The sequence below is a fragment of the Candidatus Saccharibacteria bacterium genome, from assembly GCA_016699955.1.
GTDB lineage: Bacteria > Patescibacteriota > Saccharimonadia > Saccharimonadales > UBA4665 > JAGXIT01.
In genome coordinates this window covers 1037170-1093848 of the sequence record CP064993.1, presented here as the reverse complement: position 1 = coordinate 1093848, position 56679 = coordinate 1037170, and the positions used below count along the sequence as shown (strand labels likewise).

General features: G+C 48.5%; 60 protein-coding genes and 1 pseudogene (2 of these 61 cut by a window edge). 44 read left to right on the top strand and 17 right to left on the bottom strand.

The window, feature by feature from the left end:
* Positions 1-462 carry the 3' portion of a GNAT family N-acetyltransferase gene (locus IPL85_05660; protein ID QQS19722.1) on the top strand. Its footprint begins 66 nt before the window's first position, so only the last 462 of its 528 coding nucleotides appear in the window; its start codon lies beyond the left edge, outside the window; it ends in the stop codon at positions 460-462.
* Here the strand turns inward: IPL85_05660 and IPL85_05655 are convergent.
* A complete protein-coding gene (locus IPL85_05655) occupies positions 455-898 on the bottom strand; it encodes a transcriptional repressor (GenBank protein QQS19721.1) in 444 nt (147 codons plus the stop codon). The two genes, IPL85_05660 and IPL85_05655, sit on opposite strands and share 8 nt — an antisense overlap.
* 65 nt (positions 899-963) lie before the next feature.
* On the opposite strand from IPL85_05655, the gene IPL85_05650 reads away from it, so the two are divergent.
* Both IPL85_05650 and IPL85_05645 read left to right on the top strand, forming a co-directional pair.
* Positions 964-1686, top strand: coding sequence for a ZIP family metal transporter (locus IPL85_05650; protein ID QQS19720.1), 723 nt, complete (start codon positions 964-966; stop codon positions 1684-1686).
* An 86-nt stretch (positions 1687-1772) separates the two neighbouring features.
* On the top strand, positions 1773-2846 hold the full coding sequence (locus tag IPL85_05645) for a DNA recombination protein RmuC (GenBank protein ID QQS19719.1): 1074 nt from the start codon (positions 1773-1775) through the stop codon (positions 2844-2846).
* Between the two features lie 108 nt (positions 2847-2954).
* Here IPL85_05645 and IPL85_05640 read toward each other — a convergent pair whose 3' ends face one another.
* Positions 2955-4088, bottom strand: a complete 1134-nt coding sequence (locus IPL85_05640) for an inositol-3-phosphate synthase (protein QQS19718.1) — start codon at positions 4086-4088, stop codon at positions 2955-2957.
* An 86-nt stretch (positions 4089-4174) separates the two neighbouring features.
* Between IPL85_05640 and IPL85_05635 the strand changes: the two genes are divergently transcribed.
* Positions 4175-5068: a LysR family transcriptional regulator gene (locus tag IPL85_05635; protein QQS19717.1), complete on the top strand. Its 894-nt coding sequence runs from the start codon at positions 4175-4177 to the stop codon at positions 5066-5068.
* 31 nt (positions 5069-5099) lie between these two features.
* Here IPL85_05635 and IPL85_05630 read toward each other — a convergent pair whose 3' ends face one another.
* From IPL85_05630 to IPL85_05620, 3 genes are read right to left on the bottom strand one after another with little or no spacing between them, the layout of a single operon-like run.
* A complete protein-coding gene (locus IPL85_05630; GenBank protein ID QQS19716.1) occupies positions 5100-5912 on the bottom strand; it encodes an undecaprenyl-diphosphate phosphatase in 813 nt (270 codons plus the stop codon).
* Positions 5913-5957: 45 nt separating this feature from the next.
* Positions 5958-7352 (bottom strand): glycoside hydrolase, encoded by a 1395-nt coding sequence (locus IPL85_05625; GenBank protein ID QQS19715.1) that lies wholly within the window; start codon positions 7350-7352, stop codon positions 5958-5960.
* Positions 7353-7384: 32 nt separating this feature from the next.
* Positions 7385-7894, bottom strand: a complete 510-nt coding sequence (locus IPL85_05620) for a YajQ family cyclic di-GMP-binding protein (GenBank protein ID QQS19714.1) — start codon at positions 7892-7894, stop codon at positions 7385-7387.
* 75 nt (positions 7895-7969) lie between these two features.
* On the opposite strand from IPL85_05620, the gene IPL85_05615 reads away from it, so the two are divergent.
* The 7 genes from IPL85_05615 (at position 7970) to pheT (ending at position 14082) form a co-directional block, all read left to right on the top strand.
* The gene (locus IPL85_05615; protein ID QQS19713.1) at positions 7970-8578 is read left to right on the top strand and encodes a hypoxanthine phosphoribosyltransferase; all 609 of its coding nucleotides are present in this window, start codon (positions 7970-7972) and stop codon (positions 8576-8578) included.
* 141 nt (positions 8579-8719) lie between these two features.
* Positions 8720-9475 (top strand): hypothetical protein, encoded by a 756-nt coding sequence (locus IPL85_05610; protein QQS19712.1) that lies wholly within the window; start codon positions 8720-8722, stop codon positions 9473-9475.
* 1 nt (position 9476) lies between these two features.
* Complete coding sequence (locus IPL85_05605; GenBank protein QQS19711.1) at positions 9477-9737, top strand: hypothetical protein; 261 nt, start codon at positions 9477-9479, stop codon at positions 9735-9737.
* Between the two features lie 146 nt (positions 9738-9883).
* A complete protein-coding gene (pheS, locus tag IPL85_05600) occupies positions 9884-10933 on the top strand; it encodes a phenylalanine--tRNA ligase subunit alpha (GenBank protein QQS19710.1) in 1050 nt (349 codons plus the stop codon).
* Position 10934: 1 nt separating this feature from the next.
* Positions 10935-11198, top strand: coding sequence for a hypothetical protein (locus tag IPL85_05595; GenBank protein ID QQS19709.1), 264 nt, complete (start codon positions 10935-10937; stop codon positions 11196-11198).
* Entirely contained in the window at positions 11195-11545 is a 351-nt protein-coding gene (locus tag IPL85_05590; protein ID QQS19708.1) for a pyridoxamine 5'-phosphate oxidase family protein, read from the top strand. The genes IPL85_05595 and IPL85_05590 overlap by 4 nt, the downstream gene beginning before the upstream one ends.
* Complete coding sequence (gene pheT / locus IPL85_05585) at positions 11542-14082, top strand: phenylalanine--tRNA ligase subunit beta (protein QQS19707.1); 2541 nt, start codon at positions 11542-11544, stop codon at positions 14080-14082. The genes IPL85_05590 and pheT overlap by 4 nt, the downstream gene beginning before the upstream one ends.
* Before the next feature lie 54 nt (positions 14083-14136).
* On the opposite strand, the gene IPL85_05580 is transcribed toward pheT, so the two are convergent.
* The gene (locus tag IPL85_05580) at positions 14137-14628 is read right to left on the bottom strand and encodes a hypothetical protein (protein QQS19706.1); all 492 of its coding nucleotides are present in this window, start codon (positions 14626-14628) and stop codon (positions 14137-14139) included.
* 135 nt (positions 14629-14763) lie between these two features.
* Here IPL85_05580 and IPL85_05575 point away from each other — a divergent pair, with 135 nt between their 5' ends.
* The 6 genes from IPL85_05575 (at position 14764) to IPL85_05550 (ending at position 19340) form a co-directional block, all read left to right on the top strand.
* On the top strand, positions 14764-16545 hold the full coding sequence (locus IPL85_05575; GenBank protein ID QQS19705.1) for an ABC transporter ATP-binding protein: 1782 nt from the start codon (positions 14764-14766) through the stop codon (positions 16543-16545).
* 157 nt (positions 16546-16702) lie between these two features.
* Positions 16703-17149 (top strand): FKBP-type peptidyl-prolyl cis-trans isomerase, encoded by a 447-nt coding sequence (locus IPL85_05570; GenBank protein QQS20449.1) that lies wholly within the window; start codon positions 16703-16705, stop codon positions 17147-17149.
* On the top strand, positions 17149-17514 hold the full coding sequence (locus IPL85_05565) for an FKBP-type peptidyl-prolyl cis-trans isomerase (protein ID QQS19704.1): 366 nt from the start codon (positions 17149-17151) through the stop codon (positions 17512-17514). The genes IPL85_05570 and IPL85_05565 overlap by 1 nt, the downstream gene beginning before the upstream one ends.
* A gap of 236 nt (positions 17515-17750) precedes the next feature.
* The gene (locus tag IPL85_05560) at positions 17751-17999 is read left to right on the top strand and encodes a glutaredoxin family protein (protein ID QQS19703.1); all 249 of its coding nucleotides are present in this window, start codon (positions 17751-17753) and stop codon (positions 17997-17999) included.
* 154 nt (positions 18000-18153) lie between these two features.
* Positions 18154-19125: an FAD-dependent oxidoreductase gene (locus tag IPL85_05555; GenBank protein QQS19702.1), complete on the top strand. Its 972-nt coding sequence runs from the start codon at positions 18154-18156 to the stop codon at positions 19123-19125.
* Positions 19125-19340, top strand: a complete 216-nt coding sequence (locus IPL85_05550) for a hypothetical protein (protein ID QQS19701.1) — start codon at positions 19125-19127, stop codon at positions 19338-19340. Before IPL85_05555 ends, IPL85_05550 begins: the two co-directional genes overlap by 1 nt.
* A 3-nt stretch (positions 19341-19343) precedes the next feature.
* Here IPL85_05550 and IPL85_05545 read toward each other — a convergent pair whose 3' ends face one another.
* The 3 genes from IPL85_05545 to IPL85_05535 all read right to left on the bottom strand — a co-directional run bounded on the left by IPL85_05545 (position 19344) and on the right by IPL85_05535 (position 21431).
* Positions 19344-19898, bottom strand: coding sequence for a hypothetical protein (locus IPL85_05545; GenBank protein QQS19700.1), 555 nt, complete (start codon positions 19896-19898; stop codon positions 19344-19346).
* 57 nt (positions 19899-19955) lie between these two features.
* Complete coding sequence (locus IPL85_05540) at positions 19956-20630, bottom strand: FAD-dependent oxidoreductase (GenBank protein QQS19699.1); 675 nt, start codon at positions 20628-20630, stop codon at positions 19956-19958.
* Between the two features lie 135 nt (positions 20631-20765).
* On the bottom strand, positions 20766-21431 hold the full coding sequence (locus IPL85_05535; GenBank protein QQS19698.1) for a glycerophosphodiester phosphodiesterase: 666 nt from the start codon (positions 21429-21431) through the stop codon (positions 20766-20768).
* A gap of 91 nt (positions 21432-21522) precedes the next feature.
* On the opposite strand from IPL85_05535, the gene IPL85_05530 reads away from it, so the two are divergent.
* From IPL85_05530 to IPL85_05495, 8 genes are all read left to right on the top strand, one after another.
* Positions 21523-22053, top strand: a complete 531-nt coding sequence (locus tag IPL85_05530) for an inorganic diphosphatase (protein QQS19697.1) — start codon at positions 21523-21525, stop codon at positions 22051-22053.
* Between the two features lie 4 nt (positions 22054-22057).
* Positions 22058-22654, top strand: a complete 597-nt coding sequence (locus tag IPL85_05525; GenBank protein ID QQS19696.1) for an NUDIX hydrolase — start codon at positions 22058-22060, stop codon at positions 22652-22654.
* 37 nt (positions 22655-22691) lie between these two features.
* The gene (locus tag IPL85_05520; GenBank protein QQS19695.1) at positions 22692-23153 is read left to right on the top strand and encodes an NUDIX hydrolase; all 462 of its coding nucleotides are present in this window, start codon (positions 22692-22694) and stop codon (positions 23151-23153) included.
* Between the two features lie 75 nt (positions 23154-23228).
* Entirely contained in the window at positions 23229-24245 is a 1017-nt protein-coding gene (gap, locus tag IPL85_05515) for a type I glyceraldehyde-3-phosphate dehydrogenase (protein QQS19694.1), read from the top strand.
* Between the two features lie 13 nt (positions 24246-24258).
* Positions 24259-25095, top strand: a complete 837-nt coding sequence (locus IPL85_05510) for a hypothetical protein (protein QQS19693.1) — start codon at positions 24259-24261, stop codon at positions 25093-25095.
* An 8-nt stretch (positions 25096-25103) separates the two neighbouring features.
* Positions 25104-25550 (top strand): RpiB/LacA/LacB family sugar-phosphate isomerase, encoded by a 447-nt coding sequence (locus IPL85_05505; GenBank protein QQS19692.1) that lies wholly within the window; start codon positions 25104-25106, stop codon positions 25548-25550.
* A 10-nt stretch (positions 25551-25560) separates the two neighbouring features.
* On the top strand, positions 25561-26052 hold the full coding sequence (locus tag IPL85_05500) for an RpiB/LacA/LacB family sugar-phosphate isomerase (protein QQS19691.1): 492 nt from the start codon (positions 25561-25563) through the stop codon (positions 26050-26052).
* A gap of 91 nt (positions 26053-26143) precedes the next feature.
* Complete coding sequence (locus IPL85_05495; protein ID QQS19690.1) at positions 26144-26785, top strand: hypothetical protein; 642 nt, start codon at positions 26144-26146, stop codon at positions 26783-26785.
* Between the two features lie 10 nt (positions 26786-26795).
* On the opposite strand, the gene IPL85_05490 is transcribed toward IPL85_05495, so the two are convergent.
* Positions 26796-27392 carry a nicotinate-nicotinamide nucleotide adenylyltransferase gene (locus IPL85_05490; GenBank protein ID QQS19689.1) on the bottom strand — a complete coding sequence of 199 codons (597 nt, stop codon included), beginning with the start codon at positions 27390-27392 and terminating at the stop codon, positions 26796-26798.
* Positions 27393-27466: 74 nt separating this feature from the next.
* On the opposite strand from IPL85_05490, the gene IPL85_05485 reads away from it, so the two are divergent.
* Positions 27467-28327: a transketolase gene (locus IPL85_05485; protein QQS20448.1), complete on the top strand. Its 861-nt coding sequence runs from the start codon at positions 27467-27469 to the stop codon at positions 28325-28327.
* Positions 28328-28412: 85 nt separating this feature from the next.
* Positions 28413-29380: pseudogene (locus IPL85_05480) on the top strand (transketolase family protein).
* On the opposite strand, the gene IPL85_05475 reads toward IPL85_05480, so the two are convergent.
* The gene (locus tag IPL85_05475) at positions 29367-29888 is read right to left on the bottom strand and encodes a hypothetical protein (protein ID QQS19688.1); all 522 of its coding nucleotides are present in this window, start codon (positions 29886-29888) and stop codon (positions 29367-29369) included. The pseudogene IPL85_05480 and the gene IPL85_05475 sit on opposite strands and share 14 nt — an antisense overlap.
* A gap of 99 nt (positions 29889-29987) precedes the next feature.
* On the opposite strand from IPL85_05475, the gene IPL85_05470 reads away from it, so the two are divergent.
* The 4 genes from IPL85_05470 to IPL85_05455 all read left to right on the top strand — a co-directional run bounded on the left by IPL85_05470 (position 29988) and on the right by IPL85_05455 (position 33587).
* Positions 29988-30899, top strand: a complete 912-nt coding sequence (locus tag IPL85_05470; protein ID QQS19687.1) for a class II fructose-bisphosphate aldolase — start codon at positions 29988-29990, stop codon at positions 30897-30899.
* 2 nt (positions 30900-30901) lie between these two features.
* On the top strand, positions 30902-31168 hold the full coding sequence (locus IPL85_05465) for a hypothetical protein (GenBank protein ID QQS19686.1): 267 nt from the start codon (positions 30902-30904) through the stop codon (positions 31166-31168).
* 74 nt (positions 31169-31242) lie between these two features.
* Entirely contained in the window at positions 31243-32250 is a 1008-nt protein-coding gene (locus tag IPL85_05460) for a carbohydrate kinase family protein (protein QQS19685.1), read from the top strand.
* Between the two features lie 101 nt (positions 32251-32351).
* On the top strand, positions 32352-33587 hold the full coding sequence (locus IPL85_05455) for a hypothetical protein (protein QQS19684.1): 1236 nt from the start codon (positions 32352-32354) through the stop codon (positions 33585-33587).
* A gap of 46 nt (positions 33588-33633) precedes the next feature.
* On the opposite strand, the gene IPL85_05450 is transcribed toward IPL85_05455, so the two are convergent.
* Positions 33634-34317, bottom strand: a complete 684-nt coding sequence (locus IPL85_05450; GenBank protein ID QQS19683.1) for a TIGR00730 family Rossman fold protein — start codon at positions 34315-34317, stop codon at positions 33634-33636.
* A 249-nt stretch (positions 34318-34566) separates the two neighbouring features.
* Here IPL85_05450 and uvrB point away from each other — a divergent pair, with 249 nt between their 5' ends.
* Positions 34567-36531 carry an excinuclease ABC subunit UvrB gene (gene uvrB, locus IPL85_05445; protein QQS19682.1) on the top strand — a complete coding sequence of 655 codons (1965 nt, stop codon included), beginning with the start codon at positions 34567-34569 and terminating at the stop codon, positions 36529-36531.
* A gap of 208 nt (positions 36532-36739) precedes the next feature.
* Here the strand turns inward: uvrB and IPL85_05440 are convergent, their stop codons facing one another.
* Together IPL85_05440 and IPL85_05435 are read right to left on the bottom strand one after the other, a co-directional pair.
* Positions 36740-38524: a 4-alpha-glucanotransferase gene (locus tag IPL85_05440; GenBank protein QQS19681.1), complete on the bottom strand. Its 1785-nt coding sequence runs from the start codon at positions 38522-38524 to the stop codon at positions 36740-36742.
* A gap of 263 nt (positions 38525-38787) precedes the next feature.
* Positions 38788-40233, bottom strand: coding sequence for a hypothetical protein (locus IPL85_05435; GenBank protein ID QQS19680.1), 1446 nt, complete (start codon positions 40231-40233; stop codon positions 38788-38790).
* 74 nt (positions 40234-40307) lie between these two features.
* On the opposite strand from IPL85_05435, the gene gatC reads away from it, so the two are divergent.
* The 8 genes from gatC (at position 40308) to dnaE (ending at position 49588) form a co-directional block, all read left to right on the top strand.
* Entirely contained in the window at positions 40308-40601 is a 294-nt protein-coding gene (gene gatC / locus IPL85_05430; protein QQS19679.1) for an Asp-tRNA(Asn)/Glu-tRNA(Gln) amidotransferase subunit GatC, read from the top strand.
* Between the two features lie 124 nt (positions 40602-40725).
* Entirely contained in the window at positions 40726-42129 is a 1404-nt protein-coding gene (gatA, locus tag IPL85_05425) for an Asp-tRNA(Asn)/Glu-tRNA(Gln) amidotransferase subunit GatA (protein ID QQS20447.1), read from the top strand.
* Positions 42126-42545, top strand: coding sequence for a hypothetical protein (locus IPL85_05420; protein ID QQS19678.1), 420 nt, complete (start codon positions 42126-42128; stop codon positions 42543-42545). Before gatA ends, IPL85_05420 begins: the two co-directional genes overlap by 4 nt.
* A 22-nt stretch (positions 42546-42567) precedes the next feature.
* Positions 42568-44028 carry an Asp-tRNA(Asn)/Glu-tRNA(Gln) amidotransferase subunit GatB gene (gatB, locus tag IPL85_05415; GenBank protein ID QQS19677.1) on the top strand — a complete coding sequence of 487 codons (1461 nt, stop codon included), beginning with the start codon at positions 42568-42570 and terminating at the stop codon, positions 44026-44028.
* A gap of 31 nt (positions 44029-44059) precedes the next feature.
* A complete protein-coding gene (locus IPL85_05410; protein QQS19676.1) occupies positions 44060-44968 on the top strand; it encodes a UTP--glucose-1-phosphate uridylyltransferase in 909 nt (302 codons plus the stop codon).
* Positions 44969-45014: 46 nt separating this feature from the next.
* Positions 45015-45257 carry a hypothetical protein gene (locus IPL85_05405; GenBank protein ID QQS19675.1) on the top strand — a complete coding sequence of 81 codons (243 nt, stop codon included), beginning with the start codon at positions 45015-45017 and terminating at the stop codon, positions 45255-45257.
* Positions 45258-45267: 10 nt separating this feature from the next.
* Complete coding sequence (locus IPL85_05400) at positions 45268-45696, top strand: YtxH domain-containing protein (protein QQS19674.1); 429 nt, start codon at positions 45268-45270, stop codon at positions 45694-45696.
* A 253-nt stretch (positions 45697-45949) separates the two neighbouring features.
* Positions 45950-49588: a DNA polymerase III subunit alpha gene (gene dnaE, locus IPL85_05395; protein QQS19673.1), complete on the top strand. Its 3639-nt coding sequence runs from the start codon at positions 45950-45952 to the stop codon at positions 49586-49588.
* A 36-nt stretch (positions 49589-49624) separates the two neighbouring features.
* Here dnaE and IPL85_05390 read toward each other — a convergent pair whose 3' ends face one another.
* Positions 49625-50710 carry a CAP domain-containing protein gene (locus IPL85_05390; GenBank protein QQS19672.1) on the bottom strand — a complete coding sequence of 362 codons (1086 nt, stop codon included), beginning with the start codon at positions 50708-50710 and terminating at the stop codon, positions 49625-49627.
* Positions 50711-50746: 36 nt separating this feature from the next.
* A complete protein-coding gene (locus IPL85_05385) occupies positions 50747-51271 on the bottom strand; it encodes a TrmH family RNA methyltransferase (GenBank protein ID QQS19671.1) in 525 nt (174 codons plus the stop codon).
* Between the two features lie 71 nt (positions 51272-51342).
* On the opposite strand from IPL85_05385, the gene tadA reads away from it, so the two are divergent.
* The 4 genes from tadA to IPL85_05365 all read left to right on the top strand — a co-directional run bounded on the left by tadA (position 51343) and on the right by IPL85_05365 (position 54762).
* Positions 51343-52977 carry a Flp pilus assembly complex ATPase component TadA gene (tadA, locus tag IPL85_05380; protein QQS19670.1) on the top strand — a complete coding sequence of 545 codons (1635 nt, stop codon included), beginning with the start codon at positions 51343-51345 and terminating at the stop codon, positions 52975-52977.
* An 85-nt stretch (positions 52978-53062) separates the two neighbouring features.
* The gene (gene rplS / locus IPL85_05375; protein QQS19669.1) at positions 53063-53593 is read left to right on the top strand and encodes a 50S ribosomal protein L19; all 531 of its coding nucleotides are present in this window, start codon (positions 53063-53065) and stop codon (positions 53591-53593) included.
* A gap of 72 nt (positions 53594-53665) precedes the next feature.
* Positions 53666-54127, top strand: a complete 462-nt coding sequence (locus tag IPL85_05370) for a hypothetical protein (GenBank protein QQS19668.1) — start codon at positions 53666-53668, stop codon at positions 54125-54127.
* Positions 54100-54762, top strand: a complete 663-nt coding sequence (locus tag IPL85_05365) for a ribonuclease HII (protein ID QQS19667.1) — start codon at positions 54100-54102, stop codon at positions 54760-54762. The genes IPL85_05370 and IPL85_05365 overlap by 28 nt, the downstream gene beginning before the upstream one ends.
* A gap of 346 nt (positions 54763-55108) precedes the next feature.
* Here IPL85_05365 and IPL85_05360 read toward each other — a convergent pair whose 3' ends face one another.
* A protein-coding gene (locus tag IPL85_05360; GenBank protein ID QQS19666.1) for a M1 family metallopeptidase crosses the window boundary here: on the bottom strand, positions 55109-56679 show its 3' portion. Its footprint extends 1000 nt past the window's final position; only the last 1571 of its 2571 coding nucleotides appear in the window; the start codon falls outside the window, past its right edge; its stop codon occupies positions 55109-55111.

Sequence of the window (56679 nt, the reverse complement as noted above, 5' to 3'; positions counted from 1 at the left end):
CGTGCCAGTTGTCAGCAAAAAGACGGCGAGCATATACCAGGCAGCGCCGGTTTAGGCATAGCGGAATCATTTGATATGTGGCTACAATCATCCCGCGAGCGTTATATTGCAAAAGATACCCGGATGGTTCCGTCCACGGTTTTTTTGGCGAAACGAATTTCTGACAATGCTTTGATAGGTATTGTCGATATCCGTCATACACTGGACGACCATCTTCGCTTTGTGGGTGGGCATATTGGTTACACCGTAGCGCCACAGTTTCGTCGGCATGGGTATGGTACCAAAATACTCGGTGCTGCACTTTCACACTGCAAACAGCTAGGATTGAAACGCGCATTGGTTACTTGCGATAAAACGAATCTCGGCTCCGCTGGCGTTATTCTTGCCAATGGTGGAGTCCTCGAAAACGAAGTTGTAGACAATAGCCGCGTTAAGCAGCGCTACTGGATTGAAATTAAATAAATTGGCCAGTACCGTAGACTTGAGGAGTAACGCAGGCATCACAGTGGCCGGTAAGTTCTATTTGGTGAGAAATGAGGGTGAAATTGCGTCTGGCGGCGAGGTCGCGGAGACGTTTTTCTAAAGCTAGGTCTTCCGGGAGTGCAATCGATGCGCCGCAAGCTGAACATGTGGCATGGTGGTGGTGTTCGTGAAAGGCCTCACCTAACTCTAAACGGTATTTCCAGCCCGTGGGTATTCGCATAATGATACCAAGCCTCTCAAACACTTCGCTGGTGCGGTACACGCTGGCCCGATTGACTCCCGGGCAGGCCGCAACGAGTTCTGCCATTGTTAGGCTTTTGTGGTGTTGGAGCGCTTCAAAGACAGCCTGCCGAGGCTTGGTGAGACTGAGGTTGTTCTGTTTAAGCGCTGTCTCAAAGACAATTTGGCTACTCATGCTGCAATTTTATCAAAAAATGCGACATTTTTGCAATAAATATTGCAGACCGGTATGCTGCTAGCATGGTGATTCTACTAGGACTATGTGCATTTATTGCTTCGCTAATCGGCGGATATGTTGCGCTCAAAAATCAAGATAAACTGCAAAGGCTGCTCGGTTTCACGGCAGGCATAGTAATGGGTGTGGTAGTCTTTGGCCTATTACCTGAAATTATTGAACTCTCCCAGGGTGTGTCACGAGACGTCACGACGGCCATGGTAGCGCTTATGGCAGGTTTTTTGTTATTTCATATTGTAGAAAAAAGCATCCTAATTAGCCATGCCGACGAAGCGCAGTACGGCGAACATCACCATCCGTATGTAGGGCGAGCAAGCGCAATTACATTGGCCGGACACAGCCTGCTGGATGGCTTTGGCATAGGTTTGGCATTTCAAGCAAATGCGGCGGTTGGTGTTGCGGTAGCGGTTGCCGTCGTGGCGCACAGTTTTTCAGATGGCCTTAACACGGTCAACCTCATGTTGGCACATAAAAATTCACAAGCAAAAGCCAGTCTTATGCTAATCGTTGATGCACTTGCTCCACTCGCAGGCGTGTTACTAAGCATGGTTCTTACACTTGGTGATGAGTTTATTTTGTTTTACCTGTCATTCTTTGCAGGATTTCTACTCTACATTGCTGCGGCAGAAATTTTGCCCGAGGCACACAGCAAACGTTCGTCGTACAGTACAATTGCTTTAACTATCCTAGGTGCGATACTCATGTACTTTGTGACCCAACTTGCCTAAATCCCTTGTACGAGGTTAGACCTCGCACAAGGGATTTAGGTATGCGGCAGGTGACAGAGAGAGTGTTACGAGCTACACTAATAGCTATGGAACAAGCAGTCGTACTTCTAGGTTTTGTGGTTGTGATACTTGCCGTGGCTTTAGTTTTCTTTTTGACGCGTAAGCCTAGTAACGAGAGCGCACTGTTGCTTAAAGAAGACCTGCGCAACCTCAGCGAAGACATTACGAAACTTAAAGAAGGTGTACAAACGCAGATAAGCGACAGACTCGATAAATCGCAGTCGGCTATGTTTGGTGCGCTGCAAAAGCAGACAAGTGAAAGCAACAAAATCATCACCGAAATCACGCGCAATCTTACCGAGCTCAAAGAATCGAACAAGCGCGTTGTCGATGTAGCCGATGAGCTTAAGACCCTGCAAAATATTTTGCAAAACCCAAAGCAACGCGGCGGACTGGGTGAATATTATCTTGACACGGTACTCGGAAACGTCCTGCCACCGCATGTGTACGAAATGCAGTACTCCTTTAAAGACGGCCAAATAGTCGACGCAGTGATTAAGCTAGACAAAGGTCGTTTACTGCCGATAGACAGTAAATTTAGCCTAGAAAATTACAACCGGCTCATTGAAGAAAAAGATAAAACACAGCGGGAAAATATTGTAAAAATTTTCAAAGCCGACCTAAAAAACCGTATCGACGAAACGAGTAAATACATTCGCCCCAGCGAAAATACACTTGACTACGCCTTTATGTTCATCCCAAGTGAAGCAATTTATTACGACCTACTGGTAAACAACGTGGGCGCAACAGGCACAAATTCGCGCGACCTCATCGAATACGCATTTATTGATAAAAAAGTTATTATTGTAAGTCCCACGACACTGTTGGCATATTTGCAAACGGTCATGCAGGGACTAAAAAGCTTGCAAATAGAAGAACAGGCCAAAGATATTCAGAAACGAGTCGGTGAGCTTGGTAAGCACATTGCAGCTCACGATAGTTTTATGCAGAAACTTGGTAATTCACTGAGTACGACAGTCAATCATTTCAACGGCGCTCACAAGTCTTTGCAGCGGATGGATAAAGATGTTGTTAAGATTGCCGATACGACGCCCAGCGTTGAACCGTTGCTGCTGGATAAGCCGCAAACTGACGACTAATAACTCACCGCAGCTCTGTGTCTGCGCGGAGTTTTAAAGGGCGGGCTCGCTTGCATAACTAAAAGTGCTAACGGTTGTGCTTCTACCGAGCTGGGGTTAATCGGGTAGCTATTTTTTCACTTGTTTTTTGACGCTAGCGGTCAGCTGACGTTTGGCGAGGGCTTCGCATTCTCGTTTAGCGTCGGTGTACATCATTTGTTCTGGCGGGGTTTTTTGCGTCCAGGCGCTAGGGCCACGCAGGGAACCGACCACGCCGAGTTCATGGGCAACTTTGAGGTAGCGTATAGCGTCTATCACCACGCCAGCACTATTTTCGCTGTCTTGCACCGATAGCTTCAGGTCCATTGTGATGGGCGCGCCACCAAATCCCTTGAGCCGAATGTTAAAGTAGGCAACTTTGTTATCTTTGAGGTAAGGTAGGAATGTACTAGGCCCGGCAAACAGACTATGTTCTGGCACTGGTATGCCGCGAATATCGTTTTGGGCTCGGATGACATTTTCTTTTGACTTCTTTTTGCTGGCAAGCCTAGATTGAACCATCATATTGTTAAAATCGGTGTTCCCGCCAATATTGAGCTGCTGATGAAACTCAACTTCAGCCCCACGGTCAAAAGCTAGCTCTTGTAGCACCTGGCTGACTACGCTTGCGCCAATTTGGCTGCGCATGTCGTCGCCAATAATTGGCAAACCAGCATCGATAAATTTTTGTTCCCACTTTGGATCGCTGGCGATGAAAACCGGTATGCAGTTAAGAAATGCAACACCGGCGTCTATGGCGCATTGGGCGTAAAACTCGGTTGCTAGCTGTGAACCAACAGGCAGGTAATTTATTAGTATGTCGGCTTTCGTTTCTTTAAGTATCTTAACAACGTCCGCTGGCTTAGTCTTCGCCACGCGGAAGCCAAACTCTTCCGGCTGTTGTTGCATGTAGTCGCTGACACCATCAAGCGGGTTACCCATTTGCACAAATGGGCCCTCAGGGACTTTTTCTTGAAAAACTCTCGCACAGTTTGGTTGTGCAAAAATGGCCTCACCAGTCGGTCTTCCCACCTTACGGGGGTCAACATCAAATGTTGCAACCACCGCTATGTCGCTTGTACGGTAACCACCAATGTCAGCATACATAACACCTGGAATTATGTCGCCAGTGTTCTCGCGGTAATATTCAAGCCCTTGGTAAAGTGACGAGAAACAATTCCCGACTCCGACGACCGCAACTCTGATAGATTTTTGTTTTACCATTCTTACTCCTTCTTAAAATGCCATTGTAGAGGCTAAAACACTATAAATCCAATACATAGTTTTTACAACTAGTATAATAAAAAACTATGACAGACAGAGTAAAAAAATTTGTCGCGGTGGTAGAGGCCGGAACATTTACAAGAGCTGCCGAAACGCTACATATTTCGCAACCAGCGCTGAGTGTGGCTGTACGCAAGTTAGAAAAATCACTGGGCGTAAAACTTTTTGAAAGCACTGGTCGGCAAGGAGTCGTGCTTTCGCAGGCGGGTGAGTTTGTGTATAGCAGTGGGCTTGAGCATAGAAAAATTGACCATAACTTAAAGGTGCAGCTTGCTTCCCTAGGTGCCGACAAAGTACCTTTGCGTATTGGGCTGATCGATAGTGTTGCGGCTGTGCTGTGTGCCGATGATGAACCGCTTAAAACGCTGGAATCGAAAACAGAGCTGAGCATATATGTAGAAAATTCCACGGCACTTCGCCGTGGTGTAAGGCGCAGTGAGCTCGATCTTGCCGTAGTTGTCGCAGATGACGCAGAGGATGACCGGCTAGAGATAGCTGCCGCTGCAACCGATAACCTTTTAATGGTCTGTTCACAATCAGTTGTTGAAACGCTCGAGACGGATGCAGAAGCTGGCAAAAGTATCCCTTTTCTCTCCTATGTACAAGAATCGGCAACCTTTGCAGTGATTGAGCGCGCCTTACGTCAATCGGGTATACAAGTTACAGCTGTGGTGTATTCAACAAGTCCGGATAGTATGCTTGCTATGGCATCGCGAGGGCGGGGAGCGGCCGTACTGCCGGAGGTGCTAGTTGCAAATAAGCTGCAACAGGGGGAGCTAGTACAGATGCGACTGCATGGTAAACCGTTTCTTGTGCAGCGGCGGCTACACGTGGTTACGCTTAAAGGACGTAAAATACCTCCACGCCTCACCGGGCTTGCTTTTGCGATGCGTGAGCAGCTACGAACGTTTACAGTCTAACTCGTATGTTTTTTAACATGGGTGACTTTGTTTATAGCCAGCCAACCCATATAGCGAAAAGCAAGACAATCCCGAGCACAATTCGATAGACAGCAAACGCCTTGAAGTTGTGGTTTGCTATGTAGCGCAGTAGCCAGCTGACTGCGAGGAGGGCAGTGAAGAACGCAGCAATGAGCCCAATGGCTATGCTTATCCAGCCCCCAGTAATGTTCGGGATGTCGTCAGAGTATTTGGCTAGCTTGTAGGCGCTGGCAAGTACAAGCACCGGTATGGAGAGATAAAACGAAAATGCAGTTGCAGTCGGGCGGTTCAGTTTTACGGCAAGGCCGCTCACAATGGTTGCACCACTGCGAGAGACACCTGGAATCATTGCCACGCATTGACCCAAGCCAATGAGTAGCGCTTGCCTGGTGCTAATAGCGTGCAGCATGGTAGGGTCATTGCTAGCGTGAACAGGTTTATTGTCGACCAGCCACAAAATGATGCCACCAACAATTAGAGCTAACGCTATCACTAAGGGTACGGAAATAGCTGAAGAAACTTTATCAAAGGCGAGGCCTATGACTCCCGCCGGCAATGTGCCAAAGGCTAGAATTTTCCAGAAATTTATAGCTGTAGCGTCACGTCGAAATAATCCAACGGTTTTAGCTATCAAATCGTTTTTGTAGTACCAAATGACTGCCGCAATAGCCCCGACTTGGATGACTACCGTAAAAAGTTCGTGACTGTCTCGGAAATTCATCAGTTCTTGGCTTATGAGCAAGTGCCCAGTACTAGAAATTGGTAAAAACTCGGTAATCCCCTCAACAATGCCTAAAACAATAGCTTGTAGAAACTCAATCATACGTTTCAGTGTAGCCGATGCGCCTGGTATGCGCCACCGACATTATTATTTTTGTTTTAGAAGATCCAGCACGAGAGCGGCAGTCCAAGAGAAGTTATGGGCGCCGAGAGGTTCGCCAGTGACTGGGTCAAAATACTCTGAAAAACCGCTACGGCGTACCATGTCGATTGTGGTTTCAGCCAGTGCGTCGGCGTGGTCTTTGTAGCCCGCGCGGCGTAAGCCATCTATGATGAGCCAATTGGTATTAACCCACGTCGGTCCCTGCCAGTACAGGTCTGGGTTAAACTGCGGGCTATCGAGCGGAACGCTCGGTACAGGGAAGGCTGGGCCAAAAATGTGCTCGTTTTCGAGTAGGCGCACTAGATGTTCAGTGTGTTCTTTACTGAGCGTCCCAGCGTACAGCGGCATGAGGGTAGCAATGGAAGGCTGCTTCAAGAGACGATGCGTGATAAAATCGCGCGACCAGTAGGTTTTGCTATATGGGTCGTAGAGCTGATCGAGAGCGCTTTCACTTTTTTCCATGCGTTTAAGAAGTTCGTCGGGAAGCGGCTGGTGAAGGGTTTTTGCCATATCTCGGAGCCGCTCGTTTGCTCTTATGAAGATACAGTTGTACGTGAGGTCTTCTATGCTGAAAAGACTGTGGTTTAAGATTTTGAGCGTATCATACGCTTTACGTCGCAGCCGGCGCTGGGCATCAAAAAAAGCGAGCGTTTCAATAGTCGAAAGCCGTTGCCCAGGTGGTATGTAGTGGCGGTCTCGCCTAAAAAAGCCAATAATACCGTCTAGTCGAGCCCAACGTATAAAACGAATCCAGGCAGGGAGCAGGTGATCATGGAGTTCGGTTGTCCAGGGGGGTGTGTTGTCTAGCCCCGTTTCCCAGGGATGAAAAAGCAGTACAAGCCCTTCACCGTGCGGGTCACGTTCTCGGTATAGCCACTCATGAAACGACACAATGTGCGGAAGCATAAGGCGGTACCAGCCACGTCGTTCGGCAAGGCTAAGTTTTTGCCCGACTTGCCAAACTGCCTCAGCGAGCATGGGAGGTTGGGTAATACCGCTAGTGGTCACGCCATCAGGCGAATGAGGGCTCACCCAACTGCGCCAAAAATCTCGATCTCGTCGGTATTGTGGCTCATTGCTAAATATCATGTTTGGCAACATGCCATTACTCCACTGGCCTTTTACAACGCTAAGTAGCTCTGTCTGAGCCCGGTCAACGTCCATATGTCTGAGGCCAATTGCAATAAAACAGCTATCCCACAGCCACTGGTGGGGGTACAAATCTTCGGCTGGGATGGTGTAACTACCTCTGTCGTTTGCTTTTAGAATTGTTCTCGCTTGTTCATCGAGCGGCAACGCAGCACGTATTTCTACGTCAGCAAGTTCCTGTTTGGTTAGAACCTGTTCTGCATGTAATTCTTCTTGGTCTGTTTCGCTCATGCTTATTAAAGTATACCGCATCAAATCACGCGTCACTCGATGTTTATCGGAAATTCGTGAAGCTGAGGGGGGAAGTCGAGGTCGTCTTTGGCTTTTAGTAGTTGCATAACTGCCTGCAGATCGTCTTTGCTGTTGCTCATGACCCGCACGGCTTCACCTTGAATCTGGGTATTTACTTTGGGGTAGGTTTCTCGGATGAGTTTGGTAAGGGTTTTGGCTTTGTCCTGGTCGAGCCCGGCTTTAAAAGGCACTTCTTTGCTGGCTTTCAGATTTGATTCGACTATTTCGTGGCTGGTGTCGAGCACTTTTTGGCTCACGCTGCGGGCGCTCAGTTTTTTGCGCACAATGTCAAGTATGGCGTCTAGCTGCCACTCACCGCTCCCAGTAACCTTGAAGCCTTTTTTGTCATCGAGCCAAGCAAGCTCGGCGGGCGTACCCTTGAAGTCGTAGCGGCTGGCAATTTCGCGCAGCGCCTGGTCGAAAACGTTATTCATTTCTGCCTTATCATATTCGCTAACTATGTCGAAACTAAAATTTCCCATATGGGTAGTATACTGCTTTAAGAGTTAAGAGTTAAGAGTTAAGAGTTAAGAGTTAAGAGTTAAGAGGAGGTTGGTATGTTAGATGCATTAGCGAATGGAGTTATGGTGGGTGATACGAAGATGACGGCGAAGGAGCTGTTTTCTGCCCAGCAGATTAAGGTTCGGATTCGTTCTCTTGCGCAGGAGATTGCCGCAGCTTATGCTCCGAAAGATAGTTTGCACACAGTGACAGTCTTAAACGGTTCACTTCACTTTTCCTCAGAGCTCCGACTGGCCGTGGCAGAGGTAAACCCTAGATTAGGCACGACTATGACTTCAGACACGATTCACCTTGCGAGCTACCACGGTACTGGTAGTACGGGCGAGGTCAGGAAGATTAGCGACCTGACACATTCTGTTGCAGATAAGCACGTGCTGGTAGTAGAAGACATAATCGATACGGGTAAAACACTAAGTGTTCTGCTGAGCGAGCTTCGGGCGCAAAAGCCGGCATCGCTCGCCGTTGCAGCGCTGTTACGTAAGCCTGAAAAGCTACTTGTACCCAAAGATGATCTTGGCAGTGAACTATATGTTGGTTTTGACATTGGCCCTGAGTTTGTGATTGGTTATGGGTTGGACTACGATGATTTGTACCGCGACCTCTCAGCAATATATGCTCTTTCGCCTGCGGCACAGCGCGGCTAATGCCAAAAGTTTGTTTAGCAATAAACACAGCGAAACATCATCTCTGACTCTTAGGCGATGTGTCAGTAGCGATATTGCAAGTATAAGTATTTTGCTATACTGTTACGTACCGTACTAAATGTAATCAAGGAAATCTCGCACATGATAAAACGTTCAATAGCTATAAATAACCTTGCTCTAGCTCTATTCGCTGCCAGTTTTCTAGCGGTAGTCGCGTTGAACGTAAAATCAGCAAGTGCTCGTCAAGGAAGCGATGATGTTTCTAGACAGGCTACCCAGCAGTCCAATACTGAGCTCAATGACGAAGCGGAAGACGAAACGACTACCCCAGCCAAAACTCGCGTCGCAGAATTAAAAAATAAGGCAAAACAAGAAATTGAAAAGGAGCGCGAAGGTCGCAAAACACTGGCTGAAGACAAACGTAAGCTCGTGTGCGAAAATCGTCAAAAAGCCATCGAAAACAAACTCGTCGCTTTCAACCAAGCGGCCGATAAACACCTGGTCAGGTTGAACGGCGTGTTTGACAAAGTTCAAGCCTATAAGGGTGCAGAAAACATCAATCCTGACGGATGGGCTGAATTGGTATCTGCTGCAGAAGCAAAAAAAACTGCTGCAACTGATGCAGTCGCTGCACTTAAGCTGGTGGCCGTCGCTGTCGACTGTACTGACCCGGATACTGTGGTCAAACTGAGTGAAGTACGTGAAGCAGCCAAGTCAACCAGAACCGAATTACACGACTACCGCAAAGCGCTCAAAGACATGGTTGTAGCACTCGCCCAGGCAAAAGATGATGTTAGTGGCAACGATGATAATGCCGGTACAGGCGATGACACAGCGGCTAATCCTACTGCTGGTGAAAACACAGCAGCCGAAACAAATACGGAGGGGACTAACTAGCATGAATTATTTTCGATCACAGAGTGGTGCCGGCCATCTCGTTGCCGTACTCCTCATAGTTGTTATCGCAGTGGTTGGCTTTGCCGGCTACACGGTCATGAAATCACAGGACAAAAAGCAAACGGTTACCACTTCCCAGCAAAAAGTCGACGCTGTGCCGGATCTCCAGCAGGCAGACACGACGCTGAACGACACAGACAAGGAACTACAGACAAACCTCGATACTTCCGCACTCGATGAAGATATTGACGCGATGCTGTAGCGGCTAATCGACAAGCAAAGCTTAAGCGGCTCTCTAGGGAGGGTCGCTTAAGCTAGGTATTCTTCAAGTTGCCTTGTCTTCCGGCATACCGATAGATGACTCTGGTGCTGGCGCGATTCTGCGTAAGTCGGGTATACTAATAATCAATGAGTTACCAAAATCCCGATATTGCCAAGGCAGCTGAGGTACTGCTGGCACGAGTCGATTCGCTGCCAGACAAAGCCACAATTCTTCGCGCGCCAGAGCTCAGTGCTTTATATATTCAGATTCGCACAATACCAAATGAAGTAAAAGCATCCTTCGGTCGGGAGCTAAATGAGCTGAAAAGTGAGCTTCAGGCAAGAGTGGACGCTGCCCAAGACGAAACCAGCGAACGAGCGCCCATAGACGTAACAGCACCGATGGACGTAAACGCACCACAGCCGAGCCTACTTTCGGCTGCGCAAGGTAGCACGCATCCCATTACCCAGGAAGTTAACCGCATTATCGACATCTTTGGTCGCATGGGGTTCGTGACGGAGGAGTCGCGCGAGATCGATGACCAGTACCACATGTTCGAAACCCTCAATTTCCCCAAAGGTCACCCGGCACGTGACGACTACGATACCTTCATGACAGTCGAGACCGATAAAGACGGTGATCCATTTATTGCCCCTGCCCACACTAGTACCATGCAAAATCGCACATTGCGCAAATATCGTGAAAACCTTGCGAAAGGTGAGTCAATTGCTGTTGTCGTACCAGACCGCTGCTTCCGCAATGAAGACCTCGATGCCCGCCATGAGCATACGTTCTACCAAGTAGAGGGTGTTTACGTTGCAAGGGGTGTACACGCAGGTATGCTTATCGCCTCGTTGCAACAGTTCTTACAGGAATATTATGGCCAACAGCTTGACGTGCGAGTCAACCCGTTCTATTTCCCATTTACCGAACCAAGTTTCGAATTTGCCCTGAGCTGCCCATTCTGTAAGGGCGAAGATGAGAACTGCAAAGTGTGTTCTGGCGAAGGCTGGATAGAGCTACTGGGCTGCGGTATGATTCACCCAAATGTACTAAAAGCGGCTGATATCGACCCCACCGAGTACACTGGATTCGCCTTTGGCTGCGGTATAGACCGCCTCGTCATGATGAAATACGCCATCGAGGACATTCGCCACTTTGAATCCGCCAAGCTAGACTTTTTAGGACAGTTTTGACATGAACAAAAAGCCAATAGTCTACGCATTCATCGACAGCCAAAACCTGAATCTTGGGATTCAAACTGCTGGCTGGAAATTGGATTTTCGTAAATTTAAACCGTATCTGACAAACAAATTTGGTGTCGATGCCTTGCGGCACTCATTGGAGTATAAAAATGACCAACATCGGCGGTCGGTCGAAACCTTAGGCTTATCTGGTCATGGTGATACCAACAATGTAGCAAAAAAGCCCCAAAAAGTCAATGATAGGAAACATACGTGAGCGCTAAAAAAGACAATTTGCCCCGTAGCAATAAGAAAAGTCTTAAGGAATTCTTTGAAGCCAACATGTACTGCACATTATCGACAGTCGGCGAAGATGGACAGCCATGGGCGTCACCACTGTACTTCGGCTTTGATAACAAACATTACTTGTTTGTTCGTTTTGCCAAAGATGCCCAGTACATGAAAAACACGCGGATCGATCTGCCAGCTCCTGATGTTTCCAAGTTTATTGATGATGGCCCAAGGCGTGTGTTTTGCTTGCGTCCGGGCGCAGCGTGGGTTAACCGTGCGCGGATGACGGACGCCGGTTTTATGGATTGGAGAGAAGAGGTACCACTGACATGAAGGTTAGCTTAAATATAGTCAAACAGTATACATCGGTCGATTTGCCGGTTGAAGAATTGGTCGAGAAGATCAATCAGCAGCTTGGCGGCGTTGAGGAAGTTATAGACCTGGGCGCAAAGTACAAGGGAATTGTCATTGCCAGAGTTGTGTCGTGCGTCGATCATCCTGACAGTGATCATTTGCATGTTTGTATGATCGATGATGGTGGAATAGTGATGGATGTCGAACGTGACAACGCTGGCCTGGTTCGGGTCGTCTGTGGTGCCGCAAATGTCCGCGAGGGTCTCACGGTTGCCTGGCTGCCACCCCGTGCAACGGTTCCGTCTAGTATTGGCACAGGTGATCCATTTGTTTTAAGTAGTCGAGAAATACGTGGCGTGATGAGTAATGGCATGCTCGCCAGCCCAGCTGAACTTGCTATCGGCGATAATCACGATGGCATACTCGAGATTAATCCATCGGAGTGGAAGCCGTCAGGGGTGGAAATCGCACCCGGGGTGGATTTTGCTCAGGCGTTTGGCCTGAGTGACGTTATCATAGACATCGAAAACAAAATGTTTACACATCGCCCCGATTGCTTCGGCCAGCTTGGCGTTGCCCGCGAAATCTCCGCCATCCTAAAAGGAGTGCCAGCAGAAGACGACAATGATGCAGATACGCGCTTCGTAAATCCTGACTGGTACTGGCTCAAACCGGCCTTCGAATCTGCTGAGGGGTTGACGCTTAGTGTTCATAATGACGTGCCCCAAAAAGTTCCACGCCTGATGGCGGTGGCGATGAAGGATGTCAGTGTCGAGCCAAGCCCGTTGTGGCTCCAGTGCGCTCTCGTCGCATTGGGAAGCAAGCCCATCAATAACATCGTCGACCTAACAAACTACATCATGCTCCTGACAGCTCAGCCGACTCATGCTTACGACTATGACAAATTGCGCGGCGGTGTGTTGGGCGCGCGTATGGCAAAAGCGGGTGAGACAATTACTCTGCTTAACGGCAAGCAATACTCATTGTCGGAGGAAGATATTGTTATGACCGATGGTGAGGGTGCTATTGGGCTCGGCGGGATTATGGGTGGTGGTAACAGTGAGGTATTTGCCGGAACAAAGAACATTGTTCTTGAAGTAGCAAACTTCGATATGTATACCTTGCGTCGCAGCAGTATGCGCCATGGCTTGTTTACAGATGCCCTAACGCGTTTTAGCAAAGGCCAGTCACCGTTGCAGAACGACCGAGTGATTGCCCGGCTCATGGAGCTTATGGTCGTTCAGACGAACGGCAAACAGGCTAGTGATGTTTTTGATATGCCTAGTCATTCAGACCAGGCTGCAGAAGTTTCGCTAAGCGGTGAAATTGTCGTAAGTAGTAGCTTTATAAACGCTCGTCTGGGGCTTTCGCTCGAAGCCTGGCAAATTGGCGGGCTGTTACGCAGAGCCAACTTTGCATCATACCCCTCAGAAAAGGACGAGAATACGTTAATCATAACGGCTCCATTCTGGCGCACCGACATAGAGCAACCCGAGGACATCGTCGAGGAAGTCGGTCGGCTCTACGGGTTTGATAAGCTTCCTCGCGAGTTGCCCGAGCGTCCCATGAAACCCGCGCCGCAAAACGCAAAAATAGAAATGAAGCGAAAAATCACGCAAATCCTCTCTAGCGCCGGTGCAAATGAGGTTAAAACCTACAGTTTTGTTCATGAGCGAGTCTTGAAGGGTGCAGGTCAGGACGTTACCCAAGCATTTAAGTTGAGCAATGCACTCAGCCCCGATCTCCAGTACTACCGTCTGAGCTTGACGCCAAGTATACTCGACAAAGTTCATAGCAATATTAAAGCTGGCCACAATGAGTTTGCACTGTTTGAGTTTGGTAAGGCGCACCGTAAGGGCGACTTGGATGACGAACAGCTCCCGCGGGAATATGAACGGCTGGCGCTCGTCTACGCCGCCAAGAAATCACCTCACGCCGCTTACTACACTGCGCGGCGCTACGTCGAAGCGCTATCAGGAGATCTTCGCTATGTCACGCTGGCAGATTTTGATGCGTCTTCGTACCCTATTTTTGAGCAACTTGCGAAGTCATTTGACCCCAAGCGTGCGGCGGTGATTATGTCTGGCGACCAATTCGTCGGTGTCGTGGGTGAGTATGCTACCGCTACTCGTTGTGCATTCAAGCTTCCGGAGGGCGCAGCTGGTTTCGAGCTGTTCCAATCGTTCCTCCGCAAACTGACCCCAAGCCCTTACGTGCCACTCAGTCGCTTCCCCTATGTAACACAAGACGTTTCTTTGAAGGTTTCCGACGATGTTGCATATCAAGACTTATGCAACACCGTCCAGACAGCTGCGCATGAACTTGAGACAGACGAACTCACCTTGCGGTTCACCCCGATAGGTATATACCAGCCAGCCGAGGGAGCAACCAAAACCATTACGCTACGTCTTCGTGCAACCAATCACCTGCGGACACTCACCGACTCTGAGGTTACAACAATCCTCGGACAAATAGTCGAAGCAGCTACGGCCGTCCACAGTGCAGAGCGAGTCTAGGCCGAACAAAAGCAAGTCCGCATACGCAACCCCAGCTAGATATAGACACCATAGTTAGCGAGCCGGTGTGGCTGTAAGTAACGTGTTTTTACTATTAGCCATATGTGCTATTACTTGCTCGCCAGCCAATACGGAAGGTAGCCAGATTTTATAATCTTCGGGTGTTTGATCGTAGGGTATTTCTTTGTAAAAGTTCCAGCTAGTTACTTCCTCTGAGTCTCTCGGAACTTGTCGACCCGCTGCACAGCGAAAAAGAAGAACCATACGCTCAACCGGATTGCCAATATATAAAGCTCCGGCATATGACATATCTCGTGGTGCTAGATCCACTCCAGATTCTTCATTTAGCTCTCGTGCTGCATCATGTGCGATGAAACCTGGAAATTGTACGACAGGCCATGAAGTTTGGGTCGGTTTTCCGCCGGGCATAACCAGTTGTCCCGTACCAAAACCCCGCGTTTTTCTGCCTAGCAGAACCCTTCCATCTTGATCTTGTGCACAAACTAAGTTATAAGTTTTACAGCCGTTTGGTATTAGCGCTGACATAGGGATATTTTATCATCATTTCTAGATCAGTCGACACTCTTGCTATTTACTAAAGTGTACTCCTGGGCAATTCTATCTCATAAAAATTAATTTACGAACGGAATTATTACATAATACGCGGTATAATTTAGGTATATGAAAAGTTTGTGGCGGATTGTTAGTTTTACCAGAGAGCTAAGGCGCTACTACGGCGGAGTCGCATTTTTTTCTATATTAGTTGCCGCCACCACCCAGGTGCAGCCGCTCCTGACGAAAACGATTGTCGACGAGGTGACAAAGGTGTTGGGTGGTGTAGATGCCCGCATTTCAGTGGTGGTTCTGGCGGTGATAGGAATATTTCTTGCCGATCTTGCCCAAAACGTGTTCAGCAACATTGGCGGTGTTATTGGCGACCAGCTGCAAGTGCGGCTGCGTAAAACCCTTAGCGAACGCTACTTCCAGCATCTACTAGAGTTGCCACAGTCGTACTATGACCGTGAGCTAAGCGGAAAAGTGCTTAACCAGCTGAACCGGAGTATAGACCAGATAACCACGTTTGCTCAGGCATTTAGTAACAATTTTCTGCAATTTATTTTTAGCACAATTCTTTCACTTGGTATTATTGCCCTGTATTCCTGGCCGGTTGCACTAATGCTGGGGTCACTTTACCCGATATTCATATGGCTGACTACTCGCACTAGTGGAAAATGGCGTCAGTACCAAGCAACTATCAATCAAGAGGCCGATGCTGCAACGGGGCGTTTCGCAGAAGCAATCGGTCAAATAAAAGTAGTCAAAAGTTTTGGACAGCAAGCTCATGAGCTCAAGCAATTTACGGCTCGCTACCAGCGAATGGTAGAAACCACCTGGCCACAGAGCAAGCTGTGGCATGGCCAAGATTTTGTACGGCGGCTGGTACTCAACGTCATTTTTCTGGCTGTCTACGCTTACATATGCCTGCAGGCAGTGTCTGGCAACTACAGCTTAGGGACAATGGTCCTCCTTCTGCAATATGCGGCACTTATCCGCATGCCAATTTTTAGTATCAGCTTCATTGTTGATCAGTCACAGCGTGCGGTGGCCAATACAAAAGATTATTTCACCGCTATGGATGAGCCAGTTGAGAGGCTGCACAACCGTAGGCATAAAAAACTAAAAGTAACAAAAGGCGGAGTGAAATTCACCGATGTTATTTTTGGCTACGAAGTAAAACAGCCAGTGCTGAGAGGCATCAGTTTTGAGTTAAAACCGGGTTCTAAGACAGCCCTGGTAGGCGAAAGTGGCGAAGGCAAAACGACTGTAACTAACTTGCTGCTTGGTCTGTATCAGGCTCAAGGCGGCACGGTAACAATAGACGGTCAAGATGTTGCGCAGGTAACTGGCGCAAGTTTGCGAGCCGCCTCTGCTGTTGTATTCCAGGAGCCTGCATTGTTTAGTGGCACGGTGTATGAAAATATTTCTTATGCGCGTCCAGAAGCAACGGCTAAAGAAGTGCAAGCAGCGGCGAGAGCGGCTAACGCCCATGAATTTATCGAAAAATTTGAAAAAGGCTACGACTCAGAAATTGGTGAACGGGGCTTAAAACTAAGTGGTGGGCAAAAACAGCGAATCTCAATTGCTCGGGCACTCCTAAAAGACGCACCGATCCTCATTCTCGATGAAGCAACCAGTAGTCTCGACAGCAAAAGTGAACATTTAGTGCAGCAGGCACTTGAACGACTGATGAAGGGTCGCACAACGCTCATTATTGCTCATCGCCTAAGCACGATTCAGTCTGTAGACACCATTATCACGCTTCGCGGCGGTACCGTAGAAGAACAAGGGAGTCCAGCTAAACTAGCAAAAACAAAAGGTATCTACTCTGAGTTGCTCCGGCTCCAGAATAATGGTTCGACATCTGTCAAAACGCGGCTGCGTCGCTTTGAGATAGTCGGTTAATACTTGTAAGTGAGTCAACGCTGTGGCACACTTATAGTGAATTAAATGGAGGTTATGTATGTCAACAACGCGGCTTCGCGATAGGATATTCGCAGGGTTTGGGGCACTGCTTTTTTTGGTTACAGCATCAGCATTTACGATTGCAGTTGTGGTAGACATGGTTAAAACAAAAAATGATCCAAAGCTTCCGACTGAAGTCGCCTGCGACATACAAAAACCAGTCGATACCGATGTTATTTTGCCAGCACCAGAGGTGTATAAGCCAGATAGCACGCTCAGTGCAATTCAGACAACTGACCTAGAAGCAGGCTCGGGCGAAGTTGTTAAAGCTGGCGACTGTATGCAAATGAAGTATTACGGAACTCTTGCGAGCGACGGTACATTGTTTGACGAAAACTTTTCCAAAAACACTTTGCTGCAGTTTAATCTAGGCGAAGGGCGAGTTATACAAGGCTGGGATAAGGGGTTAGAAGGGATGAAAGTGGGCGGCACGCGTCGCTTAGCGATTCCTGCTAGCTTGGGCTACGGAGCAAACGGCCAGGGTAGTATCCCGCCAAACTCTGACCTTGTTTTTGTGGTAAAACTTGTGAAGGTGCAAAAATAATGGCTGCGCTCAAAGATTTTACGGTTGTCGATAACGTTCCTGAACTACAAACCATTGACCGAGTAGAAGGTACTGGTGATTTGGTGCAGCCTGGCGCAACGGTGACATGTCACTACACCGGAGCAATTGCCAAGACTGGCGAAATTTTCCAAAGTTCTCATGATTTCGGCCGCCCCATCAGTTTTCCGCTTTCTGGCGTAATCGCTGGCTGGACGGAGGGCGTTCCGGGCATGAAGGTTGGTGGTATCCGCCGTCTGCTTATTCCCGCTGCTATGGCTTACGGCAGTACCCCGCCGTACGGCAGCGGCATACCAGCTGACGCCGACCTCGTCTTTGACATTGAACTCGTCTCCATAGACTCATAACAACTCATGTAACCCCAGCTCGGTGCAGGAACCACTACTCAGGGCAATTCGGATCCAGTCCGGATGGTGCAGCTGAGGGGCGCCCCTCCTAAAATGTATACAAAAACACAATATATGGCGTCTTGACTAAACCATAAGCACCATATATACTCGAGAGTACAGTTTTGTGGTTAGTCTCTCAAACAAAAAACTGCTACAATAAAACACCAAACATACTCAAAGTGGAGGGGTATTTCATGGTCAAAAACATAACTATTTTTACTACTAAAACCTGCGCCTACTGCCCCATGGTTAAGCGCTATTTGGCTGCCAAGGGTCTTAGCTACGACGAAGTAAACCTCGACGAAGAGCCCCAGCGGCAGCAAGAAGCTTTGGCCATCTCGGGCGCCCTAACGGTGCCTGTTACGGTCGTGACTCGACAAGATGACTCACGAGAAGTTGTTGTCGGATACAATTTAGCCAAACTCGCACCCGCAATCGCGTAAAAAGCATTTTTTAGCGCACATTCTTGTGTTAACGGCTCAGGCTACTCGCTCATGCTACTGAGGCACAGCTTGTTCCGGTGTTTACCAGTGCCTAGCGTTGCTTCACTGGAAATACTTTCTCGATCTGTGCGATAATGTAGCCATCGGAGGTTAAATGAGCAAAAGAACAAAAGAAAACACGCACACAGTTATTATGATTGGTGCAGGACCGGCGGCACTCAGTGCGGCCATATACACCACGCGTGAAGACATTGAGACAATGCTTGTCGAAAAAGGCGTACCTGGCGGCCTGGCTGCAGTCACTGATTGGGTTGATAACTACCCCGGCTTTCCTGAGGGGCTGGCTGGGTTAGAGCTTGCCGGAAACTTACAGAAGCAAGCCGAGCGCTTTGGCGCGGTAATTGATTTTGGAGAGGTTACGGCGCTGCATGACGAAGGTGAGTGGAAGCGGCTAGAAACGACACTGGGTGATTTGTATGCCAAGGTGGTACTTGTGGCAACAGGAAGTGACTACAAGAAACTCGGCATCCCAGGTGAAGTACAATACTATGCCCGGGGTGTTCACTACTGCGCCACCTGTGACGGTGCGTTTTACCGTGACAAACGGCTTGTGGTTGTTGGTGGCGGAAACAGCGCTGTGCAAGAAGCAATGTTTCTGACTCGCTTTGCGAGCCACATTGACCTTATGGTTCGCAGTAAGCTTCGTGCCAGTGACGTTCTGCAAAAGGAACTTCAGAAATTTGTCGATGAGGGTAAAATTACCGTACATCTGGCGACTACGACTGACGAAATTGTTGGCGATGAAGACAATAAAGTTGTCCAGGTAAAGGGAACAGATACGAAAACCTCATCCCCGGTTAAAATTGATACTGACGGTGTGTTCGTCTTTGTGGGGCTGAAACCCAACAGTGAATTTGCGGGCGGCCAGCTGGAGACCGATGAAGTTGGTCTTATAAAGACAGACGAAAACCTTATGTCCAGCATGAAAGGTGTTTTTGTAGCGGGCGATATACGCAGCGGCGCAACCATGCAGGTCGCTAGCGCGGTCGGTGAGGGTGCCACAGCTGCTCTCAAAATCCGCGAATACCTTGAGGGTCACACAATTAACGTCCAGGAGGAAGTGTAATGACTGGTGGGCCTGAGGCAGTCGAGGGAATAATGAGTCAGGATTTGGCGGAAAAAGCGCACGAGGCAGCAAAACAACGTGGCGTCGAGCACCCCCGGCTCGGTTCCGTAGTGGTTTATACAGCGGTTACGGATAAGCGGGATGCCAAGCCGCCGGAGATTGACCCGCTAGCTACAAATTCGTACAAGGGGCCTAAATTGCCGCAAACCGACTAAAAACTAGTCTGCCGTATTATTTGAATCGGCAGTGATAGTCCACTTCATGCCTCTTTCGGTTGGTGGGCTCCGGCGCTTATATTCCGCCCGGTAGACTGCGACACGCACCTGTTTTTTTACAGCCTGCTTCAGGGGTTGCCAGACCACTGTATCGGGGGTAATAATCACGACTGCTTTTTTAGGATTTGTTGCGGCTATCTGGGCAGCCAAGTCAGAGCTATCTGTTAATTTTTTAGCAGATAAATCAGTACAGCCAACGTGGCCGAGGTCGCTTAATAGTTCGGGATTTATCAGCCCTCTCGCAACTAATGAACTGAATTCTGAACGAGCATGCATTCTTGCTTCGGTTTGTACGCCGAAAGGGCGTACGCCAGCGAGGCCGCCAAGGAGTATCTCGAGCCCAAACAAATCATGCGGATCCCTAACGTTTAGGGCAGGGTCGCAATTGATTACAGTAATGGGTACTGGTGGTTTATCGAGGGTTCTTAATTCCTTAGGAATATAATCTAGACCTTCAAAAGGATCTGGCGTTTCTACGTCGTTCGGGTGAATACTCATAGGTACCACTACTATGAGGGTATTTCACGCACGATGCAAGCAAGAGCGCTATACTGACTATAAATTCGCGTAGCCGCTGTAATAGTCGTAGATGAGGCGTTCGCGGGGCATGCCGTCTGCCTCAAGGGCGGCACCTAGAGTCTCCACAAATCGTTGGCTCCCAGAAAGGTAGATGAGGCTGGCTGGCTTGATATGTGCCAGTATATCCCTTGCGCTCAGACGGTCAGGGTAGTGCGTATCTATGCGAGTCAGGTGAGGCACTTCACAGGGGATGAGTTTTTTTAAGGCGTCGTCTTCGCTTCGCCGCGCCCACAGCAGCGTGATCTGGTGTGCGAGGTTAGACCTCGCACATTCAGTGAGCATAGAAAGGTAGCTTGCCAAAGCTATGCCCTGGGCGACAAAAATAAGGGGTGTTGTCGCGAGTCGAGGCAACACGGCATCACCACGTGGCTCGTCAATGTGCATGATCTTGCCGGGCTTGAGGTCGAGTAGGCACCGTTTGTATACACTTAGTGGCGGGTCTAGCCTAGTAATGATGCGAATGTCGTCATCGCTTGGGTGAGAGGTGAGCGTAAATGTGCGATGTTGTTTGTCCCTAGGGTCGTCAATGTGAAATGGAAAGGTGTAGCGGGCGTACTGGCCTGGTACATACTCTACCGGCTTTATTGGCTTGAATACAAACTCGCAGACGTTGTGTGCAATCGTGCGTTTGTCCTCAAGTATAACTTCCATGCCTCAAGTGTAACATCCCAGAAATTGATAAATAGATCTGAAAACATACAGCAATAGCGGAAAAAATTCACGGGTTGTACTTTTCGGAGGACTGTCCTCCCAAAGCTGGGGCGGCTACTGTAGTGAAAGAATGTACTATTTTTTGAACAGGTCGGGGCGGTCGGTAATTATTGCATATAAGTAAGGTTTCCATTTTTTGGCGCGCGCTGGGTCGTTTACGGTGTAGGCCGAGAGTCTGTATCCCTTTTTTTTCATGAGTTTCAAAAAACCGAGCCATAGCCACTTTTGATTCATACTAATGTACTTTGTGCCAAGTCGGCGGGCACGTGAGGTTGCGCGAACTCCTGACCAGCGCTCTATTACTACCAGTGTCACTTTGGGAAAGGCGCGTTTTACATACCGCAGTAACTGATAGTCAAACGACGCAATCATAAATTCGTTTAGCCGCCAGCCCCGCGCCAGGCGGTCGCGTATGACGGCCACAGTTTGTTTCACCGGCACGCCAGGCTTAATTTCTATCATCATGGGGCAGTGGTGTTGGACGGCGCGAATTGCATGGTCGAGCGCCGCCAGATCTGGCTTGTGGCGGAGGAGCTCAGCGTAAGTGGTGTGAGCAATTATCAGCTCGTTGCCGCTAGGGTCGACGATGGCTTGATCGTGGTGCAATATGGCCACGCCATCTTTGGTGACCCGAACGTCAAATTCAACCATGTCTACGTCGTGGTCGATTGCTTTTAATATACTTGCAATGGTGTTTTCGGGGCATAAACCCCTTGTGCCGCGGTGCCCAATGATTTTCACTACTTTAGTGTACAATATTACCGTACATGGTTGTAGGGGAAACCTGTCTGCCAGCTACTAATAACAAGCTACTAATTACGGAGGAATATGAATGCCCGATTTTAACGTAGTACTGACCCCAGGAAATGTCGATGCCGGCATGATTAACACCGTTGTCGAAATCCCAAAATGGTCAAGCTTAAAAATTGAGTGGAACCGCAAGGTGGCGGCGTTTCAACTAGACCGCGTTGAGCCAAGCATATTCGCAAAACCGGTCAACTACGGCTTCATACCTCAGACGCTTGATGAAGATGGTGATGAGCTTGATACGCTCGTGCTGACCAACGAACCAATCCCAACGGGGGTGTTTCTTGAAGCTAAGGTTATTGGCGTAATGAAGTTTGAGGATGACGGTGAGGTAGACGACAAGATTATCTGCGTGCCAGCAGACGACCGTAACACAGATGACGCCCTGCAATCACTGGACGACCTTCACACGCGTTGGCGCCAAAAAATCGAGCATCATTTTAGCCATTACAAAGATTTGAAAAAGCCCGGCTCAACTAAAGTAGTTGGTTGGGGAGACGCCGAAGAAGCCAAGCGCATTATCAAAGAATGCATTGACCGCTATAACCAGAAATAATCGTATGGTAAAAGTTGTTCCCAGTGACGCCGTTCTTATCCCAGAACAAGCAAAATGCGTGTTTCGGGGCGAGATTTTTGACGTATATCAGTGGCAGCAAGTACTGTTTGACGGTTCTTATGCAACGTTTGAAATGCTCCGTCGACCCGATACAGCTAGTGTAATGTGTATTGTCGACGGTAAAGTGATTGTGCTTGACGAGGAGCAGCCCAACAGCGGTAAGCGGCGTAGTTTTCCGGGCGGTCGGGTAGAAAGTAGCGACGCTGATATTATTGCTGCGGCACAACGAGAAGTGCTTGAAGAAACGGGCTATCTTTTTAACAGCTGGCGTCTAGTCAAAGTATGGCAGCCTATCAAAAAAATGGAGTGGTTCGTCCACCTAGTGGTGGCTTGGGACGTCTCAGGTCAGCAAGAAGTACATCATGATCCCGGGGAAAACATCGTGGCAGAACTGTTGGAGTTCAGCGAGGTAAAACTCTTGGCGGCCAATAAGGTGGGATTCATCGGTGAAAGCGCCGATTTACTTGAAACGGTGGGTTCCCTAGAAGAGCTGACCAATCTCCCGACATTTTCAGGAAAAGACTTGCGTACAGGCGTATAATTCTTATAGTAATACTCTAAAAAAAACAAAACTCGCTATGAGCAAAAAACACACTCACAATAACGGACACGAGGCAAAGCACGAACACGAACTGCCACATTCAGTTAAGGTTCTTATATGGGATCCAGAAGCGGACTTAGTCCTGGTGCTTTTAAAAAAAGCCGGTGATTGTCATTTGAAACCTGATCTGCCAGGCGGCTCGCGTAACCACGAAGAATCTGTGGCAAATGCACTCGCCCGAGAAGTGCTCGAGGAGACAGGTTTGGTTCTTGGCGAAAGCAGCGACAGTCCAAACGAGCATAACGGTCGAGCACTATATGTTAATAAGGTACCTTTGCGTGGTCTTGATGTTAGGTTGAGTAGCGAGCATGAGGGTGCAATGCTCGTGCCTCTGTGTGAACTGTCAGACTGGTTTAAGGATACACACTGGCATAACCTAGTAGAAACGGCCGTAAACGAAATTAACGGCAGCAGGGCTCCAGCTGCTCTCGCCGCTTAAGTCTATGGATTTACAGCGTGATTAGTTTACAATAGAAACGTAAGCAGTATAAAACGGACAAAGGTGGATTATTCTATGAAGACAAAGGTGGCGATAAACGGGTTTGGGCGAATTGGTCGCAACGCGTTCAAAATTATGCATGCCCGTGATGACGTGGAGGTAGTTGCGGTCAATGACCTGACTGACACAAAAACCTTGGCATATTTGCTCAAGCATGACACAAACTACGGTACCTATGACCGAGAAATAACACACGACGAGAAAAACATTATAGTCGATGGCGAGCCAATCTTGGTATGTGCAGAGAAAGACCCAGCATTATTGCCATGGGGCGATATGGGGGTCGATGTTGTCATCGAGAGCACCGGTCGCTTTACTGATAAAGAAGGCGCTGGTGGCCATCTTAAGGCAGGAGCAAAGCGAGTTGTTATAAGCGGGCCGACCAAGAGTGATGGTATAGATACTGTTGTTCTGGGCGCAAACGATGATATTCTGCAAGGCGCAACTGAAATCATCAGTAACGCTAGTTGTACTACAAACTCACTGGGTGCGGTTATGAATGTGCTTGAAAGTGAATTTGGTATAGAAAAATCCATGCTTACAACCGTCCACAGCTATACCGCAAGCCAGGTTGTACAAGACGCACCGTCTAAAGACCTCCGTGAAGGTCGCAACGCTGCCGAAAACATAGTGCCAACTACAACAGGCGCGGCAATTGCAGTCACTCTTACATTGCCACAGCTCAAGGGTAAATTTGACGGCCTGAGTATACGGGTACCAACACCCGTGGTTAGCCTAAGTGACGTGACGGCTCTACTCAAGCGTAGTGTCACTGTTGAAGAAGTTAACGAAGCTTTTAAAAAAGCTGCCGCCGAACCTTACTATCAAGGTATTTTGGGGGTTAGCGAAGAGCCACTGGTCAGTAGCGATTACATAGGCAACAGCCATAGTGGCGTAGTGGACTTATTGCTGACAAAAGTTGTCGCCGGAAACCTTGTAAAGGTAATGGTGTGGTACGACAATGAGTGGGGCTATTGTAACCGGCTTGTCGAAGTCGTAGCCGATACTGGTCGATTATTACACGCATCGTAACAGGAGTCTGCCTATGGCATGGCATCGTAAAAACTTAGGAACATCACCACCACAATCCGCTCAAACACCGGGTAGCAAAAAAGATGAAAAAACAGCTTCTTTAGAGGCTGCCCTTGCAAAAATTCAGTATCCACCACCGGCAGAGACAATGGTGGGCGCCGTAATACAAGCTAACAGTAACCAAGTAGCCAACACTGCTCAGGTTGCCGCCCAGCCAGCCTTGAGCGAACTGAAACCGCAAGAGTTAGCGCCCGAAGCAAAACAGAGCGACCCACTTCCCGCACACAAACCGAAGTCGGTTTCTCCTGCGCCCCATGCAAACTTACCCGTACCACCCCCCGTTCGCACGCAAGTTCAATCCAACGATCCTGTTCAACCTGCCAAGACCAATCATCTCGGACCGTTGGACTCGAAAGAATTACTTGCACTCGGTACATTTCTGAAAACCAAAAAACAGAAAACCGTTGTTCAACAATCCCCTATCAAGACAGACACTATTGCGCCAACTAACCCTGACCCATATGCGACTATTTCTACTCATATTGCCGATAAAAAGAAGGCTGAACAAGCCCGGGCGGCCGAGGAAGATGAAAATAAATGGCATGTCACAAAGGCAAAAATACACGAACCGACATTAGATATTAAAAAAGTCTACAGATATTCGGCGTATTGGGGTGGCTCTATGGTGCTAGCAGCAATTTCATACACAGCCACACGCATTTTTGGGGTGGATGATTTGCATTCGCTACTCCAGGCGATAATCATGCTGCCAATTTATCTTCTAGGGCTTTACGGGGTGGCCGGGTGGATACCGGTTGTGCTACTGTATATTAGAAATCGAAAGGATTGATGCAGTAGATGAAACTTTTTATAGGAGCGGACCATAACGGTTTTGAGATGAAAGCGACCCTGGCCGACTATTTACGCCGGGGCGGTTATGAAGTGGTTGACGAAGGTGACAACGAAAAACACCCAGACGATGACTTTCCACAGTTTGCAGCAAAGGTGGTACAAGCCATGGCGTCAGACGAATCCACAGACGTTGGCGGGATTTTAATTACAGGTGGCGGGCAGGGGATGGCAATAGCGGCAAATCGGTTTAAGGGTATTCGAGCTTGCGTAGGCTGGAACCAAGAAACTGTTCGTGATTCTCGTAATGACAATGATAGCAACGTATTATGCCTACCGGCACATAGCCTCGATTTTGAGCAGACGGTTGGTGTGGTTCAAACGTGGTTAATGACACCATTTTCTGGAGCGCCTCGCTACAAACGACGTATTGAACAGTTGGATGAACTAGGGTAACGGAGTCAGTATGAAAATAGCACTTACTACCGACCACGCAGGATTTGAAGCGTTGCAAGAGCTAAAAGTTTTTCTGGAAAGTCTTGGTCACGAGTGCGTATCTTACGGCCCGGCAGTGTTCGACGCTGAAGACGACTATCCTGACTTTATGTTTCCAGCGGCCCGTGCTGTGGCTCGTGGCGACTGCGAGCGCGGGGTCATAATGGGGGGCAGTGGCCAAGGAGAGGCAATCGCCGCAAACCGCATACCTGGTGTCAGGGCGGCGTTATTTTATGGCCCCGTTGTTGCAAAAACGGCTGTAGACGCCAAAGGTACCATGAGTGATGACCCGTATGAAATTGTGAAACTTTCGCGCGAGCATAATGATGCGAACGTACTCAGCTTGTCAGGACGTTTTTTAACATTCGATGAAATGAAAACTGCACTTAAAATATGGCTAGAGACGCCATTTAGCGGTGCCGAGCGGCATGCTCGCCGCATCCGTAAACTCGATCAGGAGTAAGTAGTATGCTGATGACAAATAAAGCATCCCGGGTGGATCAAACAGATGAGTTTTACGCAACCCGGGTAAAATTGGCCAGGAATGTTGCGCTATGAGTGTAACAGTATGTCCTACGGTGACGACCGACGACTCAGACGTGTATAGGGAGCAAATGGAAGTAATAGCGACCTATGCGACTCGCGTCCATATTGATCTTGCGGACGGTATATTTGCACGTAAACTGACCGCTGTCGAGGATGTCTGGTGGCCGGGCGGCATGAGAGCGGATTTGCACGTCATGTTTAAAGAGCCCTTTTTACACGTTGCCGCTCTGAAAGCGCTCGGTCCACAACTTGTGATTGTCCATGCAGAGGCGGAAGGAGATTTTATGGCTTTTGCCCGCGAAATGCACCGACACGGCATAGAAGCCGGCGTGTCGCTACTCCGAGAAACCCCAGTCGAAGCTATCATTCCAGCACTTGAGCTGATAGACCATGTGCTAATATTTGCCGGGACGCTTGGGCAAAACACGGGGCCAGAGGGAGTTAATTTGGATATTTTAGCTAAAGCCAAGCAACTGCGCGCGCTCAAGCCTCAGCTTGAAATTGGTTGGGATGGTGGTGCGAATGATACGAATGCTGGGCAGATTATGGAGAGTGGTGTAGACGTCATTAACTGCGGGGGCTATCTTCACGGTAATGACCCGATTGCGGCTTGGCACCAGATTCAACGTGTACTTGGTAACGAATCGTAGCCGGAGTTGCTCACACAAACAAATTGTGGCTGCTAATGTACTGGGCAATCGCGGGCGACACGAAGGCCGTTACATCTTCACCTCTTTCTAGGGCAGCCCTTGCTGCTGTCGAAGAAATGTGCTGAAGCTCAAGTGGGAGTGACTGTAGTATCTCAATATAACTATTTGGCTTCGGTAATGCTGCGCCATTTCTTGGGGCGATCAAAACGGGAAGATGACTGGCGAGCCATGAACCATTTTGCCATGTGCGAATTGTCTCGTAGCTGTCTGCGCCGTATACGAACCGGAAAGACACTGCTGGGTATTTTGTAGTTAGCTCACGGTAGGTGTCGTCTGTCTCGGTGGATAGCGTACGTTCCACTTCTGTGGTGTCGATACGAAGTCGGTTACCATTGCCAGACAGCTCGTCTCGGAGGATGCCTAGCATGGCTAACTGATGTGCGTGCGTGACAGAAATATGTTTGTCCGTCCGGTTGCCTGAAGGTAGCAGCCATACCTCATCAAACCCTGGGAGGGCAAGACACTCACGCAGCAGCGCCTCATGCGCCAACGTTGGCGGGCTGAACGCGCCCCCAAACACAATTACGTTTTGTTTTTGTGCAACCATATAACCATTGTCTCACAACCCTTAACTCTTATCTCTTAACTCTTACTCCTGAAGGATGTATAATCATGAGCAGAATGTTGCGGAAGTCATATACAATCAAACAGCTCGAGATCAAAGCCTACGCCATACGTGAGGATATCATACGTATGCTTGAGCATGCTGGCAGCGGGCACAGTGCCGGACCGCTTGGGCTGGCAGATATTTTTACAGCGTTGTATTTTGATATTCTAAAACTCGATCCCAAGAAGCCCGACTGGGACGAACGAGACATACTGCTGCTAAGCAACGGTCACTGCGTCCCCGTACAGTATGCCACCATGGCTGAGGCAGGCTATTTCCCGAAGACTGAGTTGCTCACGCTTCGTAAGTTCGGCAGTCGGTTACAAGGTCATCCCGAGCGCAAGAAACTGCCAGGTCTTGAGAACACTAGCGGTCCCTTGGGCTGCGGCCTAAGCCAGGCGTGTGGCATAGGCATAGCATTTCGGCTAAACAAGCAGTCGCACCGCCATATCTATGTTGTCATGGGCGACGGTGAGCTTAATGAAGGCAACGTCTGGGAAGCAGCCATGCTTGCTCCGAAGTACAAACTAACTAACCTTACCGTCATTGTCGACCGCAACAACATACAGATAGATGGCCCTACCGAAGTCGTCATGCCACTAGAAGATCTCAAGGATAAATGGGAAGCCTTTGGCTGGCATGTGCTGGAAATAGACGGAAACGATATGGAGGCTGTCATCGATGCTTGCGCCATGGCCAAAGCTATCACCGAAAAGCCGGTTTGCATTCTAGCCTATACTATCCCCGGTAAAGGCGTGGACTTTATGGAGTACGACTTCCACTGGCACGGTGTCCCGCCCAATCGTGAGCAAGCCCGCGAAGCCCTGCACGAACTCCGCACCCTAGGCGGTAAAATAAAAGGGGAGCATGAATAATGAATCAGAAATCATGTAAAATAAATCGCCCAAGTTTACCGCACGCTGCATGCTCCATGACCGAAACTTCAAATGGGGTGAAAAAATGAGCGATTTACATCTGTTGCCCGTACCTAACGAAGTAAAACCCGATGCCACACGGGCGGGATTTGGACGGGGGCTTGTGAGGGCGGGTGAACTCGATGAGAACGTCGTGGCACTTTGCGCCGACCTGACTGGGTCAATTAAAATGGATGGTTTCCAAAAGGCGTTTCCAGAAAGGTTTATCGAAGTTGGTATAGCTGAGCAAAATCTGGCAACTGTGGGGGCTGGCTTGGCACTGGCCGGCAAGATTCCGTTTGTAGCTAGCTATGCTGCCTTTAGCCCGGGTCGTAACTGGGAGCAAATTAAGACTACTGTATGTTTAAACGATGTGCCGGTAAAGATTGTGGGAGGTCACGCAGGCTTGTATACCGGCCCGGACGGAGCTACGCATCAAATGCTTGAGGACATTGCACTCATGCGCGTCATGCCGGGCATGGTGGTACTAAATCCATGTGACGCGGTGGAGGCAGAAAAAATGGTGCTAGCTATGGCCAAAGATGCGCGCCCAAACTATATTCGTCTGTGCCGTGAAGCAACCCCCATCATAACAACAGAAGCAACCCCTTTTACAATCGGTAAAGCATATGTGTTTACTCCAGGTAAAGATGTGACCATCATAGCAACAGGCACCATGGTTTATCCGGCACTCGAAGCGGCTGACAAGCTGTACAAAGACGGTATAGACGCAGAAGTTATAAATGTGCCGACCATCAAGCCGCTGGACGAAGCAACAATTTTAAAGTCAGTCAAAAAAACCGGCTGTGTTGTTACGGTCGAAGAAGGGCAAATTGCTGGTGGTTTGGGGGAGCTATCGCTGAGCTACTCGCTGAAAATCACCCAGTGCCTATGAAGCGAATTGGTATGCGCGACTGCTACGGCGAAAGTGGTACTCCAGAAGAACTGCTGGAACACTACGGTCTAGACGCCAAACACATTCGCCTCGCCGCCCACCACGTTACGGAACTATAGTGCCCGCCGGTGGTCTGCCACTAGTTAAAAATAGATTCGCAATAACACTTTGTCCTGCAATTGTTGCGACAGCTGGAAGTGAGGACGGATGTATGCGATCTCCGTCGCAAATCTTGCCAGTGTCAACATTTGCGAGTAAGGCATACTCATCTACGACGCTAGGATCAAGCTCCACATCTGCTCCACTCAGTACAATGGCAAGTTTTCCCGACCGGCAAGCTGCGATAGCGGCCTCGCTCATTGTTCCTTGAGAGTCGGCAACGCTTAGAATGATTTGTTCTTTAGAGTTGAATCTGGCGACAACAGGGCCACTGCTTGCGTCTGGCGAAGGTCCTGGGTTAACCGCAGCATGAGCACTGCTTGCGTCTGGCGAAGGTCCTGGGTTAACCGCAGCATGAGCACTGCTTGCGTCTGGCGAAGGTCCTGGGTTTACCGCAGCATTAGCATTGCAAGCGGCGGCTAAAATCAATAAGCTTGCAGCAATCAGCGGTTTTTCCGGTCGGTACATATTTACAGCTCCTTAATAATGTTTGGTAATTATACAACACGGGTTTGGCAGGAGCAAGTAATAGCGTTATACTTATGAGTAATTAGATCGAGGGGGCATATGGCACTGACGCTACAAAAAGCAAGAAGTAACTGCAAAATGGCGCGGGCGCGGATGGCGCAGGCTAGGGAAGAACATTGGGCGTTTGGAGCATTTAATCTCGACGATCAGGCGACGCTGAAGGCAGTGGCATTGGCGGCGCGGGAAGCAAATGCGCCAGTGCTGGTAGAAGTTAGTCAGGGAGAAGTCGATGATTTGGGGCTGGAAAACGTGCGTGATCTAGTCGATAACATTAAGCGCGAATATGGTGTTGAAATGTATATCAACCTCGACCACAGCCCATCTGTTGAGGCAGCAAAAAAGGGAATCGATGCGGGCTACGAATTTATCCATATTGACGTTAGCCAAGCCAATCACGATGCGTCGGACGAAGAAATTATCGCCGCCACACGCGAAGTAGTTGAATATGCGAAGTTCACAGGGGCGCTTGTGGAAAGCGAACCGCACTACTTTGGCGGCTCAAGTAACCTGCACACTGAGACAATTGATTACGAAGAGATTCAAAAGACCTTTAGTACTCCCGAGGGCGCCCGCGCATTTGTAGAGGCTACGGGGATAGACACGTTTGCTGCGGCAATCGGCAATTTGCACGGAAAGTACCCCGTACCAAAAAAACTCGATCTAGAGCTGCTGCAACGTATTCGTGACGCTGTTGCGTGCAACATAAGCCTGCACGGAGGCAGTGGCACCCCGGGGCATTTCTTTGAGTCGGCTGTCAGAATCGGCGTAACGAAAGTAAACATCAATAGCGATATGCGTGTCGTCTACCGTCAAACGCTGGAAAAGGTTTTGGCCGAAAACCCAAACGAATACTCTGTATCAAAACTGGTTAATAAACATGTTGTTCCCGCTGTGCAAGCAGTCGTTGCCGAGAAACTGGCAACGTTTAATTCTGCCGGAAGGGCTGTCTAGTCATGGGTCTGCTTGACAATGTTTTTAAATCAATCGACGACACGCTGAAGGCCATAGAAGACGGCGCTATCGAGAAGAAACTGACAGAAGTTGTCGATACGTTCGAAAAACATGTTGAGACAGCTCCTCAGGCGCTAGAAAAAGTTGCCGAAGCGCCAAAAAAAGCACTTCAGGTGTTTGATAGCAAAACTGAAGCTCTGCAAAAAACTAGTGAGAGTCTACGGTTGCAGGCGAGTAAAACCATTGATATCATCCAACGCAAAGATTAATATTGCGAGCAGTAGCTAGGGTATGACACAATGAGGGCATAAGCATAAGTGCAATTAACAAAAGGTGGGGTTAAGTGAGTAAACACGAACAAATAGATGTTCTCTGTGTCGGTGACGTCGTAACAGACGTATTTATCAAGCTAATGGATGACCTGGAGCATACTTACAAGAACGAAGACGGCAAATGGCTGGCTATACCATTTGGCGTAAAAATTCCATTTGATCACGTCGAAACCCTGCATGCAGTGGGTAATGCTGCCAATGCCGCTGTTTCATTCAGTCGACTTGGCTTAAACGCTGCTTTTGAAACTGAAGTGGGCGGTGACCAGGAAGGGCGCGAAATTGTTCGTACGCTCAGCAAAGAAGGTGTCGACACGCGTTTCGTGCATGTAAATGGCAAAAAACAGAGCAACATTCACTACGTGCTCTGGTTTAAAGAAGAGCGTACCATACTCATAAAACACGAAGAGTACGCCTACCAGTGGCCACACTTTCGTCAGTATGAAATGCCACAATGGGTTTATTTCAGCTCAATCTCTGAGGGTGCGCTTGAATACACCGATGATATTGCCGATTGGCTAGAAGAAAACCCAGAGGTAAAACTTGCCTTTCAGCCGGGCACTTTCCAAATGAAAACTGGCGTGGAACGACTAAGGCGTATATATGCGCGCACGGAAGTTGTTATCATGAACCGTGAAGAAGCAGTGCTTGTCACGGGCGGGGAGTACGACAATGTCCATGATTTACTCGACCGTCTACACGGCTTTGGTTGCAAAATTGCGGTTGTGACCGATGGCCCAGATGGTGCCTATGCCTCTGACGGTGTGAGCCGCTACAAAATGCCGTTGTACCCAGACCCAGCTCCGCCCTACGAGCGAACAGGCGCGGGCGATGCTTACGCTTCTACGCTTGTTGCTGCTTTGGCAAAAGGGCATAATCTTGAAAGTGCACTTCAGTGGGCACCCATTAACTCCATGAGTGTCGTCCAAAAAGCGGGCGCCCAGGCGGGCTTGGTTACGGAGCGAGAGCTGGACGAATGGCTCCGCAAAGCCCCCGACTGGTACCACGTTGAACAGTTCTAGACTAACACGAGCCGCGAGTTACCATTCTTTATGACAGTGCAAATGATTGGTCTATTAACGCCTCTTAACTCTTGTGGCTTTTTACTGTAAACTATGCGTATATGTCGAGGGTACTAGCTCAGCTTTTAGGCGCCAATCAGGTGCCGTTTCGCCAGCAGGTTCAGCAGCTTGAACGGGCTGCTGGTATGCCGAGTGCAGATATTCGTTTGGCTGCGCATATTATGCAAGGGACACGAGAAAAAATCCGTCAACTCGGACTCGACCCGCTGGACACTACCGGACCCGAACTATATACTGCACTGCAAACTCGTCTCAAGCAAGACGAAGCGCGGGTACGCGCCGCGCTCAATGTACGCGCCGATAATGACCCAGTGGATGTGCTACAAAATGTTGCCAGGCAGCTAAACAACCTTGACCACCACAGTGATATGTTTGTCGTAAAGCCAGCCGCTATGAAGCAGTTGCTTAAGAAACTTAAACCCAAAGCAACCATGAAGCGTTTGGGGTATCGCAGCATGGATAGCATGCTAAAACACGAATCTCCTGCACAACTGCTTGCTGCTGCCCGCGCAACAGAATCGGCCGAATGGCATGAAGCACGGCTTGCAGCGTACAAGAAGCTGCAAGTATCTGATTTTGAGGCACGACGCCCGCAGTTTATCGTACCAGTGGCGAAACAGTGGCCAAAGCTTGCCGCGAACTACGCGCAGGTGCACAAAAATCATTTAATTGCCGTGCCAGAAATGGGAGCAGTTATTATTTTGCCGGTCGAGGACGATTTACCTGGGATGGCAATAACCTCTCTGGTACTTTCACTTCATCTACTAAATGACATGCGTGCGCTCAGCGCATACAACAAGTTGCTGCAGGTGCAGCCAAACTTTGGGGAACTGGTACAAAAGGCACTCGCCGAGGAGCCTTTGACTGATGTCGTGCTTGGCGGCAGTAGACTTTCTTGGCAAGCTGTCCACTGGTTTTATGGACACGGTCACGCCAGCTATCACCCGGAGGTGTTTGAGCCACACGTCCAGCCAGAAGACCTAGCCTGGCACAGTGTCGGTGCCGCCCTGGCTAGTCTGCAGTCTGTACTGGGCTTTTGGGAAGAAACTGACATGCTCGGCTTACTTGATAGTACCGGAGAAGCCACCTCTCTTAATGTACTTGATGTAGCGCTTGGGGTATGCAACGGGTTCGGCTATGGTGAGCGGGTGCTCAAAAACATGCGAGAAACACTCGGGCGTGAACTTTTTGCCCGCTACCTGCGCCAGGATAACCTCCAGGACATGCTAGCAGCATCGCTTGGAAAGCAGCTTGCTCCGTCTGTAGAATTTGAGTAGACATTAGCCGTGTGCGGCGAATCGATGCGTTTTTTCCCGGTCTGGTTTACTTTTCGTAATCTTGGTTTATAACTTGCCGAGCGTACCGAAGGTTGTCGGTAATAATGTAGATCCGCTGATCGCCGTGCGATATAAGACCAGTATTAAGCATATGTTTACGAATGAATTTGTCGAGTGGTTTCCAGAACTTTTTGCCGACAAGTATGATGGGTACATGGGGCATTTTGTGCGTTTGCATGAGAGTTATTATTTCAAAAAATTCATCTAGTGTACCGAACCCACCCGGAAAGCAGACAAACGCGTGTGAATAAAATGTCATCATTACCTTGCGCGTGAAAAAAAAGTTAAACGTCATGTGATCTGAAGTATAGGGGTTAATGTGCTGCTCGTGCGGTAGAGTAATATTAAAGCCAATCGAAACAAGCTGTTCGTCGTAAGCACCGCGGTTACTTGCTTCCATTATTCCGCCACCACCTCCCGAAAGAATAGCAAACCCATCTTCTGCGAGATCACCGGCAAGCTCACGAGCCCACTGGTATGATTTGTAGCGGGGGCTTAAGCGGGCAGAGCCAAAAAAAGTCACCCTTTTTGGGTATTTTTTCAGTATTCTAAAGGCAGCTTCAAACTCTTCTTCGCTGCTGCGTAAGTCACGCGTCGATTTTGCGATGGCTTTTTTTTGCTCATCACTCATTTTCCAGACTTTATGTTCGTGTTTGTGTGTATGTGGCATTACCCTTTATTCTACCTGCTTACGCTTCTATTTAAAACAGGCTTGTTCCACTGGAACCCTAGGTTGGTGTAAGCATCACTGTAAACATCTTCAGGCGCTAGATGTTCGACAGCGCCTCTTTAGAACGCTTACGCCGAGTTCGGATTACTGCACACCAGAATATGATCATAGTCATCGCCATTTTGTTTTGGAATGGCTATATGTTGCTTTCTACGACATTGAGGTAGGTCTATCGAGTATACTGGTAGGATGAAAAAGTTTCAGCTTAAGAGTGATTACACGCCACAAGGGGATCAGCCAGAGGCAATTCGGCGGTTGACCGAGGGTTTGCAAGGCGGGGTAAAAGAACAGACATTGCTTGGTGTGACTGGGAGTGGCAAGACGTTTACCATGGCGAACCTGGTGCAAAATGTGCAACGCCCAACTTTGGTACTGAGCCATAACAAAACTCTGGCGGCCCAGCTCTACAATGAGTTTAAACAGTTTTTTCCGGACAACGCTGTTCACTACTTTGTGAGCTATTTTGACTACTATCAGCCAGAAGCATATATTGCCCGTTCTGATACTTTTATCGAAAAAGATAGTGCGATCAACGAAGAAATTGACCGGCTTAGGCATGCTGCCACAGACGCGCTACTGAGCCGCAAAGACGTTCTTATCGTGGCAAGCGTTAGCTGCATATACGGCATCGGTTCGGTAGAAGATTACGACGGTCTTTCGGTCGAAGTTGTAAAGGGTGAACGCCGTGTGCGTGATAAGTTGCTCCGCCAACTGACAGACATACAGTACAAGCGCAACGACATCGATTTTCACAGAGGGACGTTTCGTGTTCGCGGTGACGTGGTAGATGTTTATCCTGCTGGTGAAGAGTGGGCCTATCGTATTGACCTATTTGGCGAAGAAGTTGATAGGATTACCAAAATTGACCCGCTGACGGGTGAAATTATGGCACAGCTAAATAGTTACAAAATTTTTCCTAGTAGTCACTACGTCACCCCACAAGACAAATTGACTGTTGCCCTGGGGTACATTCAGCAGGAGTTGGGCGAGAGATTGGCAGAGTTTAATAAACAAGGCAAACTGCTAGAAGCTCAGCGACTCGAGCAACGCACTCGATTTGATCTGGAGATGCTCGAGGAAACGGGATTCGTTAAAGGTATAGAAAACTACAGTCGTTACCTTACTAACCGTGAGCCGGGTGAGCAGCCAGCGACACTGCTTGACTATTTCCCTGACGATTACTTGCTGTTTGTTGACGAAAGCCACATGACCATACCGCAACTCCGTGGTATGTACAACGGCGACAGAGCGCGTAAGGAAGTTCTCGTAGAGCACGGTTTTCGCTTGCCGAGCGCACTCGATAATCGCCCGCTCAATTTTACGGAATACGAACGTCATGTCAACCAGGTTGTGTATGTCAGTGCAACTCCTGCCCAGTACGAACTCAGCCGCAGCACCGAACCGGTCCAGCAGGTGATTCGCCCAACTGGTCTACTTGATCCGGTCATCGAAGTACGCCAGATTGACGGGCAAATAGATGACCTCCTAGCCGAGGTTCGCGGTACTATTGCTAGTAACGAGCGGGTACTAGTCACAACGCTCACCAAGCGAATGAGCGAAGACCTGACAGAATACCTGAAAGACCTGAACATTAAGGTCGCCTACTTACATAGCGATGTCGACACACTTGACCGTACGGATATTTTGCGCGACCTACGGCTTGGCGTCTACGACGTCTTGGTCGGTATTAACCTCCTGCGTGAGGGGCTTGATTTGCCAGAGGTATCTCTAGTGGCTATTCTCGATGCTGACAAGGAAGGTTTTTTGCGTAGCGAGCAGGCCCTCATCCAGACCGTTGGGCGGGCGGCTCGCCACGAAAAGGGTCGAGTTATTATGTACGCCGACCGTATCACGGATAGCATGCGCCGTACTATTGACGAAACTAATCGTCGCCGCGAAGTACAAGCGAAGTACAACCAGCAGCACGGCATAACACCTACGGGCATTAGTCGTGCTGTCGAAGCTCGCATGAATACCGAACTGCCAGAAGGAGCCAAGCGCGCTAAACTTGACCTCAAAAAGATTCCTAGGGAAGAATACAAAACAGTCATAAAAGACCTCACTGCCCAAATGGATCTTGCCGCCGCCAACCTCCAGTTCGAACAAGCCGCTGAACTTCGCGATCTCATCAATGAGCTGAAATCTATGCTGTAGATACTACAGGGGCAGGCTCGCCCGCCCCGCTTTAAACCACCGGAGTAATCCAGTTGTTTAAAGCGCCCCACCCCTAAAGGCATCTCGCTCGCTTAGCGCTTAAAGGTGTTAGCAGGGTGTTTACGTAAGGCTGGGGTTAAAGAAGCCAGCGGCGCTTCACGGCTCTGCCGACCGAGGGAGCTGACTAGTTCGATATGCGCGTTAGGTTCTAAGCGACTTCCTGTTTGGCCAGTGCTAGATGTGCGAGCTGGCGCTTTAATCGATCGCTTGCTTCGATGTCGGAACGCATTTCGGCTACATGCTTTTGTAACTCAGCTGCGTCATATCGGTGGGTCCAGTTCTGACCCGTGAATCCAGGCTGACCGTTATAGGTACCTGGTGTGTTGAACCGTGTACGACTGTACAACACATCCCAGATGGGAGTGACGACAGTCTCAGCCTCTGAATCCAGTATCGACTTTATCGCATACCGTGCCACTTTACGCAGCATGACCTCGCGCATTGCATCAGTAAGATTTCGGTCATGGACCAGTTCTTCCTCTTTGCAGTAATCTGCTAACTCCCGTATGAAATGTGTCCATGGTTCGGTTGATACGCTACGTTCTTTTTGTGGTTTATTTCGAAGTGCTTTACGGCCGGTTTGGGTAGTATCATAGGCTGGGTCACCGGTCTCCGCAGATTCATAGAGCCGTGCGACCATACCCATCAATGTCTCAGAGTCATGGGTACTACTGAAGGCAGTGCCGTTTTTGCGAAAATTGCGGGGCAAATCCTGAATAGTTTCTTTATCTGTGCCCCATGGTACAAAAGTATAGACAAGCATGTGTGAAAGGTCGTATCTCTTTAGCAGAGCCCTCACCACATAGGTTACGTCACCAACCGCCTCGGCGTACAGGGGTAGTCTCTGCGCTTCACCAAACTCATTATCCAGTTTAAGCCTCTTCAAAAGCTTATTACCAAAACCCTTCCCTCGAGATCCCTCAGTAGCCATTCGGGTACCCGCAGGTATTAGCCAAGGATGCGCAAACCCAACAAAATAATCGAGTCGTGTGTCTCCGCCGGTTAGTTCATGGACATGCTTAAGGCGTTTAATCCACCAGTCAATTAAATCTGGGTTTTCTGTGACATAGGCAGGGTGCCCCCAAATTTGTCCATTAGGCGCTAAGTGGTCAGGCTTTGCGCCGGAGACATGGCGCGCATAACCCTTTTCATCTAGGTCAAATAATTCGCGGTTACCCCAAACATCAGCGCTCTCAAGTCTGACTCCGAAAGGCACATCGCCGCGTATTTTTATGCCGTGCTTTGCCGCCATTTCTTTGTAAGCCAGAGCCTGTTTTGCGGCGTTCCACTGAATGTACTTGATCGTACCGAATACATCTGGATACTGTTTGGCTACTTCTGACACTATACCGTATGAGTAAACGCTTCCCTTCGACCACTCCTGCCACGGCCTACCTTCGTTTTCGGGTAGTCTTTTCAGAACTTTATAAGCAGCATAGCGATCAAGCCAATATGATTGTTTGTCGCACCAGGCTTTAAAATCCTTTACGCGTACGTAATTACCACTATCCTCAAAAGATGTGTAAGCTTCAGTCAGGTAGCCCTTTTTCAGTGTTTGCAGATAAAATTTCTTATAGTCACCCGAGTTTACACATCGCTGATAGTTTTGAACTGTAGTTGCTGGTAAGTCACCAAGTTTAACTAGCTCATTCAGGCTAATGCGATGCCAATTGATCGCGAAGGCAGAATCCGATGCATACGAACAACCAAATTTATCCGGTGGCGAAAAGGGCCCTTCAAACTGTTCACTAAAGCCGGCAGCTTCCATCAGTTCAAGGTACTCTTCTGACTCTGCTCCGTAGGTGCCTTGATAATCGGTGTATACACCATCAAGATTTCGTCCAAATGAGTCGACGCCGAAAGCAATACCAGCGCCACGTAATTCATGTGACGGCCTCTCGTCAGTAACCATCTCAGCTGTTGTTCCCCTCATGCTCGTGCCATCATACAACAATGTTTTCATAGGAGCAATCTGGATGTCTGCTATGAGCGAAGGACAGATTCCGTAATATTACTCAAATCCCGTGAAGTAAAAGACTAGTACGCTTGTTGCTGGGTCTGGCAATCAACCATGCTCGGTTAAGCACCGCAGTCAGTGCTTTCATGCGCAGTTGAACGAGAGCGAAGTCATCAGAGATGGGAAGCTTAAAATACTATTTGCTTAACTACTTAGTTTATTGATTCGATATTACGTGCCTACACACTACCAACATGTAGTGACCTCATCGTTTTTTTTGGCACACGGTAAAAGTGATCAATCAAGTCTTCTTGATGTGATTTAGCACTGCATCCGAGTATAACTACAACTTTATCGTCTGGATTGACCCCTTCAGGCAATGATGCTGATATATCCTTTAATTGTTTAATCGAAAAAAATGTGCGGGGTGCATCGTGTGTAGCGAGCTTCATAGCATAGATTTCGAAGTCTTTTGGAATTGCATTGCGTTCAAGATTAGGCTTATATATATTACCTTGTGCGTTATTTGAAGCACCTAGCTTAATTGCCCTCATTTTTTGTCTTTTAAAGTCGTATTGCCTTCTTTTACTACTCTTTGTACACAGTTTTTCTATGTTTTTAGCAACAGCACTCCGAGCGTCAAGAAAATATATCGTACCTTCGGGACCTGTGTACTTATTTAACGTTCTAGACTTATCTTCCTCGAGCCACGGCAGGTTGGTTTGTATGTCAGAGAAATGCTCTATTATCCCTGAGCTAACATTATCCTCAGTGCTAGGAATAGTTTCAACTGTTGTTGGTTTTCCTCGAGTAGGTTTTGTAGTTGGCTCTGTATTTGTTATTGCACTGTGAGCGAGACTTCTAACTATTTTATCAAACTGGTTTAACTCGGTTCTGATTATATCGCCTATTGATGTAGCAACTTTTGCGCGTGCTTGTATGCGAATTATACTTTGATATTTTTCAACAATCTTTGACTGAATGAAGTGTTCGGGGTTTTTAATGAATTCTGACAGGTAGTTTACTAATTGTTTTGAGGTACGATTTACAGTTGTTCCAGAATTATTATTAACATATTTAAATTTCTTTTTTCCAGTTATTGCTCCAAAAAATTTTGATATTTCCTGATGGTTTTTAAGGATTGTATCTGTAGTTGAATCGACTTGCTGAATGATTTCAGCTATTACTTCAAAATATGCCGCTCGTATTTCAGTCGTATCAATAACAGGTTTGACGTCTTGTTCAGGCAGTTTAGCAATTTCTGTTTTTACATTATTTTCAGATTTTTTTTGTTCACGTATATACAAAATTTCAGCACCATCTCTCGATACCCCAGGGCTTCTTCTTAATTGTGATGGTGTAATAACCGTAAATTTAATGTGGCTAGTATCAATACCCGCAACTTCGCAATTACCAAAAACGAGTTTAGCAAGGTTGCTATTGGCCAACTCACTGTTTCTGGCTTTAGTATATATTCCTTTTAGCGAGTTTGATACTGCTTCAGTGGTATTATCAACATCTGGTAAGGTGGTTTTACTAACCGCCTCTAAAGCCTTAATTAAGTCTGGTACAACGTCTGCTTGGCACCCAAGTCCTGTTATGCTTAAAATTGCTTCCTTGCATGGTGTCGATAGTTCGGGAGTTACGATAACCTGTCGGGGCTCCGTATCTGTGCTGGCAATCATTAAAATATTAGAACATATCGCAGACGACAAGTAAATAGTTACTGCACAGTTAAGACTTGGTATACTAGTAGCTTATGGCGAAGTTGTCTCGTGATGATGTTTTAAAGTTGGCCACGCTCGCGCGGATTTCTTTGTCTGACGAGGAAGTGGACATTTTTACCGAAGAGTTGAGTGCTATCCTTGGATATGTCGACCTTCTTACTAGTGCAGACGTCACTGGCCTTGAGCCGACTAACCAAGTCACCGGACTTACTAACGTCATGCGTAAAGACGAAGTCAAAGATTACGGCTATCTTCCGGAAAAACTTCTCGAAAACGTACCGGCAACTGAAAATAATCAGTTAAAGGTGAGTAGGATGATCGGATGAAAACAATGATCATTCCTTTTTATTCTTACATGTCTAGGCTTCTGCAAAATGACAAAATGACACAGTGTCAAAACCTAATGATCAAGGAGACAGAACTGTGAGCGTCTGGAAGCCAGTAGCTCAGATTGCAGATGATGTTCAGGCTGGGCGGGTGAAGGCGGCCGATCTTGTCGAGCAGTCACTTGCAGCCATAGACAAGCACAAAGAGTACCAGGCTATCATTGTGACTCTGGCAGATTCAGCGCGCTCCCGGGCAAAAGCAATAGATGAAAAAGTGGCAAATGGGGAGAAGGCTGGTCGTCTGGCAGGCGTGCCTTTCATCGCAAAAGATAACTACCTTGTGTTTGGGGCAGAAACAACTGCGGCCAGCAACATACTCAAAGGTTTTACCGCACCGTACCAGGCAACGGTCATTGAACGACTTGAAGCAGAGGGCGCAATATGTGTGGCCAAAGCCAACCTAGACGCTTTTGCACACGGTGCCAGCACCGAAAACTCGGACTTTTTTACGACCAGCAATGCTCGTGACAAACAAAAAGTCGCCGGTGGTTCCTCTGGCGGTTCGGCGGTAGCGGTTGCACTAGAAATGACACCGTTCGCACTCGGTACCGACACCGGAGGATCTACTCGTCAACCAGCCAGCTACAATGGCTGCGTTGGCTATAAACCAACCTATGGTCTCATGTCGCGTTCGGGTATTGTCGCCATGGCAAGTAGTACGGACACGGTTGGTACATTCGCTCGTTCAGTCGAAGACGCTTGTCTTGTAATCGACGTTATGGCGGGAAAAGACGAACTGGACGGTACAACCATAGATCGTAATCCAACTGGATATGTTCTTTCACCGCAGGCTCTTAACCTCTCATCAGCCAAAGTAGGCGTTATCAAAGAATGGATGGGTGAGGGGCTCGATGATGATGTTCGTACGGCAATTGAGACCGCCATCCGAAAACTGCGAGATGCCGGAGCAGATGTACGAGAGGTTAGTGTCCCTTCTTTGCCGTTGGCGCTTGCGGTCTACTACATCATTTGCCCCGCCGAAGTCAGCAGTAATTTGGCTCGTCACGACGGACAACGTTTTGGCCATTTTACCGGGGATGCCAGAGATCTAACTGATAGTTACACCCGGACTCGGCAAATGGGGTTTGGGCGTGAAACTAAGCGGCGCATTATGATCGGCACGTATGTACTGAGCAGTGGCTACTACGATGCGTACTATAAAAAAGCACAAACTGTGCGAACGAAGCTCATCAATGAATTTGACGCGGTTCTGAAAGATGTCGATTTTCTTATTGGTCCTGTTGCGCCAAACACAGCTTTTCAAATCGGCGACAATGTGGACGACCCACTTAAGATGTACCTTGTAGACATGATGACTGTTGGGCCAAGCATGGTTGGCGTGCCGGCAATTAGTATTCCTTGCGCTGTCGGTGATGGGATGCCGGTAGGGCTACAAATAATTGCAGCACAAAAGCATGACCGTGAGTTGTTAGAATTCGCCGCTGCTGCTGAAGGAGTCATACAATGAATAACGTGATGGATTCGAGCTTACTGGCTGTCGGTGCAGGCATTGTAATTGTGCTGCTTGTTGTTGCCGCGGCTGTTATGTCCCGGCGCCGCCACAAACTGAACAAAGGAGATTACGAGCGAAAATGGAAAGATTTACAGCAGCTACTTAAAGATAAAACTACGTGGCCGCTGGCCATTATCGACGCCGATAAAATGCTTGACAAAGCGCTTAAAGACAGCCGCTACAAGGGTAAAACTATGGGCGAGCGCCTTGTGGCTGCTCAGCGCGATATAAAATATAACGATGATGTATGGTTCGGGCATAAGCTACGCAACAAACTCGTTCACGAAAGTGACATAAAACTTCGCGAGCGCGACGTTAAGGACGCTTTACTGGGTATTAAAGCCGCGCTAAAAGATCTGGGAGCGCTATGACGTTAATGATCAAGGAGATAAGATGATCAGCGAGGACGTTCGGCGGCAGTACACCGTAACTATAGGCATTGAGTGCCATGTGCAGCTTAAGACTAAGACAAAGCTGTTCAGCGGTGCAGATAACGACGCACGTGAGGCGGCACCAAACACGCTGGTGAACCACATTGACTTTGGTTTGCCTGGCGCACTGCCTGTCTTAAATGAAAAAGCTGTCGATTTAGCAAGCCGAGCGGCATTTGCTCTAGGTACCAAACCGCAATTGTTTAGTAAATTTGACCGCAAGCATTATTTTTATCCCGACTTGCCCATGGGCTACCAAATTACGCAATTTGACGAACCAATCATACTGGGTGGATATGTCGATGTCACAGTAGAAGGAGAACATAAACGGGTTGGTATAACTAGGGCTCATTTGGAAGCCGATGCCGGTAAGTCAACTCATCCAGCTGGCACCCATTTTAGTTTGGTAGACCTCAACCGTGCCGGCACGCCGCTACTTGAGATTGTCAGTGAACCAGATATGCATAGTGCTGCGGAAGCGAAAGCATATGCCCACGAACTATGGCTCCTAATGCGGTACGCCGATGTCAGCTACGCCAATCTGTACTATGGCAACATGCGCTTTGACGTCAATGTCAGCGTCAGTAAAGACAGTACACTGGGGACTCGTACCGAAACTAAGAATCTCAATAGTTTCCGCAGCATCGAACGGGCAGTTGAATATGAGGTGAACCGGCAAATTGAACTTCTCGAAACAGGCAAAACAATCGTGCAAGAAACACGTGGCTGGGATGATGCAGGACAGAAGACATTCAGCCAGCGTTCAAAAGAAGACGCGCACGACTATCGCTACATGCCCGACCCGGATGTCCCGCCAGTGGTGCTTACAGACGAGTATGTCGCACAAATTGCTGCGCTCATGCCCGATCTGCCCAGCGACTTCCGAAATAAGTTTGCAAACATGGGCTTAGACGAAAACACCATTGAGGATGTTATTGCTGATCCGAAGACAGCCAGGACGGTCGGAGAAATATTTGACGAAGCAGGCCCCGAGCATGCAAAACGGGTTGCTTTTTGGCTGATGCGTCCGCAGTCTGACGACCCAGATAATGTAAGCGAAGTTGAACCGACAGAGGAGAACCATGAATCCCAGGTAAAAAACCTAATAGCACTGAGCCACATGGTCGCAGACAATAAACTGAGCTCTACGGCAGCAAAAGAAGTACTTGATGAGGTTCTTAAGAACGGGGAAAATCCCGAGAAAGTAGCTGAAGCAAAAAATCTACTACAGGAAAGTGACGAGAGCGCGATCAGTGCAATTGTTCAGCAAGTAGTTGCGGCTAATCCTAAAGCGGCAACCGATGTTCAGCGTGGCGAAATGAAAGCAATTGGGTTTCTCGTTGGTCAGGTCATGAAACAATCAAAAGGTAAAGCAAATCCAGCACTTGCGACCGAACTCATAAAAAAACATTTAGGTATATAATAACGTCCACAGAATTGTAACGGAGGGTGAAATGGCACAACCAAAAAAAGTAACTAAGGCTGTTATTGCTGCGGCTGGGTTCGGCACGCGCTTTTTGCCGCAAACGAAGGCCATGCCTAAGGAAATGCTGCCACTTATCGACAAGCCCATTATTCAATATGCCGTAGAGGACTTGGTTTCAGCAGGCATCAAGGACATCATTATTGTTGGCAGCAGTAGCAAGCGAGCCATAGAAGATCACTTCGATGTGCCAAATGAAGATTTGTTAGTAAATATCCGCGCTGGTGGACCTAAAAAAGCCCACTTCATTACGGAAATGGAAGACCTTGCCAACATGGCCAACTTTATATATATACGCCAAAAAGGTCCGTATGGTAACGCAACTCCTATAGCCAATGCCGCTCATCTTATAGGCAACGAACCGTTTATATTTGTTTATGCCGATGACCTTGTCGTGTCTGAACCAAACACGTTCACCCAAATGATTGAGCTCTACAATGAACTCGGTGGAAGCATTGCCACCTGTATGCGGGTGAGTACCGACAAAGAGTTCGAGCGCTACGGCATACTTGCCGGTGAGGAGAAGCGCGATGGTGTGCTAGAAATGAGTGCTATGGTTGAAAAACCTGGTCGCGCCGCTGCTCCGTCCAACTACGCACACGTCAGCAGCTACCTATTTGACCCCGCAGTTTTAAACTACATAGATAGCGGTTTGGCAAACTTGCCCAAGGGCGAGGAGTTTTATGTCGCGACCAGCTTGGTAGACCCAATGCTCAAAGATGGCCATAAGTTCTTTGGCTGTCTCATGCAAAATAGCCGCCGCTATGACACCGGTGATAAACTCGAATATCTAATGACTGTCGTTGCATTTGGCTTACGGCACAAAGACCTTGGCCCGGCATTTCGCGCTCATCTGGAGGAGCTGCTCAAAGAATCTTAAAGCAAGCAAATTGTATATTTTGTCGCAGAAGTGGTATTATACATATATGGATGCATTTGAAATACTAGTAATTATTCTCAGCGTTTTCTTGGCAATTTTCCTCGGTATTGCTATTGCCACAGTCGTTATAACGTTTAGGCTTGTAAAGTCGTTGCGTGAAGTGGCCACAAAAGGTGGCGCGCTGGTCGATAGAGTCGAGGAGATCGGTCAAACTTTTGTCAAAAATGCTGGCGCGGTGGGGCTCCTGAAAATGCTAATCAAATTTATTGTGAAGGCGAAAAAAAAATAAGGAGGGTTTCATGTTTGCAGCTAAAAAAGGTGACGAAGGTGAAAGTACAGCTAAAAAAATCGCAATCGGTGCTGCGCTAAGTGCCGTCGCAGGGTACGTCGCAGGAATTTTAACCGCTCCAAAGAGTGGCAAAGAAACCCGAGAGGACATAAAAGACAAAGCATCGGAAACTTACACTGCAGCCGAAAAAGAACTAAAAAAGCTGCATACCGAACTTGGTGACGTCATCGCAGAAGCTGGTAATAAGTTCAGCGAGTTACGGGGTAAAAGCAAAAAATCTTTGGACGACGCAGTCACGAAAGGCCAGAAAGCAAAAGACAAGGCTCGTGAAATGCTTTCAAGCCTACATGACGGCGAAGCCGAAGACAAAGACCTCAAAAAAGCCATAGCCGAAGCTACCAAAGCTGTCGAAAACCTCCGCACCTACCTCAAGAAATAATAATCGGCACGTGTTATTCAGGGTCGACTCCTGATCTGTTGGCCAGTGCCATTCTTACTAGTCTCGCGCCGAGTAGGTTCTGTTGTAAAAGTGAAACTGACGGTGAGCCAGTGCTTACGTTATAATTTGGAGTAAAGTTGGAGTAAACGTTGCTGTTGTCTAGATCGCAGCGGAGAGATCGTCTAAGATAGATGTCTCGGCTCCGCTCGAAATGACAAGGGGAGAGCTAGTGTCGGAGGGATTAAGTCTTGCCGTGAAGAATAATACGGAAACAGTTGCGGCTGATTTTGTGCATTTGCATAACCATACGCAGTATAGTTTGCTCGACGGGCTAACAAAAATTCCGGAGCTGGTGAGTTTTGTTAAAGAGCAGGGTATGAGTGCGGTTGGCATGACCGACCACGGTACGCTTAGCGGCACCATTGAGTTCTATAAGGAGTGCATTGCCCAGGAAATCAAGCCCATTATTGGTATAGAAACCTACGTTGCTGCGCGAAAGCACACCGACAAAGAGCCGGGCAAGGACAAAAACCGCTATCACCTTGTGTTACTTGCTATGAATGAAACCGGTTACCAAAACCTTATGCGGCTGTCTACTATTGCCAACCTTGACGGGTTTTACTATTTTCCGCGTATCGATCATGATTTGCTAGAGCAGTACAATGAGGGGCTTATAGCAACGAGTGCATGCCTGGGCGGGGAAATAGGTGGTGCCCTCAAAAACGATGATTACGCTGCTGCCAAAGAGATCGCCGCGTGGTACAAAAAAGTCTTCGGTGACAGATATTATCTTGAGGTTCAAGATCATGGCCACTCCGAAGCGCCGAGTCACAGCGTCGAACAAAAACGGGTTAATGACGGCGTGTTTAAACTTGCCAAAGAACTCAACATTTCTGTGGTTCTGACATGTGACGCTCACTATCTTAAACACACAGACCAGGCTGCTCACGAAATTTTGCTCTGCGTCGGCACGGGTGCCTTTCTGGCAGACGAAAAGCGCATGTCACTTAAGGACTATGACCTGCACGTTATACCGCCAGACCAGCTTGTTAAGCGCTGGGGTGTTGACCATCCCGAAGTCATTTCAAACACAAAAGTGATTGCTGAGCGTTGCCATGTCAACATTGACCTTGGGAAAATCCTTATTCCAAAGTTTCCCGTGCCAAGTGGTGAGACAGAAAAAACGTATCTCGATAAACTTGCGTTTCGAGGCATGGCTTGGCGGTACGGCGGCATACCGGAACTTGACGCCGAAAAAATGTCGGTGGCAGAAGCGCAAAAGCACCTGCCTGTAGCAGTCATTGACCGAGCTAATTACGAGCTGGGAATTATCGAAAAAATGGGATTCGACGGCTACTTTCTCATTATTCAAGATTTTATCAACTGGGGCAAAAAACAGGGAATTGTGTTTGGGCCAGGTCGGGGCAGCGCAGCTGGTTCAATCATTTCCTACGCACTAAAAATAACTGAGCTAGACCCGTTGGCGTATGATCTCCTGTTTGAAAGATTTTTGAACCCTGATCGCGTTTCCATGCCGGACGTCGACATAGACATACAGGACACTCGCCGCGACGAGGTTATTCAATACTGCGTCGAAAAGTACGGTAAAAATCGGGTGGCAAATATTGTGACATTTGGACGGATGTTTGCTCGCAACGCTGTGCGTGATGTGGCGCGAGTGTTGCAAGTGCCGTACGGGGACGCAGATCGTCTTGCTAAGATGATCCCGCAGCCCGTACAGGGCAGGCATATACCGCTAGCTACTTCTATCATCGACGATGTTGACCTTAAGCGCGAGTATCAGACAAATGAAACGAGCAAAACTGTCATAGATTACGCTATCACGCTTGAAAGCACAGTTCGTAGCCACGGTGTTCATGCCGCTGGTGTCGTCATTGCGCCCGATGATATCGTCAAATTTGTTCCTCTAGAAATGGCGCAAAAGGGTGTTATCTCGACGCAGTATCCGATGGGGCCAATAGAAGAGCTAGGGCTACTCAAAATGGATTTTCTTGGACTCAGTAACTTAACAATCATTAAAAATGCACTTCGTATTACCAAAAAAGTATACGGGGTTGATATCGACATCAACACAATTCCTCTCGACGACACAAAAACCTACGAGCTGTTAAGCCGGGGCGATACCACCGGCGTTTTCCAACTGGAATCTGCTGGCATGAAGCGGTACTTAAAAGAGCTACAACCAACCAAGTTTGAAGACATAATCTCTATGGTTGCTCTGTATCGACCGGGTCCGATGCAGTGGATAGAAGATTTTATTGCCCGCAAACACGGTAAAAAACGGATTACGTACGTTCATCCTGCCATGAAATCTGCTCTCGAAAGCACCTACGGCGTTATTGTTATGCAAGAACAAGTCATGCAGATTAGTAAGGATATGTGTGGTTTTACCGGTGGTCAGGCCGACACACTCCGCAAAGCAATTGGCAAAAAAAATCCGCAGATGATGGCCAAAATGAAGGCCGAATTTATCGAGGGTGCGGTTACGACGGTTGGAGCAGAGCGTGGACTTATGGAAGCCTTCTGGAAACAGTTAGAAGATTTTGCCGCGTATTGTTTCAATAAATCTCACGCGGCGTGCTATGGGCTGATTGCATACCAAACGGCCTACCTAAAAGCACATTATCCCGCCGCCTATATGGCTGCGCTCATGACCAGTGATTTTGATGACACCGACCGGCTCGCCATAGAAATTGCCGAATGTAAAAAAATGGGTCTTGCGGTGCTACCACCAGATGTAAATGAGTCTTTTGGCGAGTTTGCGGTCGTAAAAGAAAAACATGCTATTCGCTTTGGTATGAATGCAATAAAAAATGTGGGCACCAGCGCGGTCGAAGAAATAGTGCGCGCCCGTGAGGCGGGTCCATTTAGTAGCATCGAAGATTTTGTGTCAGCTGTGAACCTGCGGACGGTTAACCGAAAAGCACTGGAAAGTCTTGCGCGGTCAGGTGCATTTGATTTGTTTTTTGACCGTTCCACGCTACTGCATAATTTAGACCTCATCCTTGCATTTGGCCAGCGCCTGCAAAAGGAAAAGGCAAGTGGTCAGACTGACTTATTTGGTAGTCTAGCCAACGATGTCATTACTGCCAAACCTACCCTTAAGTTGGAAGCACCAGAGCTAAAACACACTCAGCGAGACATGCTACTGTGGGAACGAGAGCTACTCGGTCTGTACCTGAGCCAGCAACCACTCCAGGCTTTTAGTGCGCTTCTTGCAGAGCAAACAACACCACTCAATATTTTAAAGCCCGAACATGATGGTCGAGCCGTTGTCGTCGGTGGCAGCATTGCTGAAGCACGGGAAATAACGACAAAAAATGGCCAAAAAATGGCGTTCGTAAAAGTTCAGGACGAATTTGGCGAGATTGAAGCCGTTCTTTTTCCGTCGGCCTATCAACAAACCGTCGGCCTGTGGGAAAGAGACAGGGTGGTGCTCATTCGTGGCAAAATAAGCATTAAAGGGCGAGATGGTCAGCCCGGTGACGAGGTAAAAATTATGGTTGACGATGCACGTGAAATCACACACGAACAAGCAGTTGCTTACCAAACAACTGGGCGCAAAGCTCGGCTCCCAAAACCGTCAAAGGCTGCAAAAAAAACTGTACATAAGGCGAGAACCGCTGCAGCCGAGTCTTCATCTAAACCCCCAAGGCTGTATATCCGTCTAAAAAACAGTGACGATACGGCGTTACTATCACGGCTAAAGGCTATAGTTGATCGCACTGTCGGTGAACATGAAGTCGTGCTTGTGCTTGGCCCCGATAGTGGGAAGCAGGCAGTCAAGTTACCGGCTCAAATTCAAGCAAACGAAGCAATTATTGCGGATTTGTCCGAGCTCGTTGGTGCCGATAATGTAAAGCTGCAGTAGCGGCTGCCGAGTTTTGTTTTTTGGTAACTGGCAAGTTTAGCGGATGGTTCCGGATGTTTGTAGCAGTATAAACCCAAGTGTAGCCACGGCAACAAATAAAATGTCGAGCTGTTGGTGATGCAGAAGGAATTTCTCACCTTTTACGATGACTTTGTGCCAAGCAAAACTATGCCTGAGTAAAAACGCAAGCAGCGCAACTGAAGCAAGCATGCTGACCGCAAATTGGCTCCACGCGACATTGCTGGCAGAAAGCACTTCAACCCGACTGACGCTTGAAGGTGCTATTGAATCTGCCGATTTGGCAACAATGTCTGAGTCGCCCTGCTTTGTTGCGGGCGCGGCTACGGCTTGTGGCGTTGGTTCTGGCGTGGGTGTTTCTTCCGTCGATGGCACTGCTGGGCTGGCTGGTTCTGTCCCACCACCTGAACTGCCCGATGCAGGGTTGGCGGGTGTAGGCTTTGGCGCTGGCGCAGGTACGGCAGGTGCCGCAGGTGCCGGTGAAACTGGTGCAACTGGAGCTGTCCCGCCCGCTGGCAAAGCGTACATGGCTACAACCACTGTTTGCGGCCCGCTGCCAACATAATTTGGTGAGTTTGCTATCCCAAACCCGACCTCACTAAATGACGTATTTAAGATGTTTGCCCGATGCCCGGGGCTATTCATCCATCCCGTAATGGTTTCTGATGCAGCTGTGAAGCCGTAGGCAAGGTTTTCGCCGGCCGTTTGGTATCCATAACCTACTGCGGTAATGAACGTCCAAGGTGCCTGACCGTCGGGGGTATTGTGTGACCAGTAATCGCGCGTCACCATGTCGTTGGCTTTATTTTGAGCGGCTTGGTTAAGGGTGCCGCTGAGGGCCAGGCTGCCTAAACTATGGGCAGTACGTTCAGCATTCGTACCGCTCAGTAACCCGTAGGCGCTCATGTCTGTTGCATAACCGAGAACATTTCGACCAGATACCGACAACCAGTTGTTGCAGACAAGCCCGAGCATCATTATGATGGCAATCGGTATGTACGGCCAGTAAGGCTGTCGGTAGCGGCTGCTCCGGCTATGGTGTTGTGCCGTGCGTTTTCGGTGGGCAACGCTTGGTCGATGCGGTTTTGTTTTGGTTAGTGTCATGTGTATTGTTTAGTAAGCGCTAGTAGTATAGCACGTTTACTGGCTTACTGCAAAACGGGCTTGATAGAGAGCAATCGCTGCGGCTTGTACAACATTAAGTGATTCTTTTTGACCTAAATTCGGAATTTGTACGGCGTATTCGCACAGTTTTAGCAGTGAGGGATCGATGCCTTCTACCTCACGACCAAGTAAAATTGCTATCTTATCCGAAGGCATCCAAGACAAAATTGACGTGCTTTCTGCTGTCTGCTCGAGTGCTACGACAGAGTAACCAGCGCGGCGCAGCTTGGATATAGTAAATGTCACGCTGGTGCTGTGCTTCCAGCGCACAAATGTCTCCGCGCCCAGCGCTGTTTTGTGTATCTGTGATGTGAGCTTAGCGCTAATATGCGGCAAGCGCTCGTCGTGTTCGTGCTTGGGGTACGGTGTGTAGCCCGTGAGGTAGACTTCGTCTACTCCCAAGCAGTCCGCAGTCCTGAGTAGACTGCCAACATTGTGGGTGCTGCGTATATCATGGACAATCAAGACAATTTTACGCTGTACCTGTTTTTCGTGCTTCATTCTCTTCTCATCATACTCCATTAACCACGGGCTTTCTTCTCATAGCACAAGCAGCTATAATAGATAGCAAGATGAGTGGGGATTTTTCAACAAATACCGATAACGAAGACGTGCGCCGCGAAGAAGAGCGCTCAACGTTGCGCCGCGCCGAAGTGCTGCACGTGGGGTACGTGGACACATCACAGCAGGTTGAAAAACCGCTTTTTAAAGATATTCTTACCATTGAGCAGATGAAACAGTATCGCATTATCCCTGTTCAGGCCGATCGTAGCAATATACATTTTGGTATCACAACGACGACATCACAGCAAACCATGAATGCCGTCATCAGTCATTTTTCTGACCAAAAAGTTGTCTTTAGTTTAATTTCTGAGGCGGGCTTCAGAGACTATATGAGTCTATATGACCCACCGAAACAGGTTGTGTATCAGGACATAGCCATAAAAAACGAAGGCAGCGCGCAGCTTGTGGCCGAAGTTTCAGACATGTTGCAACAGGTACGAGCAGACGACATGCTGGCATATTTAGTCTCGCAAGCCCATCGTCTTAACGCCAGTGACATACATCTTGAAACCCAGGTAAATGACGCCCGCATACGGCTACGCATAGACGGTGTTCTACACCTTGTGGCCCGCCTTGAGCCAGATAAGTACCGTGTGTTGATTGGGGCCATCGCCAGTGCGGGTAATGTCAGTACCAGCGCCGACTACGCGCAGCAAGGACACATAGCGCAAAAAGTCAAAATGGCAGACCAAACAGAAGTGGACGTCAACGTGCGGCTTGAAACTGTGCCAACCATACATGGCATGGATGTTGTTATGCGCTTGTTCAACATGGAAAGGGCAATGTATAGCCTCGACCGGCTGGGATTGCTCCCTGACCATCGTCGAGTGGTCGATGAAATTATAAATAAACCGAGCGGACTTGTCCTAGTTGTCGGGCCGACCGGCTCTGGTAAGACAACAACGCTCTACTCAATGCTAAATAGTCTTGCATCTGATGAACGAAAAATTATTACCGTGGAAGACCCGGTTGAGTACCAATTTGAAGGTATTACCCAAATCCCGGTCAAGACAAACGAAAGTGGTAACGACGGCTCATTCGCCGATAAACTTCGCGCCATCTTGCGACTCGATCCCGATATTGTCATGGTTGGCGAGATTCGTGATAACGACACTGCAAAAACCGCACTTCAAGCGAGCCTGACCGGCCACCTCGTGCTCGCAACGTTCCATGCTTCATCGGCCTCCGCTGCACTGACTCGTCTCGGTGATATCATTGGCTCAAACCCATTATTTGTTTCGGCTATTCGTTTGGTTATGGCTCAGCGGCTTATTCGCAAGCTAGACGACAGCACAAAGCAGCCTTATAGTCCGAGCCCATTAGAGCTACAAAACATACAGAAAGTCCTTGATACCATGCCCTACAACGTGGAGCGACCAAGTCTGCAAGGGCTTATGTTGTACAAACCAACCCCCACTGCTGATAACCCGTACGGCTTTAAGGGTCAGATTGCTGTTCGCGAACAATTTATCATGACTGGCGAAATCCGCCAGCTGCTTGAAACTCATGACCATGCCTTATATGCCCAGGAAATTGAAGACGCCGCTGTAAAAAGTGGCATGCGGACAATGTTGCAAGACGCCATACTCCAAGTCGTAGCAGGCACTACCACCCTAGACGAAGTTTACCGCGTCGTCGGGTAGATGTTTCTTGCTCGACACGTCCCCACAACGATAAGTTGAGATAAATGTTGCTTTCAGGGGTAGAATAGGTTACAATTTTACGGATATGGAATACATCAAAGAGCTTGAAGCATCCTTCAAGAAGGGCGCAGTGGTAGACGTGCGCTCTGGAGACACCGTCAAAGTCCACCAAAAAATCAAAGAAGGCACCAAAGAACGTGTCCAGATCTTTCAAGGTCTTGTCATCAGGTGCGACCGTCGTGAAAGCCACACAAGCCGTATAACCGTTCGGCGTATTGCTAGTGGTATTGGGGTTGAAAAGAGCTTTTTGCTACACAGCCCACTCGTGCTAAAGATAGAAGTTACAAAGCGGAGCAAGGTGCGCCGTAATAACCTTAGCTACATGCGTAGTCTAACTGGTAAATCTGCTCGACTGACTGGCGTCGATTTTGACCGTCAAGCAGTGAACGACATTCGTGACCTTGAAGCAGAAAAAGTAGAAGCAGAAGCAAAAGAAGCAGCTGCGCGCGAGGCTGAGGCCAAGGCAGCAGAAAAAGCAGCCGAAGAAGCCGAGTTGGCAAAGAAGCAGGCTGAAGTCGAAGCTGCCCATAAAGCCGCAGAAACCGAAACCAAGTAACATCTCTGTCCGATAACGAAAACTCCCGGGTAAAACCGGGAGTTCTTTTGTAAGTCGCGTATACTAGTGTTTATGCTCAGTTTTGCTGTTTCGGTAATCGTACCGCTCGTCGTGTATGTAACTGCAGAGAAGTTACTTGGTTCTCATCCTCGGGAGCGTTGGTTGTTGCTAGTTGCGTGCGGGTTATTTTTTGTGTCGTATTTTGTTAAATCACCACTTGTACATGGTGAACAAACGCAGTACATGACCCACTTCATCGGTGGTGGCCTTTTTACGGGCTTTCTCTGGGTTTATATTTTGCGAACTCAACTGCGACGCATAAGCCCAGCTGCGGAACTGGCAACATTATTTGCACTCGTTTGTACGCTGGGCGTGGCAAATGAGCTGTTTGAGGTCGTACTTTTTTGGTTGGGTCTGATGCCCGCCGGAATAACTGACACGTCATGGGATTTAGTCGCAAATACAACTGGTGCCCTCGTATTTTATATATTCTATAAAGGTATCTCATGGTTACGGTCGGACTCGACGAAGTAGGGCGGGGCTGTTGGGCTGGACCATTGGTAGCTGCGGCGGTGGCGATGAATGACCAGCAGGACATAGTCACAGGCCTACGTGACAGTAAGAAATTAAGCAAAAAGCAGCGGGAGCGGCTTGATAGCGATATCCGTTCCCAGGTTAAGGCCTACGGTGTTGGCTGGGTTGCCCCAAGTGAAATAGACTCACTCGGGCTAACACAATCGGTTCAACTTGCCATGCTCCGCGCTATGAATGAACTTAATAAAACCTGCCCCGAGTACGACGAAATCATCATAGACGGCAACTACAACTTTCTCGCAAATTGTGAAAGGTTAGACCTCGCACATAACCCGCAAGGAGTAAGAAATAGCAAAAATGATGTACGAGGTCTAACCTATCACAACGTAAGGACAATGGTTGGGGCAGATGACAAGGTGCCGGCGGTGAGCGCGGCTAGCATTATTGCAAAAGTTGCGCGTGACACATACATGTGCGAGCTGGCAATAAAATACCCAGAATACCTATTCGAAAAACATGTTGGTTACGGTACAGCCGCACATGCAGCCGCTCTCAAGAAACATGGCGTCACGGACGAACATAGGACATCTTTTGCACCCATTAGAGCATTGATACCCCGTAGCCTGGAGCAGTGAACATTCATTTTTCAACCCAGCCTTTGCGCAAGTACCACTGGTAGCGCCTGCAGGCCTTAGGTTAGCGAGAGCGAAGCCTATGGGGTGGTTTTTGTCTTCTAGCCTTTAGTTTATTTCAACGAGTAGAAATGATTTATGAGACATTGTTGCTCAAAAACGCCCGCGCTTTTGTCGTCCTGGTCCACTGGTATTTTTTGAAGTCAAACATCGCAAAACTGAACGCCAAGGCCGCTGCCTGGAGTACATAACTTCCCAAAAACTTCAACAAATGAGCTTTCCTGCCAATTATACATGTCGCTCACGCAAAAAGAATCTGAATATGCCGTCACGAACTGTATAGAAAATATCAGCTAAAGAACTTCTGAATGGCCGGGAGATCGCGGGTGAGCCAGGTGAGACGAGCGCTAATTTCCTCGTAACCAATGCTGATGTTGCGCTTGAGCATGGGTTGGTCTAACTTGCTTTCGAAAAAGTCGTGGTATTTCTGCTCATATTCGCGCGTGTTCACTACCGTTGCGGCGTAACGAGGAAGGTAATCGTACGATTTGTCGTTTTCAAAGGTTTGTTGCAACCACGCCCACTCATTGACCATCCACTGCCAGGCTGTGTCGCGCGTGTAGCGGTTGCGAAGTAGATAAATCAGCCACCGATCAACATCTTGTGGTTTAGTAAGCTTGCCGTTTTTGAGGCGAGTAAGTAATCTTTCGGCAACAGCCGGACTATGCGTGGCGGTAAGGCCGTCGCAGGCGTCTCCGCGGAGCTCGCTGTTCTGTGTAGCGTCGTGAAGCGTTAGCAAGAATTCTATGGCTGCTGCATCACCTTCTTTTACTGGCACGGACATGACAAGTGCACGGAGCTCGGCTGGTACGGTGCTTGGGTTTTTTTTGTATGCCGCAAACTGCTTGCGAGCTGTTGCTAAGACTGACTCATCCTCACCGTAAACGCCGAGACCCAAGATAAGACTGCGCAGTTTGGTGTCGGCGGCCGATTCGCCAGGTTTTTCATCCCAGCCCAGACGTTTAAGTTGTTTTTGGACTAACGCGCTGCTCATGGCCTTTAGTTTTGGTTCAAGTGATTCATCTAAGTCAATAAACCGTCGCACCTCACTTGCGACTAACGCCATGATATCCCAAACGGGTTCACTTGTTTCGTCCGCGTAGGCACCGAGCAGCTTGAGGGTCTCGGCGTAACTTTGATACCCAGCCCGGGCAAGCATGGCACTTCCACTTAAGAGCATAAGCCGGTCGGGCTCAGCAAGGGTTTGGCTTCTCACCAAAGAAACGACATGCTGGCTAGTTTGCTCGTTTCGGTAATCTACAAGATAGTGACCTTTAGCGCCAACGTTTAATATAAGCGGACGAGCTTGTTCCAGACTGTACTTTACCTGGGATGCCGAAAATTCCTCTGGCGCTTTAAGCTCATTTGCAAAAAGTGGAATAGGCCAAAAACGTGTTTTGTCGGCTTTAGCTGGGTCATCTAGGAACTGTTCTTGGGTAAGTTCTACTTCTTTGCCATTTTGCGCTACATGCACAACCGGGAATCCAGAGCGGGTTAGCCAAGGCGTCATAAATGCTCCGACATCTTTGCCGCTGGCCTTACTGAGTGCTGCCCAGAGGTCATCACCGGTCGTGTTTTTATAGGCATGCGTGTTGAAATAGCTACTTAATCCTTTTTGAAATGCCGCCTCGCCGATGTAGTTTTTCATCATATACAGCAGTCTGCCACCTTTGGCATACACGATGCTGCCGTCAAAAAGGGTACTTATTTCGTCGGGGTGGTGGACGTCGACATGCACCGACTGAACTCCGTGCGTTGCATCGCGTCGAAACGCCGCAAGACCCTCGCTAGCAATAAACTGATTCCACACGTGCCACTCCGGGAACATTGCATCAACTGCCTGATACTCCATCATGTTTG

Coding starts and splice junctions, on each gene's coding strand:
- IPL85_05645 (QQS19719.1), top strand. CDS start 1,773: ATGGAACAAGCAGTCGTACTTCTAGGTTTTGTGGTTGTGATACTTGCC.
- IPL85_05615 (QQS19713.1), top strand. CDS start 7,970: ATGTTAGATGCATTAGCGAATGGAGTTATGGTGGGTGATACGAAGATG.
- IPL85_05440 (QQS19681.1), bottom strand. CDS start 38,524: ATGAGGGGAACAACAGCTGAGATGGTTACTGACGAGAGGCCGTCACAT.
- uvrB (QQS19682.1), top strand. CDS start 34,567: ATGAAAAAGTTTCAGCTTAAGAGTGATTACACGCCACAAGGGGATCAG.
- IPL85_05370 (QQS19668.1), top strand. CDS start 53,666: ATGCTCAGTTTTGCTGTTTCGGTAATCGTACCGCTCGTCGTGTATGTA.
- IPL85_05365 (QQS19667.1), top strand. CDS start 54,100: ATGGTTACGGTCGGACTCGACGAAGTAGGGCGGGGCTGTTGGGCTGGA.
- gatB (QQS19677.1), top strand. CDS start 42,568: ATGATCAGCGAGGACGTTCGGCGGCAGTACACCGTAACTATAGGCATT.
- IPL85_05555 (QQS19702.1), top strand. CDS start 18,154: ATGAGCAAAAGAACAAAAGAAAACACGCACACAGTTATTATGATTGGT.
- IPL85_05625 (QQS19715.1), bottom strand. CDS start 7,352: ATGAGCGAAACAGACCAAGAAGAATTACATGCAGAACAGGTTCTAACC.
- IPL85_05435 (QQS19680.1), bottom strand. CDS start 40,233: ATGATTGCCAGCACAGATACGGAGCCCCGACAGGTTATCGTAACTCCC.
- IPL85_05400 (QQS19674.1), top strand. CDS start 45,268: ATGTTTGCAGCTAAAAAAGGTGACGAAGGTGAAAGTACAGCTAAAAAA.
- IPL85_05525 (QQS19696.1), top strand. CDS start 22,058: ATGGTAAAAGTTGTTCCCAGTGACGCCGTTCTTATCCCAGAACAAGCA.
- IPL85_05475 (QQS19688.1), bottom strand. CDS start 29,888: ATGTACCGACCGGAAAAACCGCTGATTGCTGCAAGCTTATTGATTTTA.
- pheS (QQS19710.1), top strand. CDS start 9,884: ATGAGTTACCAAAATCCCGATATTGCCAAGGCAGCTGAGGTACTGCTG.
- IPL85_05650 (QQS19720.1), top strand. CDS start 964: ATGGTGATTCTACTAGGACTATGTGCATTTATTGCTTCGCTAATCGGC.
- IPL85_05630 (QQS19716.1), bottom strand. CDS start 5,912: ATGATTGAGTTTCTACAAGCTATTGTTTTAGGCATTGTTGAGGGGATT.
- IPL85_05520 (QQS19695.1), top strand. CDS start 22,692: ATGAGCAAAAAACACACTCACAATAACGGACACGAGGCAAAGCACGAA.
- IPL85_05610 (QQS19712.1), top strand. CDS start 8,720: ATGATAAAACGTTCAATAGCTATAAATAACCTTGCTCTAGCTCTATTC.
- IPL85_05540 (QQS19699.1), bottom strand. CDS start 20,630: ATGGAAGTTATACTTGAGGACAAACGCACGATTGCACACAACGTCTGC.
- IPL85_05640 (QQS19718.1), bottom strand. CDS start 4,088: ATGGTAAAACAAAAATCTATCAGAGTTGCGGTCGTCGGAGTCGGGAAT.
- IPL85_05455 (QQS19684.1), top strand. CDS start 32,352: ATGTCGAGGGTACTAGCTCAGCTTTTAGGCGCCAATCAGGTGCCGTTT.
- IPL85_05655 (QQS19721.1), bottom strand. CDS start 898: ATGAGTAGCCAAATTGTCTTTGAGACAGCGCTTAAACAGAACAACCTC.
- IPL85_05570 (QQS20449.1), top strand. CDS start 16,703: ATGGTTAAAACAAAAAATGATCCAAAGCTTCCGACTGAAGTCGCCTGC.
- IPL85_05490 (QQS19689.1), bottom strand. CDS start 27,392: ATGGTTGCACAAAAACAAAACGTAATTGTGTTTGGGGGCGCGTTCAGC.
- IPL85_05505 (QQS19692.1), top strand. CDS start 25,104: ATGAAACTTTTTATAGGAGCGGACCATAACGGTTTTGAGATGAAAGCG.
- IPL85_05405 (QQS19675.1), top strand. CDS start 45,015: ATGGATGCATTTGAAATACTAGTAATTATTCTCAGCGTTTTCTTGGCA.
- IPL85_05470 (QQS19687.1), top strand. CDS start 29,988: ATGGCACTGACGCTACAAAAAGCAAGAAGTAACTGCAAAATGGCGCGG.
- gatC (QQS19679.1), top strand. CDS start 40,308: ATGGCGAAGTTGTCTCGTGATGATGTTTTAAAGTTGGCCACGCTCGCG.
- IPL85_05620 (QQS19714.1), bottom strand. CDS start 7,894: ATGGGAAATTTTAGTTTCGACATAGTTAGCGAATATGATAAGGCAGAA.
- rplS (QQS19669.1), top strand. CDS start 53,063: ATGGAATACATCAAAGAGCTTGAAGCATCCTTCAAGAAGGGCGCAGTG.
- IPL85_05450 (QQS19683.1), bottom strand. CDS start 34,317: ATGCCACATACACACAAACACGAACATAAAGTCTGGAAAATGAGTGAT.
- IPL85_05575 (QQS19705.1), top strand. CDS start 14,764: ATGAAAAGTTTGTGGCGGATTGTTAGTTTTACCAGAGAGCTAAGGCGC.
- IPL85_05500 (QQS19691.1), top strand. CDS start 25,561: ATGAAAATAGCACTTACTACCGACCACGCAGGATTTGAAGCGTTGCAA.
- IPL85_05550 (QQS19701.1), top strand. CDS start 19,125: ATGACTGGTGGGCCTGAGGCAGTCGAGGGAATAATGAGTCAGGATTTG.
- IPL85_05390 (QQS19672.1), bottom strand. CDS start 50,710: ATGACACTAACCAAAACAAAACCGCATCGACCAAGCGTTGCCCACCGA.
- IPL85_05560 (QQS19703.1), top strand. CDS start 17,751: ATGGTCAAAAACATAACTATTTTTACTACTAAAACCTGCGCCTACTGC.
- IPL85_05495 (QQS19690.1), top strand. CDS start 26,144: ATGAGTGTAACAGTATGTCCTACGGTGACGACCGACGACTCAGACGTG.
- gap (QQS19694.1), top strand. CDS start 23,229: ATGAAGACAAAGGTGGCGATAAACGGGTTTGGGCGAATTGGTCGCAAC.
- IPL85_05605 (QQS19711.1), top strand. CDS start 9,477: ATGAATTATTTTCGATCACAGAGTGGTGCCGGCCATCTCGTTGCCGTA.
- IPL85_05485 (QQS20448.1), top strand. CDS start 27,467: ATGTTGCGGAAGTCATATACAATCAAACAGCTCGAGATCAAAGCCTAC.
- IPL85_05510 (QQS19693.1), top strand. CDS start 24,259: ATGGCATGGCATCGTAAAAACTTAGGAACATCACCACCACAATCCGCT.
- IPL85_05595 (QQS19709.1), top strand. CDS start 10,935: ATGAACAAAAAGCCAATAGTCTACGCATTCATCGACAGCCAAAACCTG.
- IPL85_05385 (QQS19671.1), bottom strand. CDS start 51,271: ATGAAGCACGAAAAACAGGTACAGCGTAAAATTGTCTTGATTGTCCAT.
- IPL85_05530 (QQS19697.1), top strand. CDS start 21,523: ATGCCCGATTTTAACGTAGTACTGACCCCAGGAAATGTCGATGCCGGC.
- IPL85_05420 (QQS19678.1), top strand. CDS start 42,126: ATGAATAACGTGATGGATTCGAGCTTACTGGCTGTCGGTGCAGGCATT.
- IPL85_05410 (QQS19676.1), top strand. CDS start 44,060: ATGGCACAACCAAAAAAAGTAACTAAGGCTGTTATTGCTGCGGCTGGG.
- IPL85_05545 (QQS19700.1), bottom strand. CDS start 19,898: ATGAGTATTCACCCGAACGACGTAGAAACGCCAGATCCTTTTGAAGGT.
- IPL85_05635 (QQS19717.1), top strand. CDS start 4,175: ATGACAGACAGAGTAAAAAAATTTGTCGCGGTGGTAGAGGCCGGAACA.
- pheT (QQS19707.1), top strand. CDS start 11,542: ATGAAGGTTAGCTTAAATATAGTCAAACAGTATACATCGGTCGATTTG.
- IPL85_05465 (QQS19686.1), top strand. CDS start 30,902: ATGGGTCTGCTTGACAATGTTTTTAAATCAATCGACGACACGCTGAAG.
- IPL85_05565 (QQS19704.1), top strand. CDS start 17,149: ATGGCTGCGCTCAAAGATTTTACGGTTGTCGATAACGTTCCTGAACTA.
- tadA (QQS19670.1), top strand. CDS start 51,343: ATGAGTGGGGATTTTTCAACAAATACCGATAACGAAGACGTGCGCCGC.
- IPL85_05580 (QQS19706.1), bottom strand. CDS start 14,628: ATGTCAGCGCTAATACCAAACGGCTGTAAAACTTATAACTTAGTTTGT.